The sequence below is a fragment of the Enterocloster citroniae genome (genome assembly GCF_040545455.1).
In the GTDB taxonomy this organism is placed as follows: domain Bacteria; phylum Bacillota; class Clostridia; order Lachnospirales; family Lachnospiraceae; genus Enterocloster; species Enterocloster citroniae.
This window is the reverse complement of record NZ_JBEPLZ010000008.1, coordinates 1-57,671: the sequence shown is the minus strand read 5'-3', so window position 1 is coordinate 57,671 and position 57,671 is coordinate 1. Positions and strand designations below refer to the sequence as shown.

Genomic DNA, 57,671 nt, shown 5'->3' with positions numbered 1-57,671 from the left:
TCGGCGTTCCCACCGTGGTGGGGGCAGCGGCCATTGTACACGATACCGTGTCCGCCCTGGTGCGGGTACTTTCTGAAAATGAAAATACAAAGGGCACGGGCAGCTGGATCGAGGATATGGACTCAGAGGAACAGTACCAGCTTATAAGGGAACTCCTGGAGCCGGAGTTCGGTCCCCTGTATGTGACGCCTCCGGATATTGACCAGTCGGTAAAACAGCTGAGTTTTACCATATCGGAGGGGATCCACCAGGCAGTTTTTCCGTAGATGACCGGTGGATAAATATTCCGTCCTGTGATAAGATAGTGATGATTGACATTTGACACAGGAAGGACGTAATTGTATGCTATCTAATAAAACCAGCGCGGCCGGACATGCGGCCGCCCTTTTTACAGTGATCGTGTGGGGGACCACATTCATTTCCACAAAGGTGTTACTCAGGGCATTTTCGCCCTTGGAGATCCTGTTCCTGCGCTTTGTGCTGGGCTTTGTCATGCTGTGCATCATCAACCCCAAACCTTTTCGTACAAAAAGTAAAAAGGAGGAGGCCATGATGGCGCTGGCAGGCCTTACGGGTATCTGTCTGTATTACCTGTTGGAGAATGTGGCCCTTACATATACCCAGGCGTCCAACATCAGCGTGATCGTATCCATTGCTCCTATTTTCACCGGCATCCTGGCACATTTTTTCCTGGACGGCGAGAAGCTGAAGGGAAGCTTTATCGTGGGATTTTTCTGCGCCATTGCGGGGATCGGGCTGATCAGTTTCGGGGGGAGCGGCGGGGTGGCCTTTAATCCGGCCGGAGATCTGATGGCAGTAGCTGCCGCCATGATATGGGGAGTGTATTCCATACTGTCAAGGAAGATCGGAAGCCTTGGATATGATGTGATCCAGACCACCAGAAGGACCTTTTTTTATGGAATCGCGTGTATGATCCCAGCCCTGTTCTTTATGGATTTCCATCCTTCTCTGGGAGAACTCAGATCAGGCGTGAACCTGTTTAATATGGTATATCTGGGCCTGGGGGCGTCCGCCATGTGCTTTGTCACCTGGAATATTTCCGTGCGCATCTTGGGAGCTGTAAAGACCAGTATTTATATCTATATGGTGCCGGTGATCACCATTATCATATCCATTCCCGTGCTGGGGGAGGTGATCACTCCCTGGACCGCGGCCGGTACGTTTCTTACACTGGCCGGGCTTTTCATCTCCGAGGGCAGACTGGCCCGGCTTTGGGCAGGCCGCCCAGATCCGGCAGCCGGTCCCGGGAGGAATTTAAACAGCCCTGAAGAATAAAAAACCGCAATATCCATATCCCACCTGCATATCATAATAATAGTATGATGACAGGTGAAAAATGATATGAGAGTAAGACGTGGAGGCTCAGACCGGCTGATACGCCGGTTCATTGCCGGCACGGTCCTGCTTATGCTGCTTCTTCTCGGCGGCCGATATATAGGCCGGGCAGCAGGAAGTATTCCGAGGAATGATTACAGGCGTATGATAAAAGCAGGCGGACAATGGCTGGTGGAAACCATATGGATCCAGGCACAGCCGGGAAAGCGGATATCCGGGGAGGGCGGCGGGGATCCCTATGTGGGGCAGGCTGACCCGGATCCCTCCTACAGGAAATACCAGGCAGTGAAGACCTTTTACCAGGAGCATCAGTATCTGGCCTGGTATGGCAACGAGGAGACGGGGCAGCAGTCGCCGGAGGATGAGCAGCTGGCAGCGGCATCGGGCCAGGGAAGCGGCCAGGGAACTGAATATGCCCAGGGAAATGCGGGCGGGAATACATATACCCAGGGAAATGCCGGCCGGGGCGGCGCTCCCGGCAGCGGGCTGCAGGGCGGTAGCGGGACCATGGAGATTCCGGAAACCCTGACAGGCACATTGAACCGGCCGATCACCGGCAATACATATGTAATGGAGCAGCTGGCGGATTATGACTTTTTAATGAAGCATTTTTACAGTGTACATACTTCCACAACGGCAGGCAGGGATCTGATGAATGCAAAAGCTCTTTTGGAACGGGATATGTCCATGCAGGGGGATCATTCAAAGCCCCAGATCCTGATCTATCATACCCATTCCCAGGAAGCGTTTGCAGATTCGGGTCCGGGTCAGACCGTGGTGGGGGTAGGGGGATACCTGACCAGCCTCCTGGAAGCAAAGGGATATAATGTATACCATGATACCACGGTATATGACCTGAAAAACGGGCAGCTGGACCGCAGCAAGGCGTATAACTATGCGTTGGACGGGATCACCAATATCCTTCAGCAGAATCCGTCCATTGAGGTGGTGCTGGACATCCACAGGGATGGGGTGGGGGAGAATGTGCATCTGGTAACCCAGGTGGACGGCAAGGATACGGCCCAGATTATGTTCTTTAACGGGCTGAGCCAGACGCCGGAAGGCGCTATTGAATATCTGCAGAACCCTTACCGCGAGGATAACCTGGCCTTCAGCCTCCAGATGCAGCTGGACGCGGCCGCCTATTATCCCGGATTTACAAGGAAAATCTACTTAAAGGGGCTGCGGTACAATGAACACCTGCGGCCAAAATCCAGCCTGATCGAAGTGGGTGCGCAGAACAATACCTACCAAGAGGCCCTGAACGCAATGGAGCCGCTGTCCGAACTTCTGGATATGGTGCTGTCAAAGAAATAGGGACCAGGGATTCTTTCAAACAAAAAGTTGCACTTAGGGGCAAAAAATGGTATATTCTACTAAGCGAAACAGTGAGAATACGTCTATACATGATGAACAGAGCACGGCGGGGATATCAGGAACCATTGGTCCCCGGCGCGCCGCAGAAAGAGGAAGGAAGTAATATGGCCCACGCTGACCAAAGTAAAATCAGAAATTTTTGTATCATAGCACACATAGACCACGGCAAATCCACTCTGGCCGACCGTATCATTGAGAAGACCGGACTGCTTACCAGCAGGGAGATGCAGGAACAGGTACTGGACAATATGGACCTGGAGCGGGAGAGGGGGATCACCATCAAGTCGCAGGCGGTCCGCACCGTGTACAAGGCAAAGGATGGAAATGAATACATTTTTAACCTCATAGACACTCCCGGGCATGTGGATTTCAACTATGAGGTATCCCGAAGCCTGGCAGCCTGTGACGGAGCAGTGCTGGTGGTGGACGCCTCCCAGGGTATCGAGGCCCAGACCCTGGCCAATGTTTATCTGGCCATGGACCATGACCTGGACGTGTTTCCGGTCATCAATAAGATCGACCTGCCAAGTGCCGAACCGGAGCGGGTGGCTGCGGAGATTGAGGATGTCATTGGCCTGGATGCCAGCGATGCCCCTCATATTTCAGCTAAAACAGGAGTAAACATAGAGGACGTGCTGGAAGCCATTGTCCATAAGATACCGGCTCCGGCAGGAGATCCCCAGGCTCCTTTGCAGGCACTGATCTTTGACTCTGTCTACGATTCCTATAAAGGGGTCATCATCTTCTGCCGTATTATGGAGGGGACCGTAAGAAAGGGAACGCCCATCCGAATGATGGCCACAGGCGCGGAGGAGGATGCGGTGGAGGTCGGATATTTTGGCGCCGGACAGTTCATACCCTGTGAGGAACTCAGCGCAGGCATGGTGGGTTATATCACGGCCAGCATTAAGAATGTAAGGGATACCCGGGTGGGTGATACGGTGACGAACAGGGACAACCCCTGTGCCACTCCGCTGCCCGGCTACAAAAAGGTAACCCCCATGGTTTACTGCGGGCTTTACCCGGCGGACGGGGCAAAGTACAATGACTTAAGGGACGCCCTTGAAAAGCTTCAGCTCAATGATGCATCCCTGTTCTATGAGCCGGAGACATCCCTGGCCCTGGGCTTTGGATACCGATGCGGCTTTTTGGGACTGCTCCACCTGGAGATCATAGAGGAGCGCCTGGAGAGGGAATATAACCTGGATCTTGTGACCACGGCTCCCGGCGTTGTGTACCGCGTATACAAGACCACCGGGGAGATGATCGAGCTGACCAATCCCTCCAACCTTCCGGACCCAACGGAGATCGACTATATGGAAGAGCCCATTGTCAGTGCTGAGATCATGGTGACCACGGAATTTGTAGGACCAATCATGACCCTATGCCAGGAGCGCAGGGGCAATTACCTGGGCATGGAGTACATTGAGACCACCAGGGCACTTCTCAAATATGAGCTGCCTCTCAACGAGATTATTTACGACTTCTTTGACGCGCTGAAGTCGCGGTCCAGAGGATACGCGTCCTTTGACTATGAGCTGAAGGGATATGAGCGCTCCACCCTTGTGAAGCTGGACATCCTGGTAAACAGAGAGGAAGTGGATGCCCTATCCTTTATTGTGCATGCGGACTCCGCCTATGACCGCGGCAGGAGAATGTGCGAAAGGCTGAAGGAGGAGATCCCCAGACATCTGTTTGAGATTCCGATCCAGGCAGCCATCGGCGGTAAGATCATTGCCAGGGAGACCGTGAAAGCTGTGCGCAAGGATGTGCTTGCAAAATGTTACGGCGGTGATATCAGCCGTAAGAGAAAGCTTCTGGAAAAGCAGAAGGAAGGCAAGAAGCGTATGCGCCAGATTGGAAATGTAGAGATCCCGCAAAAGGCATTTATGAGTGTCTTAAAGCTGGATGAGGAATGATTCCGGCCCGTGCCGGGAGCCACTAAACGAGATGAATCAGACTATGACCAACAAAAAGAAAAAACCAATGGAGCTGTATGTCCACATCCCCTTTTGCGCCAGGAAATGCCTGTACTGTGATTTCCTGTCCTTCAGGGCGCTGGAATCGCTTCAGGAAGCATATACAAGACAACTGATACGGGAGATTGAAGCCCAGGGTGCCTTTTGCAGTGAATATCAGGTCACGACCATATTCATAGGAGGAGGCACTCCTTCTGTCATGGAACCATGCCTGATCGGGGACATCATGCGGTCTCTGAAGTATCATTTTGATGTGGCGGAGGATGCGGAGATCACCATTGAGGTGAATCCCGGCACCCTGCTTCACAACAAGATGCATATTTACAAAGAATGCGGCATCAACCGGCTGAGCATCGGCCTCCAGTCGGCGGACAATCAGGAGCTTAAGGAACTGGGAAGGATACATACCTTTGAGGAGTTCCTGAAAAGCTACCAGTGCGCCAGAATGGTCGGGTTTTCCAACATCAATGTGGATCTTATGAGCAGTATTCCCGGCCAGACGCTGGAGTCTTTTAAGAATACCCTGAAAAAGGTGACCATGCTCAAACCGGAGCATATTTCCGCCTACAGCCTGATCGTGGAAGAGGGCACCCCCTTCTGGGACCGGTACGGGCAGGAGGGGACGGCCGGGCCCGGATACCCTCCCCTGCCCGATGAGGAGACGGAGAGCCGCATCTATCACCTGACCAGGAATTTTTTGCAGGAGCAAGGATATGAGCGATATGAGATATCCAATTATGCAAAACCGGGCTTTAAGTGCAGACATAATGTGGGGTACTGGACGGAGGTGCCCTATCTGGGCCTGGGCCTGGGCGCCTCCTCCTTTATGTGGAACTGCCGGTTCAGCAATGTGAGCGACATGGACACGTATATGAACCTGGATTTTACCGGGTCCATGGAGGCAACCGCCGGGGCAATGGGAGAAACTGCCGGGGAGACCGCCGGGTCCATGGGGGTGCCCCCTGGTGAACCTGTCCGGAATCCGGAAAATGTCCTGGAACAGCTTCGCGGTCCTTTGACGGAACTGACCCGGGAAGCCAGGATGGAAGAATTTATGTTCCTGGGACTGCGCCTCACAAAAGGGATCTCTGAGATTGACTTTGTATCCATGTTTGGGATCAAGCTGGAGACAATTTACGGTCCGGTGATTGAACGCCTTATTTCGGACGGGCTTCTTGTGAAAAATGGGGTGTGGATCTCCCTCACCGAGTGGGGGATGGATGTGAGCAATTTTGTGCTCAGTGAGTTTTTACTGCCATAGAGGAGAGTTGGAACATGCAGGATAATACATTGATGGAGACCATAAGAGGACAGCTGAGGGAATTGGCGGATCCGGAGTACAGGGAATTCCACAGCAGGCTTTTGCCGGGGATCACAGGCATCATGGGGGTGCGAACTCCCCAGCTCCGCGGCCTGTCAAAACAGCTTATAAAAGATGGCTGGCAGGAGTACATAAAACAAGTATCCCTGGCATGGAAACAGACAGGCCAGGGGGAGAAAGGCGTGTATTATGATGAAATGATCCTTTGGGGGCTGTGTATCTGCGGTGGATTCAAAGACTGGGACAGGGCCCTTCCCTATATCGAGGAGTTTGTACCGGCCATCAATAACTGGGCTGTGTGCGACATCTTCTGCAGTTCCCTGAAAGTGGCCGGGAAATACAGGCAGGAATCCTGGGAATTTATCCGCCCCTATCTCCGGTCGGACAAGGAGTACGAGATCCGGTTCGCGGTGGTCATGATGCTGTCCCATTTTGTGGATGAGGATTATGTGGAAGCTGGTTTGGAACTGATGGATCACATCCATCATCAGGGATATTATGTGAAAATGGCAGTGGCCTGGGCCATTTCCATCTACTTTATAAAATTTCCGGAGCCGGTGATGCCGTATCTGGAACACAATCATCTGGATGACTGGACGTTTAACAAGGCCCTGCAAAAGATCACGGAATCCTGTCGCGTGGACGGGGAGACCAAAGCGGTGATCAGGGCCATGAAGCGGCCTGTATCCCGGGGATAGGAAAAATCCCTGGTGCCTGCTTTTTAAGCGGGCTTTTTCTTTTGGAACGATTGGTCCGGCAGGATAAAAAACCAGTTGTAGTATCAGATAGCTTATGCTACAATCGAATTAATTCTGAAAATATAACCAATCAATACAGGAAGGAGTGCATTTATGGACAATCTGATCAACAAAGCGGTGGAAGATTTTAAAGTGCAGGCGTTTTATCAGGGCAAGTTCAGGGAAGTGACAAGGCAGGATACCATGGGACACTGGTCTGTGTTCTTTTTCTATCCTGCTGATTTTACCTTTGTATGCCCCACTGAGCTGGGGGATCTGTCTGATTTCTATGAGGATTTTAAAGAGGCAGGGTGTGAGATCTACTCTGTTTCCGAGGACACCCATTTTGTACATAAGGCGTGGGCAGATGCATCCGATACCATTAAGAAGATCAGGTACCCTATGCTGGGGGATCCGGCCGGTGTGCTGGCCAGGAACTTCGGCGTGCTGGTGGAGGAGGAAGGACAGGCGCTCAGGGGAACTTTTATCGTAAATCCTGAAGGGAAGATAAAGGCATATGAGATCCACGACATGGGGATTGGAAGGAATGCGCAGGAGCTGCTGCGCAAGGTTCAGGCAGCCCAGTTTGTGGAGGAACATGGTGACCAGGTTTGTCCGGCCAAGTGGAAACCGGGAGAGGAGACGCTGACTCCAAGCCTGGACCTGGTTGGAATGCTGTAAGGAGGTGGGGGATACGATCGATCTAACAAGGATACCGTGTGAGAGCAGTCTTATGGATCAGGGATTACAGGCCCAGCTTTCCGGTATTTTCGGGAAGATGGAAGGCAGTGTGACCATGAAGGCGGTGGTGGATCTAAGCCGGGATAAGGATCAGGAGATGGCGGCTTTTTTAAAGGCTGTATCTGCCCTGAGCCAAAAGCTGGACCTGGAGCTTTACGGCCCGGAGGAGGCGTCCATGGTGCCGGAGCTTAATACGGCCTGGCTGCCGGTGACCGGCCTGTATAAGGACAACATCTATGGCAGGGCGGCATTTCACGGAGTGCCTGGGGGCAAGGAGATCAATTCTTTTGTGCTGGCCATCTATAACCTGGCCGGCCCGGGGCAGGCGGTTCCCGGCGGACTTAAGAAAAAGATCGATAAGCTGGCTCAGAAAACCAATATCAAGATATGTGTTTCCCTGGCCTGCCATCACTGTCCGGTAGTGGTGACAGCATGTCAGCACATTGCCATACTCAATCCCAACATAGAGGCGGAGATGATCGATGCCGCCCTGTACGAGGACCTGGTGGCCCGGTATGATATCAAACGAATACCCATGATCATCATCAATGACACTGAGATCCACGTGGGAAGCAAGGAAATGGCGGAGATAGTGGCTTTGTTAAAAAAATAACTCAACCATAGAACAAAAATTAAAATTTCGTTAAAAATAGATAATAAATAAAACCGTTAGAGAGAATAAATTGTGATATTTTTAAGAAAAAAATGTTTTCTATTGCAAACATATGTGCATTGTGCTATAGTGGTTTTAGACAAATAATAGTGCTGAGATGACGAGAGCATAGTAGAACAACAGAAATGTTGGTTTAAGACTATGCTCTTTTTTATTGGTTAAAAGAAGGAGGGGGATTCCAATGGACCAGAAGTTTTACGATCTGCTTGAATCAAATCCGGTTATATCGGCTGTTAAGGATATGGAAGGCCTGAAGGCCTGCTGTGCCAGGGAAGAGATCAAGGTGGTGTTTATACTGTTTGGGGATATATGTAATATCGGAGCCATTGTGGATCAGGTTGAGCAGGTTGATAAGGTGGCTATGGTGCACGTGGACCTGATCACAGGACTCAGCGGCAAGGAAGTGGCAGTTGACTTTATAAAGAACAATACGGCAGCAGACGGCATCATTTCCACAAAGCCGGCAATGATCAAGCGGGCAAGGGAGCTGTCGCTGTATACAACATTAAGGGTATTTGTACTGGACTCCATGGCGTTTGAGAATATTGAGCATCAGATGGCCGTGGCCAGGCCTGACACCATCGAAATCCTGCCCGGGCTTATGCCAAAGGTGATTCGCAGGGTGTGCAGGCTGGTCAAGGTACCGGTCATAGCAGGGGGACTTATATCTGAGAAAGAGGATGTGGTGGCTGCGCTGTCAGCGGGAGCCATATCTGTTTCAACCACCAATCCCAACGTGTGGCTGATGTAAAGAGGGATTTGAACTTTTCCACGGGGTATGGAAAAAGTTTAAATAGAAGATGTAAAAGGAAGGTCCGCGATGAAAGCAGGCGCGGAAAGAAAAGGAGGGTTTTTATGGCAAAGTATGTAATGGCACTGGATTCAGGAACAACAAGCAACAGATGTATCCTTTTTAATGAGAAGGGTGACATGTGCAGTGTTGCACAGAAAGAGTTCACCCAGTATTTTCCAAAACCGGGCTGGGTAGAGCATGATGCCAGTGAAATCTGGTCCACACAGCTGGGCGTAGCAGTGGAAGCCATGTCGAAGATTGGGGCAACGGCAGAGGATATCGCTGCGATCGGCATTACAAACCAGCGTGAGACCACGATCGTGTGGGATAAGGAAACTGGGGAGCCTGTGTACCATGCAATCGTATGGCAGTGCCGCAGGACATCTGAGTATTGTGACAGCCTGAAGGAAAAGGGACTGGTTGATACCTTCCGTGCCAAGACAGGACTTGTGATTGACGCATATTTCTCAGGAACCAAGTTAAAATGGATCCTGGACAATGTAGAGGGCGTGAGAGAGCGCGCTGAGAAGGGCGAGCTGCTGTTCGGCACCGTGGAGACGTGGCTGATCTGGAAGCTGACCAAGGGAAGGGTTCATGTGACTGACTATTCCAATGCATCGCGCACCATGCTGTTTAACATCAACACCCTGGGATGGGATGATGAGATCCTGGCAGAACTGAATATTCCCAAGTGCATGCTTCCGGAGGCAAAACCGTCCAGCTGTGTATACGGCCTGTCCGATTCCTCCTTCTTTGGCGGAGAGATCCCCATTGGCGGAGCTGCAGGCGACCAGCAGGCCGCCCTGTTTGGCCAGACCTGTTATAATCCCGGCGAGGCAAAGAATACATACGGAACAGGCTGTTTCATGCTGATGAATACAGGGGAAAAGCCGGTGTTCTCCAAGAATGGCCTGGTAACCACCATTGCCTGGGGCCTGGACGGCAAGGTGAATTACGCCCTTGAGGGATCCATCTTTGTGGCCGGAGCTGCGATCCAGTGGCTCCGGGATGAGATGAGGCTGATCGACTCCTCACCGGATTCCGAATATATGGCAAAGAAAGTAAAGGATACCAACGGCTGCTATGTGGTGCCTGCCTTTACGGGGCTGGGAGCTCCCCATTGGGATCAGTACGCAAGGGGAACCATTGTAGGTCTTACCCGCGGCGTGAACAAATATCATATCATCCGCGCAACCCTGGATTCCCTGTGTTATCAGACCAATGATGTGCTCCAGGCCATGAAGGCTGATTCCGGCATTGAACTGGCAGCGCTTAAGGTGGATGGCGGTGCGAGCGCCAACAATTATCTGATGCAGACACAGGCCGATATCATCAATGCACCGGTTAACCGCCCCCAGTGTGTGGAGACCACTGCGATGGGAGCTGCTTATCTGGCGGGTCTGGCAGTCGGATATTGGGCTAACAAGGAAGAGGTTATTAAGAACTGGGCAATTGACAGAACCTTTACACCTGAGATCTGCGAGGAAAAGAGGGCAGAGATGGTGAATGGCTGGAACAAGGCTGTGAAGTGTTCCTATGGATGGGCTAAAGAAGAGTGATCATATGGAGTATGAGACTGTTGACGACAAATTAGATTAAGGGGGTTCTATATGTTGCCATATATAGCGGAGTTTTTAGGAACAATGATACTGATACTTTTAGGTGACGGTGTTGTGGCTAACGTTACATTGAACAAATCCGGCATGAAAGGTGCCGGTTCCATCCAGATCACTTTTGCATGGGGTCTTGCGGTCATGCTTCCGGCATTTATCTTCGGCGCGGCATCAGGCGCACATTTTAACCCGGCCCTGACCATTGCGCTGGCAGTGGACGGAAGTTTAGCGTGGGCGCTTGTGCCCGGATACATTGTGGCTCAGTTTGCAGGCGCATTTGCAGGCGCTGTTCTGGTCTATCTTCTGTTCAAGGACCAGTTTGATGCCACGGAGTCAGCTGCCACCAAGCTGGGCGTGTTCTCCACAGGACCGTCCGTTCCTAACATGGGACGCAACATTTTAAGCGAAGCCATCGGTACATTTGTACTTGTATTTGCAATCAAGGGGATCGGCCAGGTGGCAGGTATTCCGGCAGGCGTTGACAAACTTCTGGTGTTCGGTATCATTGTATCAATCGGTATGTCCCTTGGCGGCCTTACCGGATATGCGATCAATCCGGCCCGTGACCTTGGTCCGCGTATCGCCCATGCAGTGCTTCCCATCAAGGGCAAAGGGGATTCCAACTGGGGTTATGCACCGGTTGTGATCATTGGTCCGGTGGTTGGCGCAGTGGTTGCGGCATTGCTGTACCAGGCAATTCCATGGGCATAAGTTTTATCTAATTTAATATTGATTGCGTGAGAGTGGAGCGGAGCAAATGGGTGTGGAAACACGCCTTGTTTGCCCCGCTTTTTATGAGGCGGTAATGGTATTGCCCACAGAGGATTCTTCGGAAAATGCCCGCTGCACGCAGAGAAGAATTAACCGCCTTGCAGTATGCAGCGGTGCAGGGGTCCGGACGCAGGATTCCATTTTACAGAGAAGGAAGGGAACGAAGAATATGTATGACGTAATTATTATCGGCGCCGGAGTGGCTGGGTCCGCATCGGCAAGAGAACTGTCCAGATACAGGGTCAATGCCTGCGTGCTGGAACGGGAAGAGGATGTGTGCTGCGGAACTTCCAAGGCCAACAGTGCCATTGTCCATGCAGGATATGATGCCCCAGAGGGTTCCCTGATGGCAAAACTGAACGTGGAAGGCAATGAGATGATGCCTGCTCTTTCAAAAGAACTGGATTTCCCATTCAGCCGGTGCGGTTCCTTTGTGGTATGTGTGGATGAGGAGCAGCTGCCGGATCTTCAGGCTCTCTATGAGAGAGGGACAGCCAACGGGGTAAGAGACCTGGAGGTGATCACGGATCAGGCGCGTTTCAGGGAAATGGAGCCGAATCTGGCGGATGAGGTTGTGGGGGTGCTCTATGCTCCCACTGCGGGTATTGTTTGTCCCTTTAACCTGAACATTGCCTTAGCCGAAAATGCGTATACAAATGGTATTGACTTTAAGTTTAACACGGAAGTCCAGACCATCAGGAAAATTGAAGGCGGCTGGGCCATTGATACCAATCAGGGCGTGTATGAAACCAGGTATGTGGTCAATGCGGCCGGTGTTCATGCTGACCATTTCCATAATATGGTCAGCGAAACAAAGATTCACATCACCCCAAGGCGGGGCGACTATTGTCTGTTGGATAAGAGCGCAGGAAACCATGTAAGCCGTACCATCTTTGCACTGCCTGGAAAGTATGGAAAAGGTGTACTGGTATCTCCTACGGTCCACGGCAATCTGATCGTAGGGCCAACAGCCATCGATATTGAAGACAAGGAAGCCACGGCAACCACTAGAGAGGGCCTGGACGAAGTTATCAGTAAGGCGGGGATGAATGTGAAAGATTTGCCCATGAGGCAGGTGATCACCTCATTTGCAGGTCTCAGGGCACATGAGGATCATCACGAGTTCATTGTTGAAGAATTAAAGGATGCTCCCGGGTTTGTGGACTGCGCGGGCATTGAGTCTCCGGGGCTTACCAGTTGTCCGGCCATTGGCAGGATGGTGGCAGGCATACTGCGGGATAAGATGGGGCTTGAGCCCAACCCCGATTTTGTGGGGACTCGTCAGGGAATCCTGGACCCGGATACCCTGACCAAGGAGGAGCGGGCGGAACTGATCAGGAAGGATCCGGCATACGGCAATATTATCTGCCGCTGTGAGATGGTTACGGAAGGCGAGATACTGGATGCCATCCACAGGCCTCTTGGGGCCCGGTCCCTGGACGGTATCAAGCGCAGGACCAGGGCAGGAATGGGGCGGTGTCAGGCCGGTTTCTGTACACCCAGATCCATGGAACTGCTTCACCGCGAATTGGGGATCCCTATGACGGAGATCACCAAGACAGGCGGCAGATCGCAACTGGTAGTGGGATTCAATAAGGACAGGATATAAGGGGGCGCTTAGGATGAAAGAATACGATATTGTTATAATCGGCGGCGGTCCTGCGGGTCTTGCTGCAGCTGTAGCGGCCAGGGATCATGGAATTGAAAGCATCCTGATCCTGGAGCGTGACAGGGAACTGGGGGGAATCTTAAACCAGTGTATCCACAATGGGTTTGGCCTCCACACATTTAAGGAAGAGCTTACAGGACCGGAATATGCGGCCCGATATGAGGAACAGGTGTTTGACAGGGGGATCGAGTACAAATTAAACACCATGGTCATGGATATCAGCCGTGACAAGGTGGTGACAGCCATGAACAGAGAAGAGGGGCTGTTTGAGATCCGGGCCAAAGCCGTAATCCTGGCCATGGGATGCAGGGAGCGCTCCAGGGGTGCGCTGAACATCCCGGGCTACCGCCCTGCAGGCATTTTTTCAGCTGGTACGGCGCAGCGCCTGGTGAACATGGAAGGGTTTATGCCCGGCCGTGAGGTGGTGATCCTGGGATCCGGCGACATTGGTCTGATCATGGCAAGGCGCATGACCTTAGAAGGAGCCAAGGTCAAGGTGGTGGCAGAGCTGATGCCCTATTCCGGCGGCTTGAAGCGTAATATCGTACAGTGTCTCAATGACTACGACATCCCTCTGAAGCTGAGCCATACGGTGATCGACATCCGGGGAAAGGAGAGACTTACGGGGATCACCCTGGCAGCTGTGGATGAAAAGGGGAAGCCTATTCCGGGAACGGAGGAGGATTACGACTGTGACACCCTGCTTCTGTCAGTGGGACTGATCCCTGAGAACGAACTCTCCGGTTCCATGGGGGTGGAGATGAACCGCGTCACGTCCGGTCCCATTGTAAATGAGAGCCTGGAGACCAGTGTGGAAGGCGTTTTTGCCTGCGGCAACGTGCTCCATGTCCATGATCTGGTGGATTTTGTGTCCGAGGAAGCGGCGGCAGCGGGAAAGAATGCGGCCAGGTATGTGATGGAGGGAGAGATGGACCGCCAGGGCCATGAAATTAACCTTAAGGCCGTGGACGGCGTGCGCTATACCGTGCCATGTACCGTGAATCCACAACGCATGGAGAATACCCAGGTGGTCAGGTTCCGTGTGGGGAATGTTTATAAGAACTGCTATATCGGAGTATATTTTGATGATGAACAGGTGATGCACAGAAAACGTCCGGTTATGGCTCCCGGTGAGATGGAGGAGATTAAACTGGAAAAAGAGAAATTACTATTGCATCCGGAACTTAAGACCATTACAATAAAGGTAGAGGAGGCATAGACCATGGAAAAGAGAGAACTTATCTGTATTGGCTGTCCCATGGGCTGTCCTCTGACCGTGGAACTGGAAGGCGGAGAGATCCTCAGCATTACAGGGCATACCTGCAGGCGTGGGGAGGTATATGCCAGGAAGGAGGTTACCAATCCCACCAGGATCGTCACATCCACAGTGGATGTGGAGGGCGGAAAGGTGGCAAGGGTTTCCGTTAAGACAAAAGAGGATATACCGAAGGAGAAGATCTTCCAGTGCGTGAAGGCGTTAAAGGGAGTAACCGTAAAGGCACCTGTGCATATTGGCGATGTGATCGTAGCCAATGTGGCTGATACGGGAGTGGACATTGTAGCTACCAGGGATGCGTGAGCAGACAGTCGGCAGCCGCCCTTTAGGCGGATGCCGGCTTCCTGTGGTTTAAGGAAGGGCCTTTTCGTGGGCGGTTTGTGCCTGTGGGCGGTTTGTGCCTATGAATGGTCCGTATCCGGGCATGCTCCCGGGAAGTAACTGAGAATAAGCCGTAATAGGCGGCCTTGAGTAAAGGAGGACTTTACATGGAGAAAAAGCAGCTTGATATCAACAATATGAACGGCATGACGGAAGAAGAGGATAAAACATGCGGTCTCAATGATATGAACTGTGTTGCGGATGAGGAAGATAAGACATGCGGCCTCAATGACATGAACTGCGTTGGTGATGATGAGGACAAGACATGCGGCCTTAACGACATGAACTGTTTAGGCGAATAGGTACGGGAACAGGGACAACAGGCAGAGGCTCCGGGGGGAGCCCCTGCTTTGTGCAGTAGTATGAGTGTTTGCAAGGGTATTTGCCGGACTGAAAATAACAAAAGGGGGTTTTCGCAATATGAAGAAATTTATTAATGACGTAGGGCTGGTAGAGGAACAGATGATCCAGGGCATGGTTAAGGCGTATCCGCAGTATCTGAGAAAGCTGGATTGCGGCAACGTTGTGGTGCGCGCTCATAAAAAGGAGGGCAGGGTTGCACTGATCAGCGGCGGAGGCAGCGGCCATGAGCCGGCGCACGGCGGATTTGTGGGAACCGGAATGCTGGATGGGGCCGTAGCAGGAGCGGTGTTCACATCACCTACACCGGATCAGATCTACGAAGGCATCAAGGCGGTTGCCACTGACGCAGGCGTGCTGATGGTGGTAAAGAACTACACAGGGGATGTGATGAACTTTGAGATGGCTGCTGAGATGGCCGAGATGGAAGGCATCACGGTAAAACATGTGGTTACAAATGATGATGTTGCGGTAAAGGATAGTCTTTACACCATAGGGCGCAGAGGGGTGGCCGGAACCATTTTCGTACATAAGATTGCAGGAGCCCTGGCTGAGGCAGGCGGAACCCTGGATGAGGTCCGGGCAGTTGCCCAGAAGGTGATCGACAATGTAAGGACCATGGGCGCGGCTGCCGGTCCCTGTACTGTTCCGGCAGCAGGCAAGCCGGGATTTGAACTGGCAGAGGATGAGATGGAGGTGGGCATTGGCATACACGGTGAGCCGGGAACCCACCGGGAGACGATGAAAACGGCGGATGAGACAGTGGATCTGCTGCTGGCTCAGATCCTGGCTGATCTGGATTATGCGGGTTCTGAGGTTGCGGTGATGATCAATGGCGCAGGAGCCACTCCTCTCATGGAGCTGTTTATCATTAATAACAGGGTAGCGGATGTGCTGGCTGAAAAAGGGATCAAAGTCTATAAGACAATGGTGGGAGAGTATATGACCTCCATTGAGATGCAGGGCTTTTCCATTTCCCTTCTGCGTCTGGACAATGAATTAAAGGAGCTGTTGGACGCACCGGCAGACACACCGGCATGGAGATAGAGATATCGTATATCCCCGCCTGTTATGGGCGGGGATTTTAAAGCATGTTTGTAAATTGCCGCAGCTGAAGGGTTTGGATTGGAACGGCTATGCGGTTTGAAATAAACAGAGAGGTGGAATATCATGGCAGACAGCAGCAAAGTTTTAGAGATCATCAGGGCAATTGGTCTTAAGATGGAAGAAGAAAAGGAATATCTTACAGAGCTGGACCAGCCGATCGGCGACAGCGACCATGGGATTAACCTGGCGCGCGGTTTTGGGGCGGTGGAAGGCAAACTGGATTCCCTGGAGGGCAAGGATATCGGCACCATTTTAAAGATGGTGGGAATGACGCTTGTCTCCACAGTGGGCGGAGCTTCGGGGCCTTTATACGGAACAGCCTATATGAAGGCAGGAATGGTTCTGGCCGGGAAGAATGAGATGGATATAACTGATTTTCTGGCTATGATGAAGGCGGCAGTGGAGGGTGTGATGCAAAGAGGCCATGCCACGGTGGAGGAAGCCACCATGCTGGATGCCATGGTACCGTCCCTTACAGCTATGGAGACGGCTGCCGGTGAAGGAAAAAGTACGGCGGAAGTGCTGGGGGAGGGTGTGAGAGCAGCCTGGACCGGCGCTGAGCACACCAAGGATCTGGTTGCCACCAAGGGACGGGCAAGTTATGTGGGCGAACGTGGGCTGGGACATCAGGATCCAGGTGCAACCTCCTATTCCTATATGCTGGAGACCATTGCCCGGCTTGTTGGATGATGAGGCGGACTGCTTAAGGCGCACAGATGGATAGATTATGCCATGCGGGTCATGGCGTGTGCCTGGTATAAGTAGCCGGGGAGTAGTTGGAACAAAATAATATCCCTTTGAAAGGAGCAGGTTGATATATGGTAGGTTTTGTGATCGTGTCCCACAGTGAGAATCTGGCCAAGAGTGTGGTGGAACTGACATCCATCATGGCCCCAAGCGCGAAGATCGCCCAGGCGGGAGGCATGGACGATGGAGGATTCGGCACCAGCTTTGAGAAGATCCAGGCAGCCATTGAATCCGTCTATTCAGATGACGGTGTTCTGGTGCTGATGGACATGGGAAGTGCTGTGATGACAACGGAAATGGTAATAGAAACCTATGAAGGCAAAAAGGTGGAAATGGTAGACTGTCCTCTGGTGGAGGGCGCTGTGGTTGCCACCATTAATTCTGTGGGCGGTATGAGTTTTGAAGCTATTAAAAAGGCTCTGGCAGGAGTTGGGACTTCCAGGAAGTTCTGATGGTTATGTGTCGGAACCCTGTTGAGGAAAGCCCCTTGGGGATGAGAGGATCAAAGGAGACAGCTGAGCAGACCAGGTATTGGAAACATAAAGCCTGTGCTGGCTCAGTTGTCTTCTTTTGTAAAAGCCAGATTATCCTTGACACCTACAAAAAGTAGGTGTACACTGAGATTAGTACCTACAAATTGTAGGTGAAAGGAGCTGGGGTTATGGAAAAGGGAACATCACTGCCGGATACACAGTTGGAGGTTATGCAGGTCATATGGGATAAGGGCGGAACCATCATGTTCGGTGAACTGAGCGAGGAACTGGAGGACAGGGGAAGGGAATGGAAGCCGAATACGGTGTTGACCCTGCTTTCACGGCTGGCTGAGCGGGGGATGATCACCGTATGTAAGCGGGGCAGGCTCAACGAATATACTGCCCGGGTTACAAGGGAGGAATATCAACAGAAGCAGGCGTGTATTCTGGTGGAGCGGGTGTTTGGCGGAGATACCAGGCATCTGATCTCTGCCCTTGTAAAGCAGGATTACCTGACAAAAGAGGACTATGATGAGCTGAAGGCATTCTGGGAAAAGGAGGGAGAGGGAACATGAATCCATGGATAAAAGCAGTTCTGTCACTGTCCCTTTCGGGAGCCCTGCTGACGCTTATCCTTCTGGCAGCCACCAGGATTTTTGGAAAACAGCTGGGCCGCAGGTGGCAGTATTACGTGTGGTTTTTGGCGGTTCTGCGTTTTATGCTGCCCGTGGCCGGACCTGTGAATCTTATGAGGCAGGTGTTTGAACCGTCCGTTAACTTAAAAGAGATAAGCGCGCCCTGGGGTGAAGGGCAGGAGACGGCTGGCGGCAGTGAGATTTGGAACCATTACGGGGAGGATCCTTTAGGTGAAACGGGAGGGGACGCGGTACAAGCCGGTGGAAACGGCACTGCGGTAATCCCGGCATGGAATGGAACCGGAGGCGCAGCGATCACAGCAGGACCGGTCATGGGCTATCAGCTGCTTTTCGCTGCACTTTGGATCATTGTGGGTCTCGGATCATTGGCCAGGAAAATACTGGGGTATTCACGGGCCGTGAGATACCTTGGGGCGAAGGCGGAACCGGCGGACAGATTCAAGGAAGCATTTGAGCATGCATGCCGTGATTTGGGAATGGATCACAAGCCTAAGCTGCTTGCCGGCCGGGGGCTGCCGTCTCCCATGGCAGTGGGGATCATGCACCCGTTGGTGGTGATCCCGGCGGATTTTCCGGAGGATCAGGCATATTATGTATTCCTTCACGAACTCAGACATGTGCGCCAGAGGGATGCCCTCTATAAATGGGCAGTTGAACTGGCAGTGTGTATCCACTGGTTTAATCCCATGGTGTATGTACTGCGCCGGGAGACGGCCCGGGCATGTGAACTGGCCTGTGATGAGGCGGTGGTCCGGGTTCTGGGGGATGGGCAGCGGCGCATTTACGGAAGCGTGCTGCTGGACACCTTAGGCCGGAGCATGATGTATGCCGGGACGGCAGACAGGCCTGTAATGACCCTGTCCCTGGGTGAAAACGCAAAATGGATGAAGGAAAGGCTGGGGGATATCATGGATCGATCAAAAAGGAGAAAAAGACATCTGTATGCATCCCTGGCACTGACAGCCATACTTGCAGGCGGAGGGATCTTGTGCGGGTTTGCACCTGCCGGACAGAACATGGCTGCTGGCGGGGGATCTGCGGATCGCATACGGCCGGCCGGCATATGGGCTGCTGCAAGATCTGTTACCTTAAATTCCGGCTTAATGGAAGAAAAAAGACTTTTAAAACTTGCAGGGACAGTGGAAGAAAGCCAAAAAACAGATCCCTCAGAAGACAAAATAAGCTGGAACAGCGAAGATATCATACGGCGCCCGGGCCAGACAAGGTTCCATTCAATGCTGGTGTGGAAGGAAGGCTATATTATGGGGCTGGCATGGAATGTGGACGCATCCAAGTATGATACGGTCCGCCAGATAGATGGAAAGACGGTCTGCTTTGTTCAGAAAGCAGCCTCCTACGCAGACCATGCCCCTGTGGTGAATGCGATCAGGGCAGCTTTGAGGGATACCAAGGACACGGGGGATATGAAGCCCGGTGAAGTGGTGGTTCTGGGAGTAGACGGGCCCTTTGGGGAAACGGCGGACCAGCTGGCACAGAAGTTTTACAAGGCTGACAATATCACGTATTACATGGCGGTTTTAAAAAGCGCCGGCAGGGAGACATGTGAATCCATCATAGAACAGTCTTATGCAGATGACCGGGTGGAGTATTTTGCTTCAACCTTGGGAAATGATGCACAGATTTCCCGGGATGTGATAGCGGCTGTTGCAAAGAGGGCTGCGCAGGATAATAAGGCGGAGTTCTTCTCCATAGCCGCCGGTGAACTTCCCCATTCCATTTTGGGAGAGTATGCCATGGATGCCTATAATGGAAACAATATGGAAATCTTCTATTTGTCATGTGTGGGGCTGACTTCAGAGCAGGCAGAAGCGATCGCACTAAGGGCGTATGAGGATGACCGCATGGAATACTTATATGCTGTGGCCAATCAACTGACAGAAGGCCAGCGCAGGGAACTGCGTGAACGTGCAAAAAAGGACGGTAAGACCTCCTTCTGGTATGCGCTGCCGTAAGAGCGCGGCGCTGATCCGGGAATTTCTGGTCTCACTCGTCCCCTGTGATGGTTACGATCATTTTATTGGGCAGGCATACAATGGTGTCGCTGCTTAAGTGCTTTTTGCCCTGGTGCACACAGACCTTATCGGGGCAGCTGGCTTCACTGCACCAGATCTCGCCGTCCCTGACAATGAGATGGTTTGTCCCTTTGTTGGCGCCCGTGACGGTAAGTTCCGTGTCCCTGCTTAGATCAAGGATTTCCACTACCTTGCCGTCCACGGTGATCTGCGCGGTAACGGCCGGTTTTTTGTGGGAAATATAATTAAATCCAAATAGGGCCGCGGCGATCAGCAGGATGGCTGCGGCCAATATAAGATCACGTTTACCTGATAGTTTCATTATTCTGCTGCCTGTTTCAGGCATTCCTCCACTCCGTTGATAAAGGGATATACATTAATGCTGACTGTGGAAATGGCGTCAGTGGCATAACCCTCCTGGTTGGCAAGGCCCTCTACTTTCTGGTGTTCGATCACATATTTTCCAACTGAATCAGCCTGGGCTTTCCAGGTGGGACCATTGTCGGTCATGACATACTGGCCGTCCATGCTCAGTTTTTGTTTGCCATTGCCCTCGGCATCAAAGGAATCCCAGACACAGGACACGATAATACCATTGGACACCGTGATGGTGGTACGGTCTTTATAGCCCTTGGAGTCCGGTTCCGGGACTTCGTAGACGTAAGTTCCGTCAGCGAGTGGGACTTCGGGCTGATTTGTGGTAATTGGGCCTTTCATTGCATGGTATAGAGGGTTTGACACTGCGATGACAGCAAGTGACATAACAGCCATGACAGCAATGCCGATGGCGCTTTTTACAGATGGCGTCATTGTTTTTCTGCTCATAATTACTCTCCTGGAAATTCATTATTTTTTGCCGTTTTATTGGGATATCGGCACATTGTTTATTTTATCACAATTGTAGATGTTATACAATAAAATTTACCTGTAAGTTTAAACCATTAGAATCACTAACAGGGACAGAATAAATAACCGATCAGCCAAAGAGTATGGTATAATAAAATCATGTACAGCGGAGGGGGGATTTGAGGATGGATGATCGGGAGCAGAGGGCGGGGCAGGAGGACAGACCGGTGGAAAAGCCGGAGCTTTTGCGTAAAAGAGGTCCTATCTGGCAATTGCCTATGCGGATACAGAACATGATCTGAATAACGCCATCCTGTATGCTGTCTCAGCCTGCAGGATACGGGAGAAACTGGCATCTCCCCATTTGGAGGGCCAGAAGAGTCTGGAGGAATTTAAGGACCATCTAAAGGGATATTATCAGGAGTTCACCGGTGATAGGACGGAGGAAGGATTTGAGGAGTGGTATGGGAAGCAGATGGAAAATCCTCTGTAATTCACATGGGATCCATGCTATACTGAGTATATTTGAAAACAAAGGACAGGCAGGGGTGTTTTATGATCAGCAGGAAGGAAAAGGAAACAACAAGGAGGGGACAGGCAGTATCCACAAAAAGGACAGCGCTGTTCGGACTTTTGATTGCCCTGGCGTTTGTGCTGGGGTATGTGGAGTCCCTGATACCGGTTTATCTGGGGGCGCCCGGGGTAAAGCTGGGACTGGCCAACCTGGTCACCATGATAACCCTGTACTGTATGGGAGTAAAAGCAGCCATTGCAGTGAATGTGGTGCGGATCTTTTTGTCGGGGTTTACCTTCGGGCCTGCCTCCGCCATCCTTTTTAGTCTGGCCGGAGCTGCGTTCAGCCTGACCGTGATGGCGGTGTGCAGGAAATTCCGCCTGTTTGGCATGGTGGGAGTCAGCATACTGGGGGGAGTGGCCCACAACATCGGGCAGTTTTTGATGGCTGCCTTTGTGGTCCACACCTTTGGCGTGTTCTCATACCTTCCGGTGCTTCTGGCAGCAGGGACTGTGGCAGGCGCCCTGATTGGACTGCTGGGGGGGATGGTTGTGCAGCGGATCAGCCGTGTCATCAGAGAAATTTGATATAAATGCTAAGAAAATGCCATTGTCATGGATTTGTGCAAGGGATATAATAAATAGGAATAAAAAATGGAGGGTGCTGTTATGGTTTATGAAGCAATTAAGGGACTGGTACAGTATGGCCTGGATACAGGGCTGATAAGTGAGGTGGACGCTGTCTACGCCAGGAACCAGATCCTGGATGTAATGAAGATGGATGAATACCAGGAACCCACGGAGGATGCAGCGGCAGGCAGTCTGGAGGATATTCTGAAAGCCCTGATGGATCATGCCCATGAGACCGGCGCACTGGAGGATGACAGCATTGTATACAGGGACTTATTTGATACAAAGCTGATGAACTGCCTGATGCCAAGACCCAGTGAGGTGGTCCGGGAATTTTGGGACCATTATAAGGTATCCCCGGAGGAGGCCACCAACTGGTACTATAAGCTGAGCCAGGATTCGGATTACATACGCCGTTACCGCATTGTAAAGGATATGAAATGGACAACAAAGACCCGGTACGGTACGCTGGATATCACCGTTAACCTGTCCAAGCCGGAGAAGGATCCCAAGGCCATTGCAGCTGCCAAGCTTGCCAAACAGAGCGGCTATCCAAAGTGCCAGCTGTGTATGGAGAATGTGGGATATGCGGGCCGCACCAACCATCCGGCCAGGAATAACCACAGGATCATACCAGTCACCATCAATGACAGCCAGTGGGGATTCCAGTACTCCCCTTATGTGTATTATAATGAGCATTGTATTGTATTCAACGGACAGCATATCCCCATGAAGATCGACCGGGCTGCCTTTAGGAAGCTGTTTGATTTTATTAAGCAGTTTCCCCACTATTTTCTTGGCTCCAATGCGGATCTTCCCATTGTGGGCGGCTCCATTTTAAGCCACGACCATTTCCAGGGCGGACATTACACCTTTGCCATGGCAAGGGCTGCCATAGAGAAGCATTTTACATTAAAAGGGTTTGAGGATGTGGAGGCGGGGATCGTGTTCTGGCCCATGTCCGTGCTGAGGCTGCGTGCCAAGGATGCTGACCGGCTCATTGAGCTGGGGGACCGGGTCCTTCAGGCGTGGAGGGCATACACGGATGAAGACGCATTCGTCTTTGCCCAGACAGACGGTGAGCCCCACAACACCATTACGCCCATTGCCAGAAAGGTCCAGGATATGTATGAACTGGATCTGGTGCTGCGCAATAACATCACTACGGATGAGTTCCCCCTGGGTGTATACCATCCCCATCAGGAACTGCACCATATTAAGAAGGAAAACATCGGCCTGATCGAGGTCATGGGTTTGGCGGTACTTCCTTCCAGGCTGAAGACAGAGCTGGCTGAGCTGGGACAGTATATAATAGAAGGAAGAGATATCCGCAGCAATGGAACCCTGGAAAAACACGGGGATTGGGTGGAGGAGTTCCTTCCTAAATATGAGGAAAAAGGTATTGCGGTCACATCTGAGAATGTGCAGGACATCCTTCAGGAGGAAGTGGGGCACGTGTTTGCCAGAGTTCTGGAGGATGCAGGTGTTTACAAATGCGATACCAAGGGACGTGAGGCATTTGGAAAGTTCCTGAAAAGCGTGGGATTTGCAGAGTGCTGACCGTATTGTTTGATAGGGAAAACGATAGATAAAATAACTTATATGAATATGAAATCATAAAAAAGGAGTGCAGGATCATGTTGGATGAGAGATGGGTATTCCACGGGGATACAGAGGCCGTTAAGGCAGGAGAGGGAGTTGTGAGAAGGGTTTTGGCTTACAGCAAAGACCTGATGTGTGTTGAGAATACATTTGAAAAAGGCGCGGTGGGCAGCCTGCACCATCATCCCCACACTCAGATCACATATGTGGTAAGCGGTGAGTTTGAGTTTAATATAGAGGGTGAGAAGAGGATCGTGAAGGCCGGTGATACCATGCTTAAGATGGATGGGGTGGAACATGGCTGCGTCTGCCTGGAGGCGGGGATCCTTTTGGATATCTTTACTCCCATGCGCGAGGATTTTGTATGATCTGTCCCCTGTACTATCTGTAAACTGAGAGTGCCATGCACTGAAAATGCTCCTTCCCGGAGTGTGCACCTGGATTGTGCCAGGCGCCCGGGGAGGAGCATTTTGCTGCTTTTACACGTGTATGTTGGAGACAGTTACTTTTCTGTGTGGGGAAGCCGTCCTCTGAGGAACCGCTTTTTCAGCTCGCTGAGGCTGAATGGGATCAGGGGATAGATATAACTCTTTCCTGCAATGGTCCTGTTAAATACAATGGCGCATATGGTCAGTATGGTGCCGATGGCATACCCCCAGATATTGATAATTGAGGTCAGGATTAGTATGATGATACGCATGAACTTCATGGCGTAACCCAGTTCAAAGCTGGCCTGGGAATAGTTGGCAATGGTCACAAAGGCCATGTAGAGCATGGTTTCACTGTTGAACCAGCCTGATTTTACCGCATACTCACCCAGTACGATACCGGCGATCACACTGAGAGGGGTGGTCAGCATGCTGGGGGTGTTCACAGCAGCCAGGCGCAGTCCGTCTATGGCAAATTCCAGTATGAGCAGCTGCCATATCAGGGGCACGTTCAGTGGATCCGATACCCGGATAAAGGCCAGCCAATCCGGAATATATCCGGGATTCTGCATCAGCAGAAGCCATGTGGGCGTCAGCATCAGGGAGAGGATGGAGATGGTCATTCTGGAAAGCCGCAGGTAGGTGCCTGTGATGGGCGGAAAATAGTAATCGTCCGCTTCCTCTATGATGTCGAACACGGAGGATGGAAGGATCATGGCTGAAGGGGAATTGTCCACCAGGATGATGACGTTGCCTTCCAGCACAGAGGCAGCAGCCGTGTCCGGCCGTTCCGAAAATTTGAATTTTGGAAACGGGTTAAACCATTTATAGGGAAAAAGACACTCGGCCAAACTTTCTTGGTTCATGGTCAGGGCATCTACCTTCAGGTTTTTAATCCGTTCCTTAATCTTGGCCAGGAGCTGTTTATCCACCCTGTTTTCCATATAACAGATGGCGATGTCGGTGTGGGAGCTTTCACCCGTACTCATGATTTCCATGGTCAGCTTGGGGTCACGGATCCGCCTCCGGATCAGGGCGGTGTTAAAGATCAGTGTCTCCACAAATCCGTCCCTGGACCCCCTCAGGACCTTATCCTTTTCAGGCTCACTCACCCCTCGGGAAGGGTAGGTGCGGCAGTCGATGGTAAGGCATTTGTCATAACCGTCAATAAAAAGGCATGAGACACCGGACAAAAGCTGGGTGATCATGTCTGTATCATTGGTCAGAAGTCCGATCTCTCCATAGGGCAGGTATTGTTTGGAAAATGCATGTGCATCTTCCGGCATGGACTCGGGCTTGATGGTGGAAAATGCCTGCAGTATCTTTAACAGGGAATCATCCTTGGTGAAGCCATCTATAAAATACAGGCAGGCCTCCCGTCCGCCGATGTGAATCACACGGTATACCACATCAAAATTCGTCTGAACATTCAGCTTTTCATGAAGGTAGGTAATATTGTCTTTTAAATTTTGGGAAAATTCCATTGTTTCTTCCTTTCTGCGCGACTTCAGATGAAAAAAATACATAATGTTAGTATGTACCAAAGAGGTGTGATTATACATGAATACATATGTCGTTGGCAGGGGGACAGCTGGAAGAATTTTATATAAAAATGCCTTTGGAAGGGAATGGATTATGTTAATGTGCACAAAAAAGATTGACAAATCATGGGAACGGTGTTATAGTGTCCATGTAAGAAGCACAAAGGAGTGCCTTACGGGTTTTTGTTTGGTATGGGGATGCCAAATAAACTAATAGTGTGACGGTTTTGATCGTGACTGAGAGCTGCCTTCTGTGGGGGAAGGGCAGCTCCCTTTTTTTATTTAAAAAATGGCGACCTTGTCCACTGAGAGTACCATAAGGTTAAACACATGTATCTTTTAGCTTGTGCCTACATCAGATGTTTGTCTTCCAAAGACCGTGAAGGTTGCAGTATGCATAGGCTGCCACCGGGGAATCTCCCTGTTCCAGGGTAAAGTGTGCCACGGGCTCGCAGTCAGAGTTCAGGCAGACACGCATGGTACATCCGGCTTTTGTTGTCAGGCATACCCACCCAATGCTGTGATCTTCGCCCATGGGGTGGAAGATCTCGCCCACCTTAACTGTGACGTGAAGCCCGTCTGTTTCCACCAGAGGGAGATGTTTTTCGCTTGCACCCTCGGTCATACCCGGTTCCAGCACCTCAAAGGGCTTGCAGGTATCGGGCAGAGCAGCGCCCGGAGCGCCGCAAAGAGCTTCCAGCACCACAATATGGTTCTTATCAGTAAGGAATACAGGTTCTGTTTTAATCTCCGCTTTCATGTGAATCCTCCATTCTGTTCTCATATTCTTCGTTTAAGCCGTTTATCTATCTGTTTCAAACACCTTTTAGTTTTCCTGAATCCACAGTATCTATACATGAGGCCCATAAGTTTCTATTGACATATTTCCTACAGGAATAGTATGATAATCATATGTGGATATTTTATACATCAACTACAAATACTAAACCAAAAGGACGTGAAGATATATGTTAGTTTCGACAAAAGGGCGCTATGCCCTGCGCACCATGGTGGACCTGGCGGTCCATGGGGATGGGGAACCGGTAAAGATAAAGGATATTGCAAACCGCCAGGGTATTTCCGGTAAGTATCTGGAACAGATCATATCCATCCTGTCCAGGGCCGGTTATGTGCGCAGTATCCGGGGAAACCAGGGCGGATATTACCTTTCAAAGCCCGCGGCGGAATACACGGTGGGCATGATACTCAGGGTTACAGAGGGAAGCCTTGCGCCGGTGGACTGCTTAAGCGGTGAGGATAATCCGTGCACAAGGCAGCTGGACTGTGTAACCCTCAGATTGTGGAGGGAGCTGGATGAAGCTATCAAGGGAGTGGTGGACCGGTATACACTGGAGGATCTGGTCCAGTGGCGGAAGAATATGAAAGATAATTATGTCATATAATGTAGCAGTTTAGGGCAGCAGGAGGAATTATGAAAAGTCTCAGGCGTATTTCCGCCTTCGTTAATAAATGGAAAAAGGACAGACGCGTCAGGCTGGGGATCACACTGGCCGCGGTTATCCTCTCTGCGCTGGTCCAGGCATATGCTTTGCAGGTGTTTGTCCGGTCCGCAGGCATTATTTCCGGCGGATTTACCGGAATCGCCATGCTGATCGAGCGCCTGGGAGGCCTGTGGGGGCTTACTATTCCCATGCAGATAACCATGCTTTTGATGAATATTCCCGTGGCTTTTATGTGCTGTAAGGGGATCAGCGTTCGCTTTACCGTGTTTTCCCTGGCGCAGGTATTTTTAAGCAGTGTATTCCTGCAGATATTCAGCTTTACGCCCATATTTACAGATGAAGTACTGAACGTGATATTCGGCGGGGTCATTTTTGGAAGTGCCATTGTCATTGCCCTAAGGGGAAATGCCTCCAGCGGAGGCACTGATTTTATCGCCCTTTTTGTTTCCAACCGCACCGGACAGTCTATCTGGAGCTATGTGTTTTTCGGCAATGCCATCATGTACTGTTTTTACGGCTCCATATTCGGATGGAAGTATGCCGGCTACTCCATTATCTTCCAGTTCATTTCCACAAGGATGATCTCCGCCTTCCATCACAGGTATGAGCTGGTGACACTTCAGGTTACCACCATCAAAGGGCCGGAGGTGGTGGAGGCATATATCAGCCGTTTCAGGCATGGTATGTCCTGCGTGGAGGCCATGGGTGGCTACAGCAAAAAGAAGATGTATCTGCTCAACACAGTCATATCAGCCTACGAGGTAAATGACGCGGTCCATGTGATGCAGGAAGCGGATGAGCATGTGATCATCAATGTGCTGAAGACACAGCAGTTTGTGGGACGGTTTTACAGGGCGCCGTTGGAATAAAGATGCCGGGCCTGCCATGGGCCGGCTCAGTCCAGGCCGCAGATATCCCTGACGATCTGACCTGCGATGAGAAGCCCCGCCACCGGGGGGACAAAGGAGATGCTGCCCGGTGTCGCCCGGCGGTTTCCTGTGTCCTCCTCAGCCGGACCTGGGGTGAGGGGAGGCTCGGGAGACCAGCAAACCTTGAGATGGCTGATATTCCTGGCTTTCAGTTCCTTGCGCATGACCCGGCACAGGGGGCATACGGAGGTTTGTGAAATGTCGGATATGCTGAACAGCTCAGGATGCAGCTTATTGCCGGTGCCCATGGAGGAGATGATGGGGATCCCGTTCTCCTGGGCATAGGAGACCAGTGCCAGTTTGGCGGTCACTGTGTCAATTGCATCCAGAATATAGGACACACGGTCAGATGGTTCCATCTGGCTTTTTATTGTTTCAAAAAGAGTATCCAGGTTCTGGGGAAGCACGAACTGCTCACTGGTGATCACCCGGGTATCCGGACTTAAGTCGGCAATCTTTTCTTTCATGACCTGTGTTTTCGGCCGTCCAATGGTGCTGTGCATTGCAATACTCTGCCTGTTGACGTTGGTCAGGGATACGGTATCATTGTCAACCAGTACCAGCCTGCCCACACCGCATCTGGCCAGGGCCTCAATGGCATGGGAACCCACGCCCCCCACGCCGAATACAACTACGGTGGCAGCTTTCAGGGACATGATACCCTGGGAACCTATGAGCATTTCTGTTCTGGAAAATTCATTGATCATTTTATGATTACTCCTGTGCGAATTTTTTTGTTTTCAACGATTGTACATCAGTTTCGTGCAAATGTAAACAGAATGTGTATGGGATCATGTACAGGACGCGTGTATGATTGGGGGTGTCATGCGGAAAACTTTTATGATATAATGTCCAGGTAGACAAAGTACCATGCTATGACGCAAAGAACTAAGTACACACATGAAGAACTAGGTACGTAATAAGTTATGGAGGCCGTAATATGAGAGATGGATTCATAAGGGTAGCGGCAGTCACACCGAAGATCAGGGTGGCTGACCCGGAATATAATGCGCAGCAGATAATTGATCTGATCCATCAGGGATACAGCAGAGGCGTGAAGCTTATGGTATTCCCTGAACTGTGTCTCACTGCATACACCTGCAGCGACCTGTTTTTCCAGTCCTCGCTGTTAGAAGGAGCAAGGAAAGAACTGGGACGCATCATCAGCGCCACAAAGGACAAGGATATCCTGGTGTTTCTTGGTATGCCCTGGGAGCGGGAAGGGAAACTTTATAACGTGGCTGCGGTCATACAGGGGGGACGGCTTCAGGGCTTAGTGCCCAAGAAGAGCCTTCCCAATTACTCTGAATTTTACGAGGCCCGCCATTTTTGTCCGGGCAATGAAACCCCTGTTTTTGTCCCATGGGAGGACAGGCCGGTGCCCATGGGCATGAATCTGCTGTTCAGGTGCACCAATATGAAGGGGTTTACTGTGGGTGCGGAAATCTGTGAGGATGTATGGGTACCCTGTCCGCCCAGTATACGGCATTGCCTGGCAGGGGCAACGGTCATAGTCAACTGCTCAGCCAGTGATGAGACAACGGGCAAGGATGTGTACCGCCATGAGCTGATCTGCAGCCAGTCCGCAAGGCTGGTATGCGGTTACGTATATGCCAATGCCGGGGAGGGGGAATCCACCCAGGATCTGGTGTTCGGAGGACAGAACATCATTGCGGAGAATGGAAACTGCCTGGTGGAATCCCGGCGTTTTATCAATGAGAGTATCTGTGCGGACCTGGATGTGGAACGGCTCTGCAGTGAGCGCAGGCGCATGACCACATTCCCGTCACCGGATGATGCCAGGAAAGAGGGCAGCTATATGATCGTGGATTTTGAACTGTCCTTAAAGGACGGCGATGACCGCAGCGCTCAGGCTGCCCAGGCATACGGACTGTCCGGCACAGGCAAGGATATCCTGCGTTTTGTTGACCCGGCTCCCTTTGTGCCTCATGATGAGAGACAGCGCAGCCGCCGCTGCGAGGAGATCCTGTCCATCCAGGCTATGGGGCTGAAAAAGCGTCTGGAGCATACAGGATGCCAGCACGCGGTGGTGGGGCTTTCAGGGGGACTGGACTCTACTCTGGCATTACTTGTGACTGTCAGGGCATTTGATTCCCTTAAGATCCCCAGGAGCAATATCCACTGTGTCACCATGCCCTGTTTTGGAACCACGGACAGAACTTATCATAATGCATGCACCATGGCTGCAAAGGTGGGGGCTGAACTGAAGGAGATCAATATACGGCAGGCCGTGAGCCAGCATTTTACCGATATCGGGCAGGATATGGACAATCATGATGTAACATATGAGAACAGCCAGGCCAGGGAGAGGACCCAGGTCCTGATGGATATTGCCAACCAGGTGGGCGGACTTGTGATCGGAACAGGGGACATGTCGGAGCTGGCCCTGGGATGGGCCACCTACAACGGCGACCATATGTCCATGTACGGGGTCAATGCCTCGGTGCCTAAAACTTTGGTGCGTCATCTGGTGCGCTATTATGCGGATACCTGTAATGAGCAGGAACTGTCAGAGGTGCTCATGGATGTGCTGGACACTCCGGTAAGTCCGGAGCTTCTGCCGCCTGAGGACGGACAGATTTCACAGAAAACAGAGGACCTGGTGGGGCCTTATGAGCTTCATGACTTCTATCTTTATTATATCCTTCGGTACGGTTATGCACCGGCCAAGATTTACCGGATGGCCCTTCAGGCTTTTAAGGGACAGTATGACAGGGAGACCATATTAAAGTGGATGAAGGTATTTTACCGCAGGTTCTTCAGCCAGCAGTTTAAGCGCTCCTGCCTGCCGGACGGTCCTAAGGTGGGATCGGTGGCAGTATCCCCCAGAGGAGATCTGCGTATGCCCAGCGATGCCTGCAGCCGGCTGTGGATGGAGGAACTGGAGAAGATTCACTGATAAGGAGAAGTTGACAGATGATTAACAGTACGTCCAATAAGCAGGTAAAACGTGTGGTGAATTTAAGGACCAGGGCCAAAGCCCGAAGGGAAGAAGGCGTGTACGTGGTGGAAGGACTGCGTATGTGCAGGGAACTCCCGCCGGGAGATGTGGACAGCATGTTTGTAACCGAGGGTTTTGCAGCGAACCGGGAAAATAAAACGTGGCTGTCGGCATATTCATATGAGACAGTGACTGATATTGTGATGGGGGTAATGGCGGACACGCAGACGCCTCAGGGCGTTCTGGCAGTTGCCAGGCAGAAAAAGTATACCCTGGATGATATTCTTAAGGGACCGGGATCAGCGGGATCAGGAAAGAGGTTGGCTATTATGATCCTGGAAACCCTTCAGGATCCTGGAAACCTGGGAACCATTATCAGGGCCTCGGAGGGAGCCGGAATCACCGGTATTGTGATGAACAGGGAGACGGCGGATATCTACAATCCAAAGGTGATCCGTTCCACCATGGGATCCATTTACAGGATGCCATTTGTGTATGTGGATGACCTTAAGGCAGCGTGCGGGAGAATGAAGGGCCAGGGAGTTAGACTATTTGCAGCCCACTTAAAGGGCATGAATAATTATGACCAGGAAGATTATACTGACAGTGTGGGCTTTTTAATTGGAAATGAGGCCGGCGGTCTGAAAGCGGAGACAGCAGATTTGGCCGACTGCTATATCAAGATCCCTATGGCAGGGGAGGTGGAATCCCTGAACGCGGCGGTTGCGGCTTCCGTGCTCATGTTTGAGGTGGCAAGACAGCGCAGGAATGGCTGAACCGGCTGTTTCGGATCGCTTTTTGCCAAGGGACACCGGTGCCTGAACCGGCCAAACAGAATACGCCCACAGGAAGGAGGACAAAGCATGGCATCAATCGGATGGCTTGTATCATTTCTGGTATTTCTGGGGATGGAACTGGCGTTTCGCTGCCTGACATCTCTGTGGTTTGCGGCCGGGGCAGCCGGGGCTTTTATCATTGCATTGACAGGCGCTTCCATGGAAGCGCAGCTGGCTGGCTTTGTGGCGGTATCATTTCTCACATTGATACTCATACGGCCTGCTGCATTTTTATTCAATCGGCATATGGCCGGCAGACATAGAAGGGCAGGTGGTCAGAATTAAGCTTCAGTTGGATCTGGACAGGGAATACGGCATTGTTCTGGAAGGCGGAGGAGCCAAAGGAGCATACCAGGTGGGCGCCTGGCGCGCCCTCCGGGAGGCCGGGGTAAAGATAAGGGGAGCCGCAGGCACCTCAGTGGGCGCTCTCAACGGCGCCCTTATCTGTATGGATGATTTTCAAAAGGCAGAGCACATATGGGAAAACATCAGCTATTCCAGGGTAATGGATGTGGATGACCAGCTGATGGACCAGTTGAAGAAATTCAGTATCCGAAATCTTTCCAGCCTCACATCCCTTAATGTGGGGGAGCTTATATCAGGGGCAAAGCGCCTTTTAAAGGACGGCGGCTTTGACATTGCACCCCTGAAGGGACTGATCGATGACGTGGTGGATGAGGAGAAGATCAGGAGTTCGGACAGGGAGCTCTATGTGGTGACCTACTCCCTGTCCGACCGTCAGCCTCTGATAGCCAATGTAAAGGAAGCGCCGGAGGGCACGATCAGCGACATGCTTATGGCCAGTGCATATTTAATCGGTTTCCGCCAGGAAAAGCTGGGCGGAAAGTATTATATGGACGGCGGAGGCATCAACAATGTGCCTGTGGATGTGCTCATCGACAAGGGATATAAGGATATCATTGTGCTGCGTATTTACGGGTATGGGATTGATACGGAGAAAAAGCTGGAAATTCCCGAAGATGTCTCCATCTATCATGTGGCGCCCAGGCAGGACCTGGGCGGGATCCTGGAGTTTGACAGAAAAAGGGCCAGGAGGAATATGCTTCTGGGATATTTTGACAGCAAGAGGATGCTTTACGGCCTGGCGGGCCGTGTGTATTATATCAATGCCCCGGAGGGGGAAACCTATTATTTTGATAAGATGATGACGGAGATCCACGTTCTCCTTTCCTACCTGAAGCCTGAGTTTACAAGGGATGAGGAGGATATGCCGGGGTACCGGAAGTATACGGAAACCATATTTCCCCAATTGGCAAAGGAATTGAGGATGAAGGAGGGCTGGGATTACAAGGACCTGTACCTGTCCCTTTTGGAAGATCTGGCAAAACAGTACCGGATCGGCCGGTTTAAAATTTATACAGTGGATGAAATGCTGAACCTCATACACAAGAAAGCCGGGGCAGCTGCGCTGAGAGCTTTGATTCCCACTCTTGACAGCGGACGCCAGGTGTAGTATATTATGCATAAAGATGCATAAATATTAATAAAAAACAACCATACACAGTGGTGGATACGGAGGACAGTATGAATTTAAAGGGCAGGAATTTTTTGACATTGAAAGATTATACACCAGAGGAGATTACATACTTACTGGATCTGTCGGCTGAACTGAAGGAAAAGAAAAAGAATGGAATCCTGACAGACAGTCTTCGGGGTAAGAATGTGGCTCTGATCTTTGAAAAGACCAGCACCAGAACGCGCTGCGCGTTCGAGGTTGCTGCCCATGATCTGGGAATGGGCACCACTTATCTGGACCCGTCAGGTTCCCAGATCGGCAAAAAGGAAAGCATCGCTGACACGGCAAGGGTCCTGGGAAGGATGTATGAGGGGATCGAGTACCGCGGATTCGGACAGGAGATCGTGGAGGAACTGGCCAAATATGCAGGCGTGCCTGTGTGGAACGGCCTTACCAATGAGGACCATCCCACACAGATGCTGGCGGATCTTCTCACAATCCGCGAACATCTGGGACATTTAAAGGGTGTAAAGCTTGTGTATATGGGCGATGCGCGTTATAATATGGGTAATTCCCTGATGATCGCCTGTGCAAAGATGGGCATGCATTTTGTGGCATGCGCACCGGCCAAGTATTTCCCTGACAAGGCTCTTGTGGCGGAATGTGAGGCATTTGCAAAGGAAAGCGGCGGTTCCATCACCCTGACAGAGGATGTAGATACTGCGACCAGGGGAGCAGATGTAATTGATACGGACGTGTGGGTTTCCATGGGAGAGCCGGACGAGGTATGGGAAGAGCGTATTAAGGACCTGACACCTTACAAGGTGACAAAGGCCGTGATGGATCACGCAGGCCCCCGGTCCATCTTCCTTCACTGCCTGCCATCCTTCCATGACCTGAAGACCAAGATCGGCCATGAGATGGGCACACGCTTTAACGTATCGGAACTGGAAGTGACAGATGAGGTATTTGAATCCAGCCAGTCCGTTGTCTTTGACGAGGCTGAGAACAGGATGCATACCATCAAGGCGGTAATGTTGGCAACGTTAGGAGAATAGCACATATGCATGGGCAAAGAGGAAGGGGTGAGCGCCATGCCGGGGTATTCCTGGACATGGCCCACCTGATACTGGGAATTGCAATTGTAATTCTGGCCGTGCTGTCATTCATTAACCCGGAGGGAAATCACATGCTTTTTCCTCTGGTGTTTTTGCTGGCAGCTTTATTAAATGCGGTAAGCGGTATATTTGAATGCAAGACCTGGGGCAGGGATAAGAAAAAGTTCCGCCTGGGAATCCTGCAGCTGGTACTGGCCGTGGGCCTCGGTGTTCTCGGTGTCTTAAGCGCCATCAGCATTTGGACATAGAGGTGAACATGAAGTCAGAGATTTTAAGCATGCTGAGGGCCGCGGATGGATATCTTTCCGGCCAGCAGCTGTGTGATAAGATGGGGGTCTCCCGCACAGCTGTGTGGAAGGCCATGAATGAACTAAAAGAAGAAGGTTACAAAATTGAAGCTGTCCGCAACCGGGGGTATCACCTGGTGGAGAACGCGGACGTGATCACCCAGGCTGAACTGCAGTCCATGCTTCACAGCAAATGGATTGGGGGCAGGCTGGAATATTTTGATGAAACGGATTCCACCAACACCAGGGCCAGAAAACTGGCTGAGGAGGGAGCAATCCACGGCACCCTGGTGGTGGCGGACAGCCAGTGGGCGGGCAAAGGCCGAAGGGGCAGGCTGTGGACCTCTCCCAAGGGCGTGGGCATATGGATGAGCGTGGTCCTCCGGCCGGCCATCTCCCCCCTGCATGCATCCATGCTTACACTGATTGCCGGGATGGCGGTGGTAAAAGGGGTCAGATCCTCCACGGGTCTGAATGCCATGATCAAATGGCCCAATGACGCGGTGCTGGAGGGAAAGAAGATCTGCGGGATCCTGACGGAGATGAGCACGGAGGATGAGTGCATCCGGTATGTGATCACAGGGATCGGGATCAATGTAAACATTGATGAGTTCCCCGGTGAACTGGCCGAAACAGCAACCTCCCTTAAGCTGGAAAAGGGGGAGAACATCAGGCGGAGCCCCGTCATCAGCGCCGTGGCGGAAGCATTTGAGGAATATTATGACATTTTCCTGGAAACCTGTGACATGTCGATATTAAAGGAAGAGTATAACAGGGAGCTGGCCAATACCAACAGGGAAGTGATGGTGCTTGACCCCAAAGGCCAGTATGAGGGGACCGCTCTGGGAATTGACAATGAAGGAAGCCTGCTGGTAAAGAAAAAGGACGGCACGGTGGCTTCCGTCATATCCGGGGAAGTGTCGGTGAGAGGTATTTATGGATATGTATGATTCAGGACATTTTTATGACCGTCTCCAGGTGCTGGAACCGGAAGATACGCCGCTTGACCGGCAGGAGCGGCTTCGTGCCATGGAACGGCCCCTGCTGGCCTGGTACGGCTCCAGGGCCCGTTCCCTGCCCTGGAGGGATGATCCCCAGCCTTACCGGGTCTGGATATCGGAGATCATGCTGCAGCAAACCAGGGTTGAGGCGGTGAAGCCGTATTTTGAACGGTTTATGGAAGCGTTTCCTTCTGTGAGGGATCTTGCAGAGACAGAGGATGATCATCTTATGAAGATGTGGGAAGGCCTGGGATATTATAACCGGGCCAGGAATTTAAAGGCAGCGGCCAAGATGGTAATGGAGGAATACGGCGGCTGCCTTCCTGCATCCTTTGAGGATCTGATCCGGCTGCCCGGGATCGGGAGCTATACGGCAGGAGCCATTGCTTCCATTGCCTTTAACCAGCCGCTTCCTGCCGTGGACGGCAATGTGCTCAGGGTTATCTCACGGATCCTGGGGGACCGGGAGGATATAAAGAAGGCCTCTGTGAAGACCGGGATGGAACAGGAACTTAAAGCCGTGATGCCCGCAGATGAAGCCAGTCACTACAACCAGGGGCTCATAGAGATCGGCGCCCTGGTGTGTATACCGGGAGGAGAGCCCAAATGCAGCGAGTGTCCCCTGGCTTCTGTCTGCCTCACAAAAAAGAATGGCTGGTGGAAGGAAATTCCCTATAAATCGCCTGCAAAGGCGAGGAAAATCGAGAAGAGGACCGTTTTCATCATAGAATATCAAGACAAGGTAGCCATCCATAAGAGACCGCCAAAAGGCCTTCTGGCAGCTCTCTATGAACTCCCCAATGTGCTGGGGTATCCGGGATCGGAGGAGGTCCCGGAGGTTCTGGGTCTGGAGCCTGAGGCAGTGGAGCAGCTGATCCCTCTGCCATCGGCCAAGCATGTATTTTCCCATGTGGAATGGCATATGAGCGGATACCGGGTGGTCCTGAGGCAGAAGGAGGACGGCGCAGGCTGGGATTTTGCCGAGGGGCCGGAAGCTGTCCGTGATCCGGCATTGGCCCGTGAGCCGGCATTGGCCCGTGAGCCGGCATTGGCCCGGGAGCCGGCATTGGCCCAGGAGCCGGCATCTGTCCAGAAACAGGACCGGGCCGGGGATTGGTTCATGGTTTCCAGGAAGGAAGTGGAGGAAAAATATGCTCTGCCCAATGCATTTCAGGCATATACTTCTTTGATTGGATAAGTTTGTTAAAATTGGTTACACTGAAAGGGAGGAATGCAGGATGAAGAAAATGCTGTTTGTATTTAATCCCCGTTCAGGCAAGGAGCAGATCAAGGGTCATCTCATGGAAATACTGGACATTTTCACCAGGGCGGGTTATGAGATCCGTGTCCATGTGACCCAGAAGCAGAGCGATGCCGTGGAAGTGGTGCACCGATACGGTAACCGTGTGGACCTGGTGGTGTGCAGCGGCGGGGACGGTACCCTGAATGAGACCGTGTCCGGCATGATGAAGCTTAAGAAGCTGCCTCTTTTGGGATACATTCCGGCCGGATCCACCAATGACTTTGCCTCCAGCCTGGAGATACCTAAGAGGATGCCCCAGGCGGCCTCGGATATTATGGAGGGCAAGCCCTTTGCCGTTGACATCGGCACCTTTTGCCATGACAGGTATTTTATGTATATTGCCGCCTTTGGGGCATTTACGGAAGTGTCTTATCTCACATCCCAGGACAGGAAAAACCTGCTGGGCCATCAGGCCTATATGATCGAGGGCGTAAAGAGTTTGGCAGGCCTGAAGCCATACCGCATGAAGGTGGAATGGGAGGATCAGGTGCTGGAAGAGGATTTTGCCTTTGGCATGGTGACCAATACCAGAAGCGTGGGCGGTTTCAAGGGACTGGTGAACCAGTCCGTGGCCTTAAATGACGGGCTGTTCGAGGTGCTGTTGATCCGTATGCCCAGAACGCCTGTGGATTTGAGCAACATTGTATCCTATATGTTTCTCAAGGAAGAACCCAACGAATATGTGTATAAATTTAAGACCTCATCCATCCGAATGACATCGGAATGGGGAGTGGACTGGGTCCTGGACGGTGAGTACGGCGGAACCAGAACAGAGGTAAATATTGGAAATTTAAAGGAACGAATACAGATTCTTCTAAAAAAATAAAATATTTTGTCGAAATATGTTGAAATACAGTATTCAATGGTATATAATGATAAGTTGTGGGAGTTTCCACATTTACCTTTAAGCGAAAGGACGTTTATCAGTGGAAAAGGACGATTTTTTAAAGAAGCTGGAAAAGCTGGTCGAACATGCAAAATCCAAGCATAACACGCTGGATGCAGGGGAGATTAATGATTTTTTTACCGGGGATAACCTGTCACCGGAACAGATGGACCAAATTTACAGTTACCTGGAGAACCGTAATATTGACGTTGTTCCCGTACTGGACGAAGCGATGCTTACCGAGGACACTGTTCTGCTTGATGACATTGATTTAGACCTGGATTTAGACGATGACAGCTTCATTAAAGATGCAGAAGAGGAAGAAATCGACCTGGATGCAGTGGACCTGTTGGAGGGGATCGGCACAGAGGACCCTGTCCGCATGTATCTCAAAGAAATTGGCACCGTGCCCCTTCTTACGGCAGACGAAGAGTTGAATCTGGCCCAGCGCAAAGCTGATGGCGATGACTATGCCAAAGAAAGGCTGATCGAGGCCAATCTCCGTCTTGTGGTCAGCATTGCCAAGCGCTATACCGGAAGAGGGATGAGTTTCCTGGATCTGGTACAGGAAGGCAATCTGGGACTGATCAAAGGCGTGGAGAAGTTTGACTATACAAAGGGTTATAAACTAAGTACATATGCAACATGGTGGATCCGCCAGTCGGTTACAAGGGCTCTGGCAGATCAGGCGAGGACCATCCGCGTACCGGTGCATATGGTTGAGACCATTAACAAGATGTCTAAGATGCAGAGGAAGCTTACATTGGAGCTGGGATATGAGCCGTCTGTGACAGAGCTGGCAGAGGCTTTGGACATGACGGAGGACAAGGTCATGGAGATTATGCAGATCGCAAGGGAACCGGCTTCATTGGAGACACCCATCGGCGAGGAGGATGACTCCAACTTAGGCGATTTCGTGGCAGATAATAATGTGGTGACACCGGAAGGCAATGTGGAATCCGTTATGCTGCGTGAACATATCGATGCATTGCTGGGTGATCTGAAGGAGAGGGAGCGCCAGGTCATTGTCCTCAGATTTGGTCTGGAGGACGGACATCCCCGTACCCTGGAGGAAGTTGGAAAGGAATTCAACGTTACCAGGGAGCGTATCCGTCAGATTGAGGCAAAGGCTCTCAGAAAACTGCGCAATCCGGTGAGAAGCAAACGAATCAGGGATTTCCTGTAAGGATTAGGGTGTGTCCGGACCTAGCATATTTGGACATGCGCTGGGAAATATGGCATTTAAGGAGGCCGTTGTTGCAGACGGTCTCTTTTTGCTTTCCGAAAATCTGCTTTTTGGATTGGAACAATTGGTGCAAGGATAGAAGGATCATAGGAGCAGGAATAGGCGGCCGCGGGAAGGAGACGCAGATGACACAGCCAGGTCAAAAGAGGAATTACCAGAGGGAGATGGAACAGATCATGGAGCGGGAGGGACGGGAAGGCAGGATCCCCAGCCTTTTGCTGCACAGCTGCTGTGCGCCCTGCAGCAGTTATGTCCTGGAATACCTGTCCCGGTATTTTGATATCACGGTCTATTATTATAATCCCAACATAGCGCCCAAAGAAGAGTACGAAACACGCGTAAAGGAGCAGGAGCGCCTGATCCGGGAGATGGGGCTTCAGAGGCCTGTGAAATTCCTGGCAGGGGAGTATGTGCCTGAGGACTTTTATGCAGCTGCAAAGGGCCATGAGGCGGACCCGGAGGGCGGGGAACGGTGCGTTAGGTGCTATGAACTGCGCCTGGCCCATGCTGCCGGGGTGGCTGCCCGGGGAGGATATGACTATTTTACAACCACACTTTCCATCAGTCCCTTAAAGAACGCGGATAAGCTGAATGAGATAGGCGCCAGGCTGGGGGATCAATGGGGGGTACCCTACTTGCTGTCGGATTTTAAGAAAAAGAACGGATATAAGCGGTCGGTCCAGCTGTCCGCAGAGTACGGCCTTTACAGACAGGACTATTGCGGCTGCGTCTTTTCACAGGCAGAAGCAAGGGCCCGCAAAAGCGCCGGGAACGGAAGGTGATGCAGGCCGCAGCCCACGGGAATACGGCCCGCGGCCCCACAGGAATACAGGCCATAACCTGCGGTGATGCAGGCCGTAAGCCCCGGGAAAGATTGTGAAAAAGTTGCTCAGGATTTTTCCGATTAACTTGACATAGGCAGGCAGATGTAATAGAATCTTTCATAGGGGACATGGCGTTAATCGTGTGTCCGAGAGTATAAAATAGTGGATAAGGAGAGTGTATTATGCTTAGTAAAACATTAAAGGTTGTTAACCCATCCGGTTTACATTTGAGACCAGCAGGTGTCCTGTCTCAGACAGCCATGAAGTTCAAGAGCGACATTACAATTGAATGCGGGGAGAAGAAGATCATTGCAAAGAGCGTACTGAACGTAATGGCAGCCGGCATCAAGTGCGGAACTGAGATTACCCTGATCTGTGACGGTGAGGATGAGGCGGCAGCAATGGAGACCCTGACCACGGCAATTGAGAGTGGATTGGGCGAGATGTAATTTATATATACAATGGATAAGAATGACCGCAGGCGGTATCTTTTGGGAGATGCTGCCTGTTTTTTGTTTTTAGGGAGAAGAAATAATTTTTATCATAAAGTGTTGACATTTTACATTTGTAAATCTATACTAAAGAAAGAAGTAAAATCTAAGAAAATTGTTGAAACTGACAATATGTAAAAGAGGATATCAGCAGGTGCAAAGCAAATTCATTAAAACAAAGTTAAGCGATGATGTGGCAAACTATTTGCGTAAGGCCATTATAGAAGGTGTTTATCCGCCGGAATATCATTTGAATGAACCTGAGCTGGCAAGGGAACTGAATATCAGCCGGGGGCCGATCCGTGAAGCGATCAGCCAGTTGGAAGCGGACGGCTTGGTTTACAGACCAGGCAACGGACGCACCAAGGTGATGAAATTTGATGAGAGCGATTTTGAGGATTATTTGAGATTACGTACCTTTCTGGAATCGGAGGCATGCAAGATCATTATGAAACATGCTCCCTATGATGCTGCCTTTACCTCTTGGATGGCAGCTGCCAAATATGACTTGGAGCAGTTGGCCATAAGCATTGAATCCGGTATTGAAATCATGAGCAACCAGTATGATTATTCATTCCATGACAATCTGATGGAAAAGGCAGGGAGCGTTGTGCTGCTCCGGGCATGGAAATCCATTTCCGGATTCCGCCGCAGTATCATGGAGACAAACATCAAGTACGCGGGCAGCGTAAAGAATAATTATTTTCGGGATCACATGGGGATTTTGGAAGGAATTGAATCCGGTGATATCGCCCGGATGGAACAGGGGCTGCAGACCCATTATAAGAGCGGCCGCATGAATTTCCATAAGATGCAGGAGGTGACACGGAGCAGTTAAAAGGCAGTTTATCATAAAGTGTAGGGAGAGGAGGATTTGTATTACTATAAATGTTAACATTTAACATATGGAGGGGGAGGAATGGTATGGGAAGGTGAAGTGGGAACCAAGGACACGGTTGTATTATGAGACGAGAAATTTTAAATATAAAATGTTAACATTTAACAGAAGGACACTTGTCAATTAATAAAATGATCGTAAGGAGGGGGTTTAATGAAATGGAGCAAATCATCTATACCAGATGGGATTGGGCTGCTGGTATTTTCACTTTTTTTAGTGATGAATGGAAGGAACATCAGTTTGAAAAATTGGAATGACGGTGTTTCTCCCCGGGCATTTCCCTATTTTTTGGCCGGCTGTATTTTCTTGCTTGGAACCTTTTTGATCCTATCCGGTGTGATCAAAGGAAAAAAGGAGGTATCAGGATCTGCGGCAGAACAACCAGGATCCTTCAGGGATAAGAGATACTGTCTGTTTGGAAAACCATCCGTCATTCCGCCGCCATTGTTTATGGTATTTATGGTGGTTGCTTATCAGCTATTCTGGAAGCCGATCGGTTTTCTGATCATTACGCCGCTGTTTCTATGGACTGCGCTGTATGCACTGGGGACATCTCCAAAAAGGGCAGTCACAATTGCTGTGGGGGTGACGGCTGCGGTCTATACGGTCTTTACTTATGGCTTTAAGGTGACTTTGCCCAGCGGCCTGCTGCACATGATTCTATAGGGAGGGATGATATGGAAACGATTTTTAGATGTCTGCAGGAAGCGTTTCAGCTGCAGAATATCCTGATCATTACGGGCGGCACCATATTGGGGATTATTTGCGGCGCTATTCCCGGATTGACAGCCACCATGTCTATTGCGCTGATTCTGCCCATTACATATGTGTTGCCGGCAGACCTGGGCATGGCGGCAATTCTTGGCGTTTTTGTGGGTGCCACATATGGCGGTTCCATCTCATCCATCCTGATCAACATTCCGGGAACCCCGGCTTCCATGATGACTGGAATGGATGGATATCCCATGGCGCAGAAAGGCGAAGCCGGGACAGCATTGGGGATCGCAACCATTTCCTCCTTTATAGGAGGCGTACTTTCAGGACTGGTTCTGATTTTTGTAGCACCCAAGCTGGGCTCTGTTGCCCTGGAGTTCGGGCCGGCGGAATATTTTGCAGTGGGTGTGTTTTCGCTCAGCTTAATAGCCGGTATTGTGGGAAAAAACATTTATAAAGGCCTGGCCGCCGGGCTGATCGGTGTGTGTTTTAATCTGGCGGGCAGCGACCCGGTGACAGGAGTGGCCCGATACGCGTTTGGGAATGTCTCCATGACAGGCGGTTTGACCTTGGTTCCCATGCTGGTTGGCCTTTTTGGATTTCGCGAGGTGCTGAAACAGGCGGAATCCGCACACTTGTCCTATGAGGTTGTAAAGCAGGTGAATAAGATCCTGCCTTCCCGAACGCAGATGCTGAGGATCCTTCCCACAACGATCCGAGGCGGTATCATTGGAACCTTTGTAGGTATCCTGCCCGGTGCCGGGGGACCGATTGCCAGTTTCCTGGCTTATGATACGGAAAAGCGGCTTGTAGACAAGGAAAAGACCTTTGGGACAGGCGACATCCGGGGCGTGGCGGCATCGGAATCAGCAAACAATGGTACCAATGGAGGCGCACTGGTTCCCCTGCTGACCCTGGGGGTTCCGGGAGATGGTGCCACTGCCGTGATGCTGGGGGCATTTATGATGAATAACATCACCCCTGGCCCCATACTGTTTGTCAATCATGCAGACCTGGTGAATTCCATATACACCAATTATATGATTGCCGCCGTACTGATGCTGGTGCTGGGGCTTCTGGCCGCCCGTTTGTTTATGAAGGTTATCCGGGTGCCCCAGAATGTCCTGATCCCGATTATTGCCGTGCTCTGCGTTATTGGCTCCTACTCCGTTAAACGCAGTATATTTGATGTGGGCACCATGATCTTTATGGGGATTTTAGGATATATTTTTGACAAGCGCGGTTTTCCTGTGATCGCAACCGTGCTGGGAACCGTGCTTGGCGGACTGATCGAGCGGAATTACCGCTCTGCAGTACAATTAGGCAAGGGGAGCTTTCTGTTTATTTTTACAAAACCAATTGCAGTTGCAATTTTACTTCTCACAGCCATCATGCTATTTTGGCCTGTGATCCGTTACGGTGTGACGGCGTGGAGACAAAGGGCGCTGCAAAATAAATAATGTCAATCATTCAAAAGGAGAAGCTGCTATGAAAAAAATAAGCAAGTTCTTTATGTTGTTCCTGGTGTTTACTTTGATTGCCGCCTGTGGTGCGGGCTGCAAGAAACAAGATATTTATCCCAGCAAACCCATTACGTTTATGATCGGTTTTGATCCCGGCACAGGCGCGGATGTCTCCGGTCGCCTGCTGGCGTCCCTGGCAGAAAAAGACCTGGGGGTTTCCGTCAATATACTGAATAAACCGGGAACATCCGGGGCGGTCAGTTATAAGGAGATCATGGGGTATGAACCGGACGGATATACCATTGTCCAGGGCACCCTCACATTGCTGACCCACGATTTAATGGGGACCATTGACCATTCATTCAGGGATATGACACCTATTATGACTTATCAGACAGAGGCATCGGCGATCCTTATGTCCGCCAGCGCGCCCTTTTCTTCCTTTGGGGAAATGGTTTCCTATGCGAAGGAACATCCGGGAGAGGTAACCATCGCCACCAGCTCATCCGGGGGTGTGACCAACATTATCGCCAATGCGGTTGCCAATGCTCTGGGAATCGAGTTTAATATCATTGCCGGTACAGGAGGAGGCGCGGATTGCTGTACACAGTGCGCAGGGGGACACACAAATCTTGCAATCGGCTCCTTTGCCGAGAGCCAGGCACATATCGATGCGGGAAACCTGATCGCCCTGGGTGTTACAGGCAGTAAGCGGGCTTCCGTGTGGCCGGATGTTCCCACCTTTGCGGAATTGGGAATTGAGGCGGCCAATGTGGAACAGATCCGCGGCGTATTCGGCCCTCCCGATATGAAGGAGGAGGATGTGAAAATTCTTCAGGATGCGCTGATGAAAGCGGCAAACAGCCCGGAGTTCTTGGAAAATGTTGAAAAGACCGGAGCCACGTCTACTGTTTTGGATGCAAAGCAGACAGGGGAGACCTTTGAAACATTTGAAAAGATCATCGCACCCATATTGGAAAACTGATACCTTATCAAACAAATCAAGAGTATTGGAGTGGACGAGTTGAAAATTACGGATATACAGACTATTTGCATGCGTGTCACCTATGAGGGGCATCAGCGTGTACAGAGCGCCCTTGGGGTATGGAACCACAGAAACGGAATGTTCCTCTTGGTGCACACGGATGCCGGGATTACTGGGCTGGGGGAAATCTTCTGCAATTTCCCCCAGTGGAGCCACTATGAGAAGGAGGCGTCCGTCCACCAGGGATTAAAGCCCATGCTCATTGGCGCTGACCCATTGGACAGGGAGGGGATCTGGGCAACGATTGGCAGGAAGTTCAAACGGATCGGTCTTCAGTGGGGGGCTCCCGGGATCGCCTATCAGGTGTTAAGCGGACTGGATATTGCACTTTGGGATATCCAGGGAAAGGCGGAAGACAAGTCAATTTGTGAGTTGCTGGAATCTTCAGCTGAAAGTGTTCCGGTTTACTGTTCGGCTCTGGGACCGGACGGGGTGGCAGAACAGGCAGCGCGCTTTTGGGAACAGGGGGTTACTGCCTTTAAGCTGAAGATCGGAATGGATCCAAAGCAGGATATCCGGAATCTGTCTGAGCTGCGTCGGCTGGTCGGCCCAGACTGCCTGGTGATGGCGGATGTGAACCAGGGATGGGATCTTGAGACTGCCTTGGAAATGGCTCCGCTTTTGGAGCCCTTTCATCTATACTGGGTTGAGGAACCTCTTATGGCGGATCATGTGGAGGACCTGGAAGTCCTGGTCAGGAAGACCGGAATGCGGATTGCCGGAGGTGAAAATCTTTATGGCGCAGACTTTGAGCGTCATCTGGCTAAAGGGCTTTTGCAGGTTTGCCAGCCGGATGTGACAAAATGCGGCGGGATCACGGAATTCATGAAAGCTGCCCGGCTTGCACACCAATATGGGGTGGAGGTAGCGCCCCATTTCCTGGCAAACGGGGTAGGGTATGCGGCAACCATGCAGGTAATGAATGCTTCCGGTGCCCATATAATGGAATATGATCATGGGGACAACCCTATGAAGGATACCTGTGTGACGGGAACCTATCCGGTGAAAGAGGGAAGGGTGAAGATTCCCAAGGGGCCTGGCCTGGGCATTTCACTGTGTGAGGAGGAGATACAAAGGTATGTGTTTCATCCATATTGATTTTCCAGGAGGATGAAGAAAAGGAAAGGATATCCCGGATGGGGCTGGCGCGTCCGGGATGTCTTTTTTTGTTGGTTTGTTTTCCTTCTGACTGTGCTTTGAAAGCTAAAATATGAGCAAATGCGGTCAAAATTGTGAGGTGTAAATATTCTGATAAAACAGCGCGGTATTTTGTTTTCTGCATAAATAATCAGATTATAATATTATTAAATATAAATTATCAAATTATCTGAAAATTTAAAATAAAAATCTGTTTACAAATAGAAAAATTTGTAGTATCATCACCTCTATAAAAAAGCAAATGGAGACTCCCCCAAGAAGATGCCGTGTGAAGGCACGTCTCCAATGCGAAAGAAAGGAAGAAATCTATGGACTCCAAACAGAAACAGCCAGGACTGTACGATCCCCGTTTTGAGCATGACAACTGCGGCATAGGTGCGGTTGCCAACATTAAGGGCTTAAAAACACATGAGACAGTCGACCAGGCACTCCACATTGTGGAAAATCTGGAACACAGAGCCGGTAAGGACGCTGAAGGCAAAACCGGTGACGGCGTGGGTATCATGCTGCAGATTTCCCACAGCTTTTTTCAGAAAGTAACAGAACCTCTGGGCATCCACGTTGGAGGCGAGAGGGAATACGGCGTGGGTATGTTCTTCTTTCCCCAGGATGAGCTGGCCCGCAACCAGGCAATGAAGATGTTTGAGATCATTGTGAAAAAGGAAGGGCTTACCTTTCTGGGATGGAGGGTAGTTCCCACTACCCCGGAAATCCTGGGGGAGAGGGCACTGGAAGTGATGCCTTACATTGCCCAGGGCTTTGTGGCAAAGCCGGAACAGGTAAAGGCAGGACTGGACTTTGACCGGAAACTGTACGTGGTGCGCCGGGTATTTGAACAGAGTAATGAGGACACGTATGTGGTCTCCCTGAGCAGCCGTACCATTGTGTATAAGGGGATGTTCCTGGTAGGGGAGTTGAGGCGGTTTTTCCAGGATCTTCAGGATAAGGATTACAGGTCGGCCATTGCCATTGTCCATTCCAGGTTCAGCACCAATACAAACCCCAGCTGGATGCGCGCCCATCCTTACCGCTTTATCGTACATAACGGCGAGATCAATACCATACGCGGCAATGTGGATAAGATGGTTGCCCGGGAAGAAAACATGGAATCCGAGTACTTTAAGTACGATATGCACAAGGTCCTTCCCATCATCAGCCAGGAAGGCTCTGACTCAGCCATGCTGGACAACGCCCTGGAGTTTATGGTAATGAGCGGAATGGACCTGGCCCTGGCCGTGATGGTCACGATCCCGGCTCCCTGGGAGTATGACAAATACATGGACGGAGAGATCAAGGATTTTTACCGTTATTACGCCACCATGATGGAGCCATGGGACGGCCCTGCCTCCATTCTTTTCACGGACGGTGATGTGGTGGGAGCGGTGCTGGACAGAAACGGACTGCGCCCTTCCCGGTATTATATTACAGAGGATGGATACATGATCCTGGCCTCAGAGGTGGGCGCCATTGACATTGACCAGACAAAGGTGGTGAGAAAAGACCGCCTGCGTCCCGGGAAAATGCTTCTGGTGGACACAAAAAAGGGAGAGATCATAGATGACGACCGCCTGAAACATGACTATGCGTCCAGAAAACCCTACGGTGAATGGCTGGACTCCAATCTCATTGATATCAAGGAGCTTTCCGTGCCCAATAAGGGGGTGCCGCCCATGGAGCGGGAGCAGCTCCTGAAGCTGCAGAAGACGTATGGATACACCTATGAGCAGTATAAGACCATGATCCTGCCCATGGCTTTAAACGGGGCCGAGGCAGTGTCCGCCATGGGAGTGGACAGTCCCCTGGCCGTGCTCTCTGAAAAACACCAGCCTCTGTTCAACTATTTTAAGCAGCTGTTCGCCCAGGTGACCAACCCGCCTATTGACGCCATCCGGGAGGAGATCGTAACCTCCACCACGGTGTATGTGGGAGAGGAGGGGAATATTCTGGAGGAGACTCCGGAAAATTGTAAGATTTTAAAGGTGGAAAACCCCATCCTTACGGAGACGGATCTTCTGAAGATAAAGAATATGAAGAAGCCCGGTTTTAAGGTGGAGCAGATCCCTATTACATATTATAAGAATACGTCCCTTGAAAAGGCCATTGACCGGCTGTTTCTGGAAGTGGACCGGGCCCATAAGGACGGAGCCAATATCATTATTTTGTCTGACAGGGATATTGATGAGAACCATGTGCCCATTCCTTCGCTGCTGGCGGTTTCAGCCCTTCAGCAGTACCTGGTGAGGACTAAAAAACGCACGGGCGTGGCTCTTATTTTGGAGAGCGGGGAACCTAGGGAAGTCCATCACTTTGCCACCCTTTTGGGATACGGCGCATGTGCCATCAATCCCTATCTGGCCCACGAGTCCATCCGTTCCCTCATCGGATCAGGAATGCTGGATAAGGATTATTATGCGGCTGTAATGGACTATGATATGGCGGTGCTTCACGGCATTGTGAAGATCGCCTCCAAAATGGGAATTTCCACCATCCAGTCTTACCAGGGCGCCCAGATCTTTGAGGCCATTGGCATTTCCAAGGAAGTGGTGGACAAATATTTTACCGACACCGTAAGCCGTGTGGGCGGCATCACCCTGGAGGACATTGCCAATGATGTGGATACCCTTCACTCAGCGGCCTTCGATCCCCTGGGCCTGGATGTGGACCTGACTCTGGACAGTGTGGGAAGCCACAAGTCTCGGTCCGGGCAGGAAGCCCATCTATATAATCCCCTGACCATCCATCTGCTTCAGGAAGCTGCCAGGACGGGGAATTACGAAACATTTAAACAGTATACATCAGAGATAGACAGGGATGACAAGGCATATCACCTTCGTTCCCTGATGGAGTTTGACCTCCCTGAGGACGGGGGTATCCCGCTGGATGAGGTGGAGAGCGTGGATTCCATTGTCAGGCGGTTTAAGACAGGAGCCATGTCCTACGGCTCCATTTCCCAGGAGGCCCATGAATGCCTGGCCATTGCCATGAACCGGATACACGGCAAGTCCAATACGGGAGAGGGCGGCGAGAGTCTGGACCGCCTGACGCCGGGACCGGCCAACAGGAATCGATGTTCAGCCATCAAACAGGTGGCCTCGGGACGCTTTGGCGTTACCAGCCGTTACCTGGTGAGCGCCCAGGAGATCCAGATCAAGATGGCCCAGGGAGCAAAGCCTGGGGAGGGCGGTCAGCTGCCTGGAAAGAAAGTTTATCCATGGGTGGCTAAGACAAGGCATTCAACCACTGGGGTGAGCCTGATCTCCCCGCCTCCCCATCATGACATATACTCCATTGAAGACCTGGCCCAGCTGATCTACGACCTTAAGAATTCCAACACCAAAGCCAGGATCTCGGTTAAGCTGGTATCTGAGGCCGGTGTGGGTACGGTTGCAGCCGGTGTGGCAAAGGCCGGTGCCCAGGTGATCCTGATCTCTTCCTATGACGGCGGAACAGGGGCGGCGCCCAGAAATTCCATCTACAACGCCGGTCTTCCGTGGGAACTGGGCGTGGCCGAAGCCCATCAGTCCCTGATCATGAACGGGCTTCGGGATAAGGTGATCCTGGAAACGGACGGCAAACTGATGACCGGCCGTGACGTGGCCATCGCATGTATGCTGGGGGCGGAGGAGTTTGGTTTTGCAACCGCGCCCCTTGTGACCATGGGCTGCGTGATGATGCGTGTATGCAATCTGGACACATGCCCCATGGGGATCGCAACACAGAATCCGGAGCTACGCAAGCGTTTTATCGGCAAGCCGGAGTATGTGGTGAACTTTATGAAGTTTATTGCCCAGGAGCTGCGTGAATATATGGCAAAGCTGGGAGTGCGCACAGTGGATGACCTGGTGGGCCGCACTGAATTTTTAAAGTCCAGGGACGGCATACCCTGCGCCCGGGGCAGAAAAGTGGATTTAAGCAAGATACTGGATAACCCTTATGCGGGCCGGAAAGTTGCGGGCTACAGTGAAAAACAGGTATTTGATTTCAAGCTGGAGGAAACCATCGATGAGCAGGTTTTCCTTAAAAAGTTAAAGAGCGCCTTAAACAGCGGCCAAAAAAAGAGTGTACAGGTGGATGTGTCCAATGTAAACCGTACCCTGGGAACCATTTTTGGTTCGGAGATCACCAGAAAGTATCCGGAGGGCCTGCCGGAAGATACCTTTACCATCAACTGCAGCGGAAGCGGCGGACAGAGCTTTGGGGCATTCATACCCAAGGGACTTACCCTGGAACTGGTGGGGGATTCCAATGACTACTTTGGAAAGGGGCTTTCCGGCGGCAAGCTGGTGGTGTACCCGCCCAAGGGGGTGCAGTTTAAGGCTGAGGACAATATCATAATCGGAAATGTGGCCCTGTACGGAGCGACCAGCGGCAAGGCGTTTATAAACGGCGTTGCGGGAGAGCGATTCTGTGTCCGCAATTCCGGCGCCACCGCTGTGGTGGAAGGCGTGGGAGATCACGGCTGTGAGTACATGACAGGCGGCTGCGTGGTGGTGCTGGGCACCACCGGCAAGAATTTTGCGGCCGGCATGAGCGGCGGTATTGCCTATGTGCTGGATGAAGAGAGAAGCCTGTATAAGAGACTGAATAAGGAGCTTGTATCCTTTGAGGAAGTGACCAATAAATATGATGTGCTGGAACTGAAAGGACTGATCCAGGAGCATGTGGCCTATACCAATTCGGACAAAGGCAAGAGGATCCTGGACCACTTCAGCGAGTACCTCCCCCGGTTCAAAAGAATCGTCCCCCACGACTACCGCCGTATGATGAACGCGATCGTGCAGATGGAGGAAAAGGGACTGAACAGCGAACAGGCGCAGATTGAAGCATTTTATGCAAATGTCAGAGGTTAAGGAGGTGGAACATCATGGGAAAGATGACAGGATTTTTAGAGTTTGAACGTGAAGTGAGTGCTGAGACGGCTCCAAAGGACAGGATCAGGAACTGGAATGAGTTTCACACCCCTTTAAACGAGGAGGAACGGAAAAAGCAGGGCGCACGCTGCATGGACTGCGGTGTCCCCTTCTGCCAGTCGGGCATTATGATAAAGGGAATGGTCAGCGGGTGCCCCCTGAACAACCTGATCCCGGAATGGAATGACCTGGTGTATACAGGAAACTGGAGCCAGGCATATAACCGGCTTAAAAAGACCAACAGTTTTCCGGAGTTTACTTCCAGGGTGTGTCCGGCTCCCTGTGAGGCGGCCTGCACCTGCGGGCTAAACGGCGATCCGGTAACGGTAAAGGAAAATGAATGGGCCATTATTGAAAAGGCGTATGACCAGGGGGTGGCCTGTCCCAACCCGCCCAGCATCCGCACAGGTAAAAAGGTGGCGGTGATCGGCTCCGGCCCAGCGGGCCTGGCTGCTGCGGACCAGCTGAACAAACGGGGACACTCAGTTACTGTGTTTGAGCGCAGCGACCGGGTGGGCGGCCTTTTGATGTATGGGATACCGAACATGAAATTGGAGAAATGGGTCATTGACCGCAAGGTGGATGTGATGAAGCAGGAAGGCGTCAGCTTTGTCACGGGAGCCGATGTGGGTAAGGGCTATAAGGCCAACCGGATCATGAAGGAATATGACCGGGTGATCCTGGCCTGCGGCGCCTCCAATCCCAGGGATATCGATGTGCCGGGAAGGGATGCCCAGGGCATTTATTTTGCAGTGGATTTCCTGAAGGCAACCACTAAGAGCCTGCTGGATTCACACCTGGAGGACGGAAATTACATATCCGCAAAGGATAAACATGTGGTGGTGATCGGCGGCGGCGATACGGGCAATGACTGTGTGGGCACATCCATCCGCCAGGGCTGCGCCGGAGTGATCCAGCTGGAGATGATGCCTAAGCCTCCGGTTAAACGGGCGGAGGATAACACCTGGCCGGAGTGGCCACGCGTCCTTAAAACGGATTACGGCCAGGAGGAAGCTGTCTGCGTGTTTGGGGAGGACCCAAGGATATACCAGACAACGGTAAAGGAGTTTGTAAAGGATGCAGAGGGCAGGGTGTGCAAAGCCGTGATCGTGGACCTGGTGTCAAAGAAGGACGAGGAGAACGGCCGCACCCTTATGGTTCCCGTGGAGGGAAGCGAGAGGGAGATCCAGGCTGACCTGGTGCTCATTGCGGCCGGATTCCTGGGAAGCCAGAGTTATGTGGCGGATGCATTTGGGGTACAGCTGAATGCAAGGACCAATGTGGATACGGAACCGGGGTCATACCGGACCAGCGTGGATAAAGTGTTCACCGCAGGTGATATGCACAGGGGACAGTCCCTGGTGGTCTGGGCCATCAGGGAAGGCCGTGAGGTGGCCCGCGCCGTGGATAAGAGCCTGATGGGGTACTCCAATCTGGCTTAGGATATCAGCATATACATTGGAGAAGCTGTTCCATCTGCATCACCCCTCGTTTTTGGGAAGTGATAATGGCATGCAGGATAGGGGGGAGCTGGGGACATATGGAAGCCTTCAGCGTAAGTTCCGACATGCGGATCGCCCCCTGGTGGTGAGGGATCATTTCAGGGATAAAGCTGACATTTATATTATTGACAGCGCAGGCATGCTCCATTTCGGAGAACATGGTGTCCATGATCTGATCCATCCCCCTCTGGTAAGCGTCCAGCTCCTGCGGGGAATTGGAGAACTGGCCGCATGTGCCGATGATGCTCTTCATGTTCTCAATGCTTTTGTTTTGCTCTGATACGATCTGTAAGGCAATGTTCTGCAGTGGGATATTAGTGGTATACTGAAGAAGATTTTGTGACATTTCAATTGCTGCCCGGTGATGGGGGATCATCTGCGTCATAAAGTTGACGGAGATGCTGTTTCCCAGCCGGGCGTTTGTCATGTCCTGGATCATTCTGTCCAGGATGCTGTAAAAACGGTTCAGATAGTTGATGGTTACAAGGCTGAAGGATGGTTCTCTGTTCATAGACGGGCTCCTGCTGCGGCCGGATCATGTAGGACATAATGTGGGGATATCCGGCTTTTTATTCTATTATATGATAAAAGGCCGCACCGGTTCCCGCAAGAAAACGCCGGGGATGGGATGGAACCGGGAAGCATTTATGGTGCCCATACAGCAATTGAGCTAAAACATATCTGAAGGAACGGTCTAAAGTTATGGTTTTATCCGAAAATGCCGAAAAATAAAAAAAACCTGCCAAAGATGGGGGATTATGTGGTATTATAATAATTATCATGCGTTTTGCCGGAGGTGCCCTTTGGCTGCAGATCCGGCAGTGATTTTTATAAGGAGAGTGATTGAGACATATGGCTAAGGAAACCCTTAAAGATAAAGCGTATCAGATCATAAAAGAAAAGATAATCACATGTCAGTATAAACCGGGAACCCTGTTGAATGAAATCGAGCTGGTACAGGAAGTGGACTCCAGCCATACCCCCATACGGGAAGCACTCAGCAGGCTGGAACAGGAAAACCTGGTGAAATTTATGCCAAAGAAGGGTATTTGGGTAACTGACATTGTGATGAGTGATGTACGGGACGTATATGAGGTCAGGGAACTGATCGAACCCCATATCATCAGGCGCTGGGGCTGCGATATCTCAAAGGACGAATTAAAGGAATACATGGACCACTGCAAAAAATCCCTGGAGAACACCAAGGATGAGGAAGGCAAATTCAAGCTGGATTATATTTTGCATGACATGATCCTGGACCAGTGCCGTAACGCCCATCTGACAAGGACCATGAACCAGCTTCAGGACCAGACCAGAAGACTGCGCAACATGACCGGAAACCGGAACTCACGTTTAAAGTATATTATGGAAGAGCACATAGAGATCACCAAGTGGCTGCTGGAAAGTGATTACGAAAAGGCCGCCCAGGCAATGATCTATCATCTGCAGCAGGGAAAGCAGAGCTCTTTCGACCTTCTGATGGGAAAGGGAGTATAGGCGGTGGGAAACTGTCCGTCTTCCTTTCGCGGTGTAGTCAGTATGAAGACTCTGTTCACGGCGTACCGTATGTGCTAAACTGTTTTTACTGATTTGTCTTTCTGTCTTTATTATCCCGGATATGCTGGTTTTGTCAGTTGTCATTTCCCTGTTTTCCCTATAACTATATATGGCGGCATTTTTAGGCCGGATGTGTGATATCTGGACGAATTTTCATATCGGGATGCTGGAGACAATATGCAGGACAGCTTTTCATGATAAGCCTCATGGGAAGCTGTTTTTCTTGATAAAAACAGACAAGATAAGCATGTAAATGTGTATCAGTTTTCATTTGACGTTAATAGGTAAAAACTGTATAATTGAGTAAGAATTTGGAAAACTGCAGCAGTGCTGCGGGCAGGAGAAGGTTATGGTTGCATTAAAAGTTGAAGATGTCAGGGCATTTACATCCAAGCTGTTTGTAAAAGAGGATTTTGACGGTTTTCTTGTGAAAGAGATCACCATTGTCACCTTCAACAGCTTTACCATTGACGGTCATATTAAACAGGGGTATTATTCGGAGGAAGAGCTGGAGGAGAAACAAATTGGGGATTTTTCTTCGTGGAAAATGCTTAAGCCTATCTGCTTTTCGCTGATCAAGGGAAAGAAGCTTCCGGGGAGCTTTCATATTGTGTTGTGTCTGTCGTCCCATGATGTGGAGCAATTTGCAGGAAAATCCGGAACAGGGATCGCAAGCGGACAGATTCAGGGACTTTATCTGAATATCCGGTACGAAGACGGCGCATTATATTGTGTAACGGGAACTTCTCTGAATTTCTTTACACTGGACAAGACGCTTGAAACGGAATGGGATAACGCGGTAAGGAATTTTATGCGTTCCCATGAGATTGTGTGCACTTGAGAAGAGGCAGGTCCCATATGAAGGGGGAGGACAGCATATGGATAAGATGGAAATGTCTAAAAAACTGGAACAGCTGGTCAGCAATGCCGCCGCAAAGGAGAACCGCCTGGAGATGACGGAGGTGCTGGATGCGTTTGCCGGCCAGCAGGTGACTCCGGAGGAGATGGAGGATGTTTACCGCAAACTGGAGCTGAAGGGTGTCCAGATCCAGGTACCTGAGGAAGGGGAGGAAGTAGTCCCGGACAGTGAACTTCTCCTGGATGATGAAACGCCCCTTGACAATACGGGGCTGGTGAGAGAAGAGTTTAAGTGGAGGTTCAGGGACAGTGATACGGATGATCCGGACAGCGGCAGCGCCCACATGGACAGCAGCGGGGAGGATGGGGAAGAGGAGTATGATGAATACCAGTCCGAGAAAATCCTGGACGGAGTATCCACCGCAGATCCTATCCGTGAATACTTAAAAGAGATCGGCTCCATTTCCCTCCTGACACCGGAGGAGGAGACAGAACTTGCAAGGCGCAAATCAGAGGGAGATGCCGAGGCGGGCCGCAAGCTGGTGGAGGCCAACCTGCGCCTGGTGGTGAGCATTGCCAAGCGGTATACGGGCCGTGGGATGAGTTTCCTGGACCTGGTCCAGGAGGGGAACCTGGGCCTTATGAAAGCTGTTGAAAAGTTTGATTACGCCAAGGGATACCGTCTCAGCACATATGCCACCTGGTGGGTGAAACAGTCCATCACGCGGTCCCTGGCAGACCAGTCCAGGACCATCCGCCTGCCGGTGCACATGGTGGAGGCAGTGAACAAGATCAGAAGAGCCCAGCGGAGCCTTTCGGTCCGGCTGGGACGGGAGCCGTCCACGGAGGAGGTGGCGGAGGAAGTAGGCTTTCCGGAAAAGAGGGTCATTGAGCTGATCCAGGCTTCCGGGGACACGGTTTCCCTGGAAACGCCCGTGGGAGATGAGGAGGGATCCAATCTGGGGGATTTTGTGGCGGATGACGCCAATGCATCCACAGAGGATAAGGCGGAAAGCTTTCTTCTCAGGGAAGAGATCGATGCCATGCTCCAGGGGCTGAACCCCAGGGAAAGGGAGGTCATTATCCTCAGGTTCGGTCTTGAGACAGGCCATCCCCTGACCCTGGAGGAGGTGGGGAAACGGTTTAATGTTACCAGGGAGAGGATCCGGCAGATTGAGACAGCAGCACTGAGAAAACTGAGAAATCCTTCCAAAAGCAGGAAAATCCGGGATTTTCTTCCCGGCTGATGACATTGCCTGAATCGATAAGTTCTTGCGGATATATGATGCAGGAGCGAATGTTGCATACCAATTAAAGAAATTCCCTGAATATGGGCATATAGGCTGGTGATCAACCAGCCTTTTTGTATACCCAAAATTAATGTATGAAGTAGACATAACTAAAAAATAAATATAAATAATTATATTTTAATCTATAATTACCATTGAACATATTAAATACAATTCATTCGTATGTGAATAAATGATAAAATATATTATACAAATATATTGACTTGTACAAAGTGCACTGATATAATAACAATGTCAAATATTAAAACATCATTTCATTTATTAAAATTTGGCTCATCTAACCATAGACAATGCTTTTACAAATTAAAATACAGGGAAATATCCTGCTTATGAATTTTAATTATTAAAATTATAGTTGTGATCCGGTTTCATGGAGCCTTCAAGCCATATACCTGAACCATTAAGGGTTATAGTATATGACAAAACGATATATTGTCATATAGAGCTGACAACAGCTCACCTGACAGTTCCCATTACAGCTATCACCCCCGGGGCGTTTAAGACTCCATGTGATCGAGAATTTATAGGCAGATTTAGATATGTTTTAAGATGACAACAAAATGATAAGGAGGTAAGAGGATATGATGATGGAGCCCAACTATAACATTGTGGTCATTGGAATGGGGAACATCGGAAAATTTTTGATGCCAGGATACCGGTTGCTTTTGGGAGACAAGGTGGAAACCAATGTTTTCGGGGTACGCAATAATCCGGACAAAGTTTCAGAGCTGCAAAAGCAGGTCCCGTTCCAAGTCTCGGCAGGTAATGCGCTTGAACTCCTTCGGGAAAAAAAGCCTGACATTGTGATTGTTTCCACCCCGCCCAAAGTAATCCCCCTTGTGGCGGAAGAAACCCTAAAGCCCTATTTTGAAGAGGCGCGTAAAGAAAACTGGAGACTGCCGGATATATATACCTTTGGTCCCACCCCGGCGCCTCAAATGTATCTGGATCTGCTGGGCGGGGATGTTCTGGTTGCAAAGTTTCTGCCCAGTATGGTCAAAGAGAAACAAGGGGTTCCTTTGCAGAAGCTGGGCGCGGGTTTTATATGCTTTGGCAGCCCCTTTCCAAAAGACAGGGAAGCGCGTGCCATTGAGTTCTCCAATGTATTCAGCCAGAGCTTTGTAATGGATCAGGATCAGAGTTTATGTGGTCTTTCCAGTAAGATTACTACTTATACTATTTCCGACTGCGTCTGTGCAATTGCGGATGGTTTAGCTGATAAGGGATTTCAGGTTCCCATTCAGGACATTGCCTCTGTGTGGCGCGCGGCGTTCCGCAAACATGCTGGACTGGAGGGGCAAGGGATGTATCCCTGCCGCGAGACGGATGCCCCTGAATATATTCGAGAATTTGTGTACCGCCTGTCTGTTTCATGGTATGACGGTATTCTGCGCTATATAGTATCAGTTGGGGTTGATAAAACATTGGCCCAGGGATTTCATGGCGCAAACTTTGAAGCCTTTTCTCTGGCAGTACAGTTGTCGGACCGGAATGAACTGGAGCTGGATATGAAGCACAGGGCAACAAAAGGCGGCGTGACAGAAAAGGGGATTTCCACTTTTCGCAGTTATTTTACCGAGCATTTACGTCAGGCCACCAGGGAATGGATGGATGGAACCCTTGATGAGAGCTTTTTTGACAGTGCGGAGGGGATTGCTTATATGATCAATATGACGGTGAACCGCCATTCTTATCGTTTGGCTAAACGTTAATACAAGCCTGCAAATAAAAAGTCAAGCTAAATTTTAAAGAACATTGAAAAATTTATACAGGTTGAAAAGTGGGTATCAAAATAAGACCGCCAGGATAT

General features: G+C 51.0%; 55 protein-coding genes (1 of these 55 running past the window's edge). 49 read left to right on the top strand and 6 right to left on the bottom strand.

The window, feature by feature from the left end; translation table 11 throughout:
- The 20 genes from gpr to ABID13_RS12615 all read left to right on the top strand — a co-directional run.
- Positions 1–266 carry the 3' end of a GPR endopeptidase gene (gpr, locus tag ABID13_RS12710; RefSeq protein ID WP_082173968.1) on the top strand. Its footprint begins 787 nt before the window's first position, so only the last 266 of its 1,053 coding nucleotides appear in the window; its start codon lies off the left edge, out of view; its stop codon occupies positions 264–266.
- Positions 267–342: 76 nt separating this feature from the next.
- Positions 343–1,296 carry a DMT family transporter gene (locus tag ABID13_RS12705; RefSeq protein WP_048930746.1) on the top strand — a complete coding sequence of 318 codons (954 nt, stop codon included), beginning with the start codon at positions 343–345 and terminating at the stop codon, positions 1,294–1,296.
- A 66-nt stretch (positions 1,297–1,362) separates the two neighbouring features.
- Entirely contained in the window at positions 1,363–2,673 is a 1,311-nt protein-coding gene (locus ABID13_RS12700) for a stage II sporulation protein P (RefSeq protein WP_048930745.1), read from the top strand.
- Between the two features lie 164 nt (positions 2,674–2,837).
- Positions 2,838–4,652, top strand: a complete 1,815-nt coding sequence (lepA, locus tag ABID13_RS12695) for a translation elongation factor 4 (protein WP_007870180.1) — start codon at positions 2,838–2,840, stop codon at positions 4,650–4,652.
- 43 nt (positions 4,653–4,695) lie between these two features.
- Positions 4,696–5,973 (top strand): radical SAM family heme chaperone HemW, encoded by a 1,278-nt coding sequence (gene hemW / locus ABID13_RS12690; protein ID WP_048930810.1) that lies wholly within the window; start codon positions 4,696–4,698, stop codon positions 5,971–5,973.
- A 14-nt stretch (positions 5,974–5,987) separates the two neighbouring features.
- Positions 5,988–6,731, top strand: a complete 744-nt coding sequence (locus tag ABID13_RS12685; protein WP_045093104.1) for a DNA alkylation repair protein — start codon at positions 5,988–5,990, stop codon at positions 6,729–6,731.
- A gap of 153 nt (positions 6,732–6,884) precedes the next feature.
- The gene (gene ahpC / locus ABID13_RS12680) at positions 6,885–7,451 is read left to right on the top strand and encodes an alkyl hydroperoxide reductase subunit C (protein WP_007870173.1); all 567 of its coding nucleotides are present in this window, start codon (positions 6,885–6,887) and stop codon (positions 7,449–7,451) included.
- A gap of 52 nt (positions 7,452–7,503) precedes the next feature.
- Positions 7,504–8,124, top strand: a complete 621-nt coding sequence (locus ABID13_RS12675) for a thioredoxin family protein (RefSeq protein WP_007870171.1) — start codon at positions 7,504–7,506, stop codon at positions 8,122–8,124.
- 241 nt (positions 8,125–8,365) lie between these two features.
- On the top strand, positions 8,366–8,935 hold the full coding sequence (locus ABID13_RS12670; RefSeq protein WP_048930744.1) for a glycerol-3-phosphate responsive antiterminator: 570 nt from the start codon (positions 8,366–8,368) through the stop codon (positions 8,933–8,935).
- Between the two features lie 104 nt (positions 8,936–9,039).
- Complete coding sequence (gene glpK / locus ABID13_RS12665; protein WP_048930743.1) at positions 9,040–10,536, top strand: glycerol kinase GlpK; 1,497 nt, start codon at positions 9,040–9,042, stop codon at positions 10,534–10,536.
- 51 nt (positions 10,537–10,587) lie between these two features.
- A complete protein-coding gene (locus ABID13_RS12660) occupies positions 10,588–11,301 on the top strand; it encodes an MIP/aquaporin family protein (protein ID WP_007870162.1) in 714 nt (237 codons plus the stop codon).
- Between the two features lie 229 nt (positions 11,302–11,530).
- Entirely contained in the window at positions 11,531–12,970 is a 1,440-nt protein-coding gene (locus tag ABID13_RS12655) for an NAD(P)/FAD-dependent oxidoreductase (RefSeq protein ID WP_040417567.1), read from the top strand.
- Positions 12,971–12,983: 13 nt separating this feature from the next.
- The gene (locus ABID13_RS12650; RefSeq protein WP_007870156.1) at positions 12,984–14,249 is read left to right on the top strand and encodes an NAD(P)/FAD-dependent oxidoreductase; all 1,266 of its coding nucleotides are present in this window, start codon (positions 12,984–12,986) and stop codon (positions 14,247–14,249) included.
- Positions 14,250–14,252: 3 nt separating this feature from the next.
- On the top strand, positions 14,253–14,609 hold the full coding sequence (locus ABID13_RS12645; RefSeq protein WP_007870153.1) for a DUF1667 domain-containing protein: 357 nt from the start codon (positions 14,253–14,255) through the stop codon (positions 14,607–14,609).
- A gap of 185 nt (positions 14,610–14,794) precedes the next feature.
- Complete coding sequence (locus ABID13_RS12640; protein ID WP_007870150.1) at positions 14,795–14,989, top strand: hypothetical protein; 195 nt, start codon at positions 14,795–14,797, stop codon at positions 14,987–14,989.
- Between the two features lie 118 nt (positions 14,990–15,107).
- Complete coding sequence (dhaK, locus tag ABID13_RS12635; RefSeq protein ID WP_048930742.1) at positions 15,108–16,094, top strand: dihydroxyacetone kinase subunit DhaK; 987 nt, start codon at positions 15,108–15,110, stop codon at positions 16,092–16,094.
- Between the two features lie 123 nt (positions 16,095–16,217).
- Complete coding sequence (dhaL, locus tag ABID13_RS12630) at positions 16,218–16,844, top strand: dihydroxyacetone kinase subunit DhaL (RefSeq protein WP_048930741.1); 627 nt, start codon at positions 16,218–16,220, stop codon at positions 16,842–16,844.
- 128 nt (positions 16,845–16,972) lie between these two features.
- Positions 16,973–17,353: a dihydroxyacetone kinase phosphoryl donor subunit DhaM gene (dhaM, locus tag ABID13_RS12625; protein ID WP_007870141.1), complete on the top strand. Its 381-nt coding sequence runs from the start codon at positions 16,973–16,975 to the stop codon at positions 17,351–17,353.
- A gap of 209 nt (positions 17,354–17,562) precedes the next feature.
- Positions 17,563–17,949: a BlaI/MecI/CopY family transcriptional regulator gene (locus ABID13_RS12620; protein WP_007870138.1), complete on the top strand. Its 387-nt coding sequence runs from the start codon at positions 17,563–17,565 to the stop codon at positions 17,947–17,949.
- Positions 17,946–20,003 (top strand): M56 family metallopeptidase, encoded by a 2,058-nt coding sequence (locus ABID13_RS12615; RefSeq protein WP_048930740.1) that lies wholly within the window; start codon positions 17,946–17,948, stop codon positions 20,001–20,003. The genes ABID13_RS12620 and ABID13_RS12615 overlap by 4 nt, the downstream gene beginning before the upstream one ends.
- 31 nt (positions 20,004–20,034) lie before the next feature.
- Here ABID13_RS12615 and ABID13_RS12610 read toward each other — a convergent pair whose 3' ends face one another.
- The gene (locus ABID13_RS12610; RefSeq protein ID WP_048930739.1) at positions 20,035–20,385 is read right to left on the bottom strand and encodes a NusG domain II-containing protein; all 351 of its coding nucleotides are present in this window, start codon (positions 20,383–20,385) and stop codon (positions 20,035–20,037) included.
- A complete protein-coding gene (locus tag ABID13_RS12605; protein ID WP_007870127.1) occupies positions 20,385–20,888 on the bottom strand; it encodes a hypothetical protein in 504 nt (167 codons plus the stop codon). The genes ABID13_RS12610 and ABID13_RS12605 overlap by 1 nt, the downstream gene beginning before the upstream one ends.
- Before the next feature lie 385 nt (positions 20,889–21,273).
- Between ABID13_RS12605 and ABID13_RS12600 the strand changes: the two genes are divergently transcribed.
- The 4 genes from ABID13_RS12600 to ABID13_RS12585 all read left to right on the top strand — a co-directional run bounded on the left by ABID13_RS12600 (position 21,274) and on the right by ABID13_RS12585 (position 24,022).
- The gene (locus tag ABID13_RS12600; RefSeq protein WP_276325547.1) at positions 21,274–21,402 is read left to right on the top strand and encodes a hypothetical protein; all 129 of its coding nucleotides are present in this window, start codon (positions 21,274–21,276) and stop codon (positions 21,400–21,402) included.
- A 62-nt stretch (positions 21,403–21,464) separates the two neighbouring features.
- Positions 21,465–22,010: a Gx transporter family protein gene (locus ABID13_RS12595; RefSeq protein ID WP_007870121.1), complete on the top strand. Its 546-nt coding sequence runs from the start codon at positions 21,465–21,467 to the stop codon at positions 22,008–22,010.
- 81 nt (positions 22,011–22,091) lie between these two features.
- Positions 22,092–23,612, top strand: coding sequence for a UDP-glucose--hexose-1-phosphate uridylyltransferase (galT, locus tag ABID13_RS12590; RefSeq protein ID WP_045093100.1), 1,521 nt, complete (start codon positions 22,092–22,094; stop codon positions 23,610–23,612).
- 77 nt (positions 23,613–23,689) lie between these two features.
- On the top strand, positions 23,690–24,022 hold the full coding sequence (locus tag ABID13_RS12585) for a cupin domain-containing protein (protein WP_007870113.1): 333 nt from the start codon (positions 23,690–23,692) through the stop codon (positions 24,020–24,022).
- Between the two features lie 134 nt (positions 24,023–24,156).
- Here the strand turns inward: ABID13_RS12585 and ABID13_RS12580 are convergent, their stop codons facing one another.
- Together ABID13_RS12580 and ABID13_RS12575 are read right to left on the bottom strand one after the other, a co-directional pair.
- Positions 24,157–25,566, bottom strand: coding sequence for a spore germination protein (locus ABID13_RS12580; protein ID WP_007870110.1), 1,410 nt, complete (start codon positions 25,564–25,566; stop codon positions 24,157–24,159).
- A 412-nt stretch (positions 25,567–25,978) separates the two neighbouring features.
- Complete coding sequence (locus ABID13_RS12575; RefSeq protein ID WP_082082641.1) at positions 25,979–26,371, bottom strand: desulfoferrodoxin family protein; 393 nt, start codon at positions 26,369–26,371, stop codon at positions 25,979–25,981.
- A gap of 220 nt (positions 26,372–26,591) precedes the next feature.
- On the opposite strand from ABID13_RS12575, the gene ABID13_RS12570 reads away from it, so the two are divergent.
- The gene (locus ABID13_RS12570; protein ID WP_045093099.1) at positions 26,592–27,026 is read left to right on the top strand and encodes an RrF2 family transcriptional regulator; all 435 of its coding nucleotides are present in this window, start codon (positions 26,592–26,594) and stop codon (positions 27,024–27,026) included.
- Positions 27,027–27,055: 29 nt separating this feature from the next.
- Positions 27,056–27,955 (top strand): YitT family protein, encoded by a 900-nt coding sequence (locus tag ABID13_RS12565; protein ID WP_007870102.1) that lies wholly within the window; start codon positions 27,056–27,058, stop codon positions 27,953–27,955.
- A 26-nt stretch (positions 27,956–27,981) separates the two neighbouring features.
- Here ABID13_RS12565 and ABID13_RS12560 read toward each other — a convergent pair whose 3' ends face one another.
- Positions 27,982–28,722, bottom strand: a complete 741-nt coding sequence (locus tag ABID13_RS12560; RefSeq protein ID WP_048930738.1) for a tRNA threonylcarbamoyladenosine dehydratase — start codon at positions 28,720–28,722, stop codon at positions 27,982–27,984.
- A 233-nt stretch (positions 28,723–28,955) separates the two neighbouring features.
- On the opposite strand from ABID13_RS12560, the gene ABID13_RS12555 reads away from it, so the two are divergent.
- The 19 genes from ABID13_RS12555 (at position 28,956) to ABID13_RS12465 (ending at position 52,076) form a co-directional block, all read left to right on the top strand.
- Positions 28,956–30,935, top strand: a complete 1,980-nt coding sequence (locus tag ABID13_RS12555; protein WP_048930737.1) for an NAD(+) synthase — start codon at positions 28,956–28,958, stop codon at positions 30,933–30,935.
- Positions 30,936–30,952: 17 nt separating this feature from the next.
- On the top strand, positions 30,953–31,753 hold the full coding sequence (locus tag ABID13_RS12550; RefSeq protein ID WP_048930736.1) for a TrmH family RNA methyltransferase: 801 nt from the start codon (positions 30,953–30,955) through the stop codon (positions 31,751–31,753).
- Positions 31,754–31,840: 87 nt separating this feature from the next.
- On the top strand, positions 31,841–32,098 hold the full coding sequence (locus ABID13_RS12545) for an NfeD family protein (protein ID WP_048930735.1): 258 nt from the start codon (positions 31,841–31,843) through the stop codon (positions 32,096–32,098).
- On the top strand, positions 32,085–33,287 hold the full coding sequence (locus ABID13_RS12540; RefSeq protein ID WP_007870090.1) for a patatin-like phospholipase family protein: 1,203 nt from the start codon (positions 32,085–32,087) through the stop codon (positions 33,285–33,287). Before ABID13_RS12545 ends, ABID13_RS12540 begins: the two co-directional genes overlap by 14 nt.
- Positions 33,288–33,358: 71 nt before the next feature.
- Positions 33,359–34,348, top strand: coding sequence for an ornithine carbamoyltransferase (gene argF / locus ABID13_RS12535; RefSeq protein WP_007870088.1), 990 nt, complete (start codon positions 33,359–33,361; stop codon positions 34,346–34,348).
- 5 nt (positions 34,349–34,353) lie between these two features.
- Complete coding sequence (locus ABID13_RS12530) at positions 34,354–34,656, top strand: DUF6637 family protein (protein ID WP_007870086.1); 303 nt, start codon at positions 34,354–34,356, stop codon at positions 34,654–34,656.
- 8 nt (positions 34,657–34,664) lie between these two features.
- Positions 34,665–35,645: a biotin--[acetyl-CoA-carboxylase] ligase gene (locus ABID13_RS12525; protein ID WP_045093095.1), complete on the top strand. Its 981-nt coding sequence runs from the start codon at positions 34,665–34,667 to the stop codon at positions 35,643–35,645.
- Positions 35,632–36,894, top strand: a complete 1,263-nt coding sequence (gene mutY / locus ABID13_RS12520; protein WP_048930734.1) for an A/G-specific adenine glycosylase — start codon at positions 35,632–35,634, stop codon at positions 36,892–36,894. The genes ABID13_RS12525 and mutY overlap by 14 nt, the downstream gene beginning before the upstream one ends.
- A 40-nt stretch (positions 36,895–36,934) precedes the next feature.
- On the top strand, positions 36,935–37,825 hold the full coding sequence (locus ABID13_RS12515; protein ID WP_007870077.1) for a diacylglycerol/lipid kinase family protein: 891 nt from the start codon (positions 36,935–36,937) through the stop codon (positions 37,823–37,825).
- A 100-nt stretch (positions 37,826–37,925) separates the two neighbouring features.
- A complete protein-coding gene (rpoD, locus tag ABID13_RS12510) occupies positions 37,926–39,071 on the top strand; it encodes an RNA polymerase sigma factor RpoD (protein ID WP_007870074.1) in 1,146 nt (381 codons plus the stop codon).
- A 185-nt stretch (positions 39,072–39,256) separates the two neighbouring features.
- Positions 39,257–39,913 carry an epoxyqueuosine reductase QueH gene (locus ABID13_RS12505; protein WP_040417561.1) on the top strand — a complete coding sequence of 219 codons (657 nt, stop codon included), beginning with the start codon at positions 39,257–39,259 and terminating at the stop codon, positions 39,911–39,913.
- 224 nt (positions 39,914–40,137) lie between these two features.
- The gene (locus tag ABID13_RS12500) at positions 40,138–40,404 is read left to right on the top strand and encodes an HPr family phosphocarrier protein (RefSeq protein WP_007870059.1); all 267 of its coding nucleotides are present in this window, start codon (positions 40,138–40,140) and stop codon (positions 40,402–40,404) included.
- A gap of 196 nt (positions 40,405–40,600) precedes the next feature.
- Positions 40,601–41,284, top strand: a complete 684-nt coding sequence (locus tag ABID13_RS12495; protein ID WP_048930733.1) for a GntR family transcriptional regulator — start codon at positions 40,601–40,603, stop codon at positions 41,282–41,284.
- Positions 41,285–41,497: 213 nt separating this feature from the next.
- Positions 41,498–42,010: a tripartite tricarboxylate transporter TctB family protein gene (locus ABID13_RS12490; RefSeq protein ID WP_048930732.1), complete on the top strand. Its 513-nt coding sequence runs from the start codon at positions 41,498–41,500 to the stop codon at positions 42,008–42,010.
- An 11-nt stretch (positions 42,011–42,021) separates the two neighbouring features.
- On the top strand, positions 42,022–43,518 hold the full coding sequence (locus ABID13_RS12485) for a tripartite tricarboxylate transporter permease (protein WP_048930731.1): 1,497 nt from the start codon (positions 42,022–42,024) through the stop codon (positions 43,516–43,518).
- Between the two features lie 28 nt (positions 43,519–43,546).
- Positions 43,547–44,506, top strand: a complete 960-nt coding sequence (locus ABID13_RS12480; protein ID WP_048930730.1) for a tripartite tricarboxylate transporter substrate binding protein — start codon at positions 43,547–43,549, stop codon at positions 44,504–44,506.
- Positions 44,507–44,536: 30 nt separating this feature from the next.
- On the top strand, positions 44,537–45,664 hold the full coding sequence (locus ABID13_RS12475; RefSeq protein ID WP_156200162.1) for a mandelate racemase/muconate lactonizing enzyme family protein: 1,128 nt from the start codon (positions 44,537–44,539) through the stop codon (positions 45,662–45,664).
- A 368-nt stretch (positions 45,665–46,032) separates the two neighbouring features.
- Entirely contained in the window at positions 46,033–50,574 is a 4,542-nt protein-coding gene (gene gltB / locus ABID13_RS12470; protein WP_007870042.1) for a glutamate synthase large subunit, read from the top strand.
- Between the two features lie 14 nt (positions 50,575–50,588).
- Positions 50,589–52,076: a glutamate synthase subunit beta gene (locus ABID13_RS12465; RefSeq protein ID WP_048930728.1), complete on the top strand. Its 1,488-nt coding sequence runs from the start codon at positions 50,589–50,591 to the stop codon at positions 52,074–52,076.
- Positions 52,077–52,080: 4 nt separating this feature from the next.
- On the opposite strand, the gene ABID13_RS12460 is transcribed toward ABID13_RS12465, so the two are convergent.
- Positions 52,081–52,647, bottom strand: a complete 567-nt coding sequence (locus tag ABID13_RS12460; RefSeq protein ID WP_048930727.1) for a DUF305 domain-containing protein — start codon at positions 52,645–52,647, stop codon at positions 52,081–52,083.
- 341 nt (positions 52,648–52,988) lie between these two features.
- Here ABID13_RS12460 and ABID13_RS12455 point away from each other — a divergent pair, with 341 nt between their 5' ends.
- The 4 genes from ABID13_RS12455 to ABID13_RS12440 all read left to right on the top strand — a co-directional run bounded on the left by ABID13_RS12455 (position 52,989) and on the right by ABID13_RS12440 (position 57,573).
- Positions 52,989–53,633, top strand: a complete 645-nt coding sequence (locus ABID13_RS12455) for a GntR family transcriptional regulator (protein WP_040417501.1) — start codon at positions 52,989–52,991, stop codon at positions 53,631–53,633.
- A 409-nt stretch (positions 53,634–54,042) separates the two neighbouring features.
- A complete protein-coding gene (locus ABID13_RS12450; protein ID WP_007870024.1) occupies positions 54,043–54,534 on the top strand; it encodes a DUF5721 family protein in 492 nt (163 codons plus the stop codon).
- A gap of 37 nt (positions 54,535–54,571) precedes the next feature.
- Positions 54,572–55,798 carry a sigma-70 family RNA polymerase sigma factor gene (locus tag ABID13_RS12445; RefSeq protein ID WP_007870023.1) on the top strand — a complete coding sequence of 409 codons (1,227 nt, stop codon included), beginning with the start codon at positions 54,572–54,574 and terminating at the stop codon, positions 55,796–55,798.
- A 644-nt stretch (positions 55,799–56,442) separates the two neighbouring features.
- Positions 56,443–57,573, top strand: coding sequence for an NAD(P)-binding domain-containing protein (locus ABID13_RS12440; protein ID WP_048930726.1), 1,131 nt, complete (start codon positions 56,443–56,445; stop codon positions 57,571–57,573).
- Positions 57,574–57,671 lie beyond the last annotated feature (98 nt).

Bases quoted from the DNA above. Each gene is read 5' to 3' on its own strand.
- ABID13_RS12705 (WP_048930746.1), top strand. From the start codon at position 343: ATGCTATCTAATAAAACCAGCGCGGCCGGACATGCGGCCGCCCTTTTT.
- ABID13_RS12700 (WP_048930745.1), top strand. From the start codon at position 1,363: ATGAGAGTAAGACGTGGAGGCTCAGACCGGCTGATACGCCGGTTCATT.
- lepA (WP_007870180.1), top strand. From the start codon at position 2,838: ATGGCCCACGCTGACCAAAGTAAAATCAGAAATTTTTGTATCATAGCA.
- hemW (WP_048930810.1), top strand. From the start codon at position 4,696: ATGACCAACAAAAAGAAAAAACCAATGGAGCTGTATGTCCACATCCCC.
- ABID13_RS12685 (WP_045093104.1), top strand. From the start codon at position 5,988: ATGCAGGATAATACATTGATGGAGACCATAAGAGGACAGCTGAGGGAA.
- ahpC (WP_007870173.1), top strand. From the start codon at position 6,885: ATGGACAATCTGATCAACAAAGCGGTGGAAGATTTTAAAGTGCAGGCG.
- ABID13_RS12675 (WP_007870171.1), top strand. From the start codon at position 7,504: ATGGATCAGGGATTACAGGCCCAGCTTTCCGGTATTTTCGGGAAGATG.
- ABID13_RS12670 (WP_048930744.1), top strand. From the start codon at position 8,366: ATGGACCAGAAGTTTTACGATCTGCTTGAATCAAATCCGGTTATATCG.
- glpK (WP_048930743.1), top strand. From the start codon at position 9,040: ATGGCAAAGTATGTAATGGCACTGGATTCAGGAACAACAAGCAACAGA.
- ABID13_RS12660 (WP_007870162.1), top strand. From the start codon at position 10,588: ATGTTGCCATATATAGCGGAGTTTTTAGGAACAATGATACTGATACTT.
- ABID13_RS12655 (WP_040417567.1), top strand. From the start codon at position 11,531: ATGTATGACGTAATTATTATCGGCGCCGGAGTGGCTGGGTCCGCATCG.
- ABID13_RS12650 (WP_007870156.1), top strand. From the start codon at position 12,984: ATGAAAGAATACGATATTGTTATAATCGGCGGCGGTCCTGCGGGTCTT.
- ABID13_RS12645 (WP_007870153.1), top strand. From the start codon at position 14,253: ATGGAAAAGAGAGAACTTATCTGTATTGGCTGTCCCATGGGCTGTCCT.
- ABID13_RS12640 (WP_007870150.1), top strand. From the start codon at position 14,795: ATGGAGAAAAAGCAGCTTGATATCAACAATATGAACGGCATGACGGAA.
- dhaK (WP_048930742.1), top strand. From the start codon at position 15,108: ATGAAGAAATTTATTAATGACGTAGGGCTGGTAGAGGAACAGATGATC.
- dhaL (WP_048930741.1), top strand. From the start codon at position 16,218: ATGGCAGACAGCAGCAAAGTTTTAGAGATCATCAGGGCAATTGGTCTT.
- dhaM (WP_007870141.1), top strand. From the start codon at position 16,973: ATGGTAGGTTTTGTGATCGTGTCCCACAGTGAGAATCTGGCCAAGAGT.
- ABID13_RS12620 (WP_007870138.1), top strand. From the start codon at position 17,563: ATGGAAAAGGGAACATCACTGCCGGATACACAGTTGGAGGTTATGCAG.
- ABID13_RS12615 (WP_048930740.1), top strand. From the start codon at position 17,946: ATGAATCCATGGATAAAAGCAGTTCTGTCACTGTCCCTTTCGGGAGCC.
- ABID13_RS12610 (WP_048930739.1), bottom strand. From the start codon at position 20,385: ATGAAACTATCAGGTAAACGTGATCTTATATTGGCCGCAGCCATCCTG.
- ABID13_RS12605 (WP_007870127.1), bottom strand. From the start codon at position 20,888: ATGAGCAGAAAAACAATGACGCCATCTGTAAAAAGCGCCATCGGCATT.
- ABID13_RS12595 (WP_007870121.1), top strand. From the start codon at position 21,465: ATGATCAGCAGGAAGGAAAAGGAAACAACAAGGAGGGGACAGGCAGTA.
- galT (WP_045093100.1), top strand. From the start codon at position 22,092: ATGGTTTATGAAGCAATTAAGGGACTGGTACAGTATGGCCTGGATACA.
- ABID13_RS12585 (WP_007870113.1), top strand. From the start codon at position 23,690: ATGTTGGATGAGAGATGGGTATTCCACGGGGATACAGAGGCCGTTAAG.
- ABID13_RS12580 (WP_007870110.1), bottom strand. From the start codon at position 25,566: ATGGAATTTTCCCAAAATTTAAAAGACAATATTACCTACCTTCATGAA.
- ABID13_RS12570 (WP_045093099.1), top strand. From the start codon at position 26,592: ATGTTAGTTTCGACAAAAGGGCGCTATGCCCTGCGCACCATGGTGGAC.
- ABID13_RS12565 (WP_007870102.1), top strand. From the start codon at position 27,056: ATGAAAAGTCTCAGGCGTATTTCCGCCTTCGTTAATAAATGGAAAAAG.
- ABID13_RS12560 (WP_048930738.1), bottom strand. From the start codon at position 28,722: ATGATCAATGAATTTTCCAGAACAGAAATGCTCATAGGTTCCCAGGGT.
- ABID13_RS12555 (WP_048930737.1), top strand. From the start codon at position 28,956: ATGAGAGATGGATTCATAAGGGTAGCGGCAGTCACACCGAAGATCAGG.
- ABID13_RS12550 (WP_048930736.1), top strand. From the start codon at position 30,953: ATGATTAACAGTACGTCCAATAAGCAGGTAAAACGTGTGGTGAATTTA.
- ABID13_RS12545 (WP_048930735.1), top strand. From the start codon at position 31,841: ATGGCATCAATCGGATGGCTTGTATCATTTCTGGTATTTCTGGGGATG.
- argF (WP_007870088.1), top strand. From the start codon at position 33,359: ATGAATTTAAAGGGCAGGAATTTTTTGACATTGAAAGATTATACACCA.
- ABID13_RS12530 (WP_007870086.1), top strand. From the start codon at position 34,354: ATGCATGGGCAAAGAGGAAGGGGTGAGCGCCATGCCGGGGTATTCCTG.
- ABID13_RS12525 (WP_045093095.1), top strand. From the start codon at position 34,665: ATGAAGTCAGAGATTTTAAGCATGCTGAGGGCCGCGGATGGATATCTT.
- mutY (WP_048930734.1), top strand. From the start codon at position 35,632: ATGGATATGTATGATTCAGGACATTTTTATGACCGTCTCCAGGTGCTG.
- ABID13_RS12515 (WP_007870077.1), top strand. From the start codon at position 36,935: ATGAAGAAAATGCTGTTTGTATTTAATCCCCGTTCAGGCAAGGAGCAG.
- ABID13_RS12505 (WP_040417561.1), top strand. From the start codon at position 39,257: ATGACACAGCCAGGTCAAAAGAGGAATTACCAGAGGGAGATGGAACAG.
- ABID13_RS12500 (WP_007870059.1), top strand. From the start codon at position 40,138: ATGCTTAGTAAAACATTAAAGGTTGTTAACCCATCCGGTTTACATTTG.
- ABID13_RS12490 (WP_048930732.1), top strand. From the start codon at position 41,498: ATGAAATGGAGCAAATCATCTATACCAGATGGGATTGGGCTGCTGGTA.
- ABID13_RS12485 (WP_048930731.1), top strand. From the start codon at position 42,022: ATGGAAACGATTTTTAGATGTCTGCAGGAAGCGTTTCAGCTGCAGAAT.
- ABID13_RS12480 (WP_048930730.1), top strand. From the start codon at position 43,547: ATGAAAAAAATAAGCAAGTTCTTTATGTTGTTCCTGGTGTTTACTTTG.
- gltB (WP_007870042.1), top strand. From the start codon at position 46,033: ATGGACTCCAAACAGAAACAGCCAGGACTGTACGATCCCCGTTTTGAG.
- ABID13_RS12465 (WP_048930728.1), top strand. From the start codon at position 50,589: ATGGGAAAGATGACAGGATTTTTAGAGTTTGAACGTGAAGTGAGTGCT.
- ABID13_RS12460 (WP_048930727.1), bottom strand. From the start codon at position 52,647: ATGAACAGAGAACCATCCTTCAGCCTTGTAACCATCAACTATCTGAAC.
- ABID13_RS12455 (WP_040417501.1), top strand. From the start codon at position 52,989: ATGGCTAAGGAAACCCTTAAAGATAAAGCGTATCAGATCATAAAAGAA.
- ABID13_RS12450 (WP_007870024.1), top strand. From the start codon at position 54,043: ATGGTTGCATTAAAAGTTGAAGATGTCAGGGCATTTACATCCAAGCTG.
- ABID13_RS12445 (WP_007870023.1), top strand. From the start codon at position 54,572: ATGGATAAGATGGAAATGTCTAAAAAACTGGAACAGCTGGTCAGCAAT.
- ABID13_RS12440 (WP_048930726.1), top strand. From the start codon at position 56,443: ATGATGATGGAGCCCAACTATAACATTGTGGTCATTGGAATGGGGAAC.